This is a genomic window from Pseudomonas sp. BIGb0176 (genome assembly GCF_024810175.1).
GTDB classification, from domain to species: Bacteria; Pseudomonadota; Gammaproteobacteria; order Pseudomonadales; family Pseudomonadaceae; genus Aquipseudomonas; species Aquipseudomonas protegens.
In genome coordinates, this window is the sequence record NZ_JANUEC010000006.1 from 224,468 (window position 1) to 280,308 (window position 55,841).

At 62.3% G+C, this 55,841-nt stretch carries 53 protein-coding genes (1 of these 53 cut by a window edge); 34 read left to right on the forward strand and 19 right to left on the reverse strand.

Annotated elements, in window-relative coordinates; all coding sequences use genetic code 11:
- Positions 1-189: 189 nt before the first annotated feature.
- The 3 genes from M2395_RS29585 to M2395_RS29595 all read left to right on the forward strand — a co-directional run bounded on the left by M2395_RS29585 (position 190) and on the right by M2395_RS29595 (position 2,920).
- Positions 190-1,629 (forward strand): cytochrome ubiquinol oxidase subunit I, encoded by a 1,440-nt coding sequence (locus tag M2395_RS29585; RefSeq protein WP_011063588.1) that lies wholly within the window; start codon positions 190-192, stop codon positions 1,627-1,629.
- A 3-nt stretch (positions 1,630-1,632) separates the two neighbouring features.
- Entirely contained in the window at positions 1,633-2,640 is a 1,008-nt protein-coding gene (cydB, locus tag M2395_RS29590; RefSeq protein ID WP_053154004.1) for a cytochrome d ubiquinol oxidase subunit II, read from the forward strand.
- Positions 2,641-2,752: 112 nt separating this feature from the next.
- The gene (locus tag M2395_RS29595) at positions 2,753-2,920 is read left to right on the forward strand and encodes a DUF2474 domain-containing protein (protein WP_011063586.1); all 168 of its coding nucleotides are present in this window, start codon (positions 2,753-2,755) and stop codon (positions 2,918-2,920) included.
- A 96-nt stretch (positions 2,921-3,016) separates the two neighbouring features.
- On the opposite strand, the gene M2395_RS29600 is transcribed toward M2395_RS29595, so the two are convergent.
- Entirely contained in the window at positions 3,017-4,141 is a 1,125-nt protein-coding gene (locus tag M2395_RS29600) for a methyltransferase (protein WP_015637112.1), read from the reverse strand.
- Positions 4,142-4,355: 214 nt separating this feature from the next.
- Here M2395_RS29600 and M2395_RS29605 point away from each other — a divergent pair, with 214 nt between their 5' ends.
- A complete protein-coding gene (locus M2395_RS29605; protein WP_015637111.1) occupies positions 4,356-5,132 on the forward strand; it encodes a ferredoxin--NADP reductase in 777 nt (258 codons plus the stop codon).
- Positions 5,133-5,179: 47 nt separating this feature from the next.
- On the opposite strand, the gene mscL is transcribed toward M2395_RS29605, so the two are convergent.
- The gene (gene mscL / locus M2395_RS29610) at positions 5,180-5,593 is read right to left on the reverse strand and encodes a large-conductance mechanosensitive channel protein MscL (protein ID WP_011063583.1); all 414 of its coding nucleotides are present in this window, start codon (positions 5,591-5,593) and stop codon (positions 5,180-5,182) included.
- A gap of 287 nt (positions 5,594-5,880) precedes the next feature.
- Between mscL and katB the strand changes: the two genes are divergently transcribed.
- From katB to M2395_RS29630, 4 genes are all read left to right on the forward strand, one after another.
- Positions 5,881-7,422 (forward strand): catalase KatB, encoded by a 1,542-nt coding sequence (gene katB / locus M2395_RS29615; RefSeq protein ID WP_015637110.1) that lies wholly within the window; start codon positions 5,881-5,883, stop codon positions 7,420-7,422.
- A 66-nt stretch (positions 7,423-7,488) separates the two neighbouring features.
- Complete coding sequence (locus M2395_RS29620) at positions 7,489-8,049, forward strand: ankyrin repeat domain-containing protein (protein WP_015637109.1); 561 nt, start codon at positions 7,489-7,491, stop codon at positions 8,047-8,049.
- A gap of 45 nt (positions 8,050-8,094) precedes the next feature.
- The gene (radA, locus tag M2395_RS29625; protein WP_011063580.1) at positions 8,095-9,462 is read left to right on the forward strand and encodes a DNA repair protein RadA; all 1,368 of its coding nucleotides are present in this window, start codon (positions 8,095-8,097) and stop codon (positions 9,460-9,462) included.
- Positions 9,463-9,496: 34 nt separating this feature from the next.
- Entirely contained in the window at positions 9,497-10,225 is a 729-nt protein-coding gene (locus M2395_RS29630; protein ID WP_123431480.1) for a hypothetical protein, read from the forward strand.
- Between the two features lie 7 nt (positions 10,226-10,232).
- Here M2395_RS29630 and M2395_RS29635 read toward each other — a convergent pair whose 3' ends face one another.
- Complete coding sequence (locus M2395_RS29635) at positions 10,233-10,601, reverse strand: PilZ domain-containing protein (RefSeq protein ID WP_011063578.1); 369 nt, start codon at positions 10,599-10,601, stop codon at positions 10,233-10,235.
- Between the two features lie 54 nt (positions 10,602-10,655).
- On the reverse strand, positions 10,656-11,117 hold the full coding sequence (locus M2395_RS29640; RefSeq protein WP_015637107.1) for an isoprenylcysteine carboxylmethyltransferase family protein: 462 nt from the start codon (positions 11,115-11,117) through the stop codon (positions 10,656-10,658).
- 216 nt (positions 11,118-11,333) lie between these two features.
- Here M2395_RS29640 and M2395_RS29645 point away from each other — a divergent pair, with 216 nt between their 5' ends.
- From M2395_RS29645 to yjiA, 3 genes are all read left to right on the forward strand, one after another.
- The gene (locus M2395_RS29645) at positions 11,334-13,400 is read left to right on the forward strand and encodes a carbon starvation CstA family protein (RefSeq protein ID WP_011063576.1); all 2,067 of its coding nucleotides are present in this window, start codon (positions 11,334-11,336) and stop codon (positions 13,398-13,400) included.
- Positions 13,401-13,416: 16 nt separating this feature from the next.
- Entirely contained in the window at positions 13,417-13,614 is a 198-nt protein-coding gene (locus M2395_RS29650; protein WP_007937254.1) for a YbdD/YjiX family protein, read from the forward strand.
- A 114-nt stretch (positions 13,615-13,728) separates the two neighbouring features.
- Entirely contained in the window at positions 13,729-14,700 is a 972-nt protein-coding gene (gene yjiA, locus M2395_RS29655) for a GTPase (protein ID WP_019095101.1), read from the forward strand.
- 6 nt (positions 14,701-14,706) lie between these two features.
- Here yjiA and M2395_RS29660 read toward each other — a convergent pair whose 3' ends face one another.
- The 5 genes from M2395_RS29660 to M2395_RS29680 all read right to left on the reverse strand — a co-directional run bounded on the left by M2395_RS29660 (position 14,707) and on the right by M2395_RS29680 (position 23,195).
- Complete coding sequence (locus M2395_RS29660) at positions 14,707-15,402, reverse strand: GntR family transcriptional regulator (protein ID WP_011063574.1); 696 nt, start codon at positions 15,400-15,402, stop codon at positions 14,707-14,709.
- Between the two features lie 35 nt (positions 15,403-15,437).
- A complete protein-coding gene (locus tag M2395_RS29665; RefSeq protein ID WP_041119954.1) occupies positions 15,438-16,151 on the reverse strand; it encodes a FadR/GntR family transcriptional regulator in 714 nt (237 codons plus the stop codon).
- A gap of 79 nt (positions 16,152-16,230) precedes the next feature.
- Positions 16,231-17,544 (reverse strand): C4-dicarboxylate transporter DctA, encoded by a 1,314-nt coding sequence (locus M2395_RS29670; RefSeq protein WP_015637104.1) that lies wholly within the window; start codon positions 17,542-17,544, stop codon positions 16,231-16,233.
- A 352-nt stretch (positions 17,545-17,896) separates the two neighbouring features.
- Positions 17,897-19,150: a serine hydroxymethyltransferase gene (gene glyA, locus M2395_RS29675; protein ID WP_041119952.1), complete on the reverse strand. Its 1,254-nt coding sequence runs from the start codon at positions 19,148-19,150 to the stop codon at positions 17,897-17,899.
- A 196-nt stretch (positions 19,151-19,346) separates the two neighbouring features.
- On the reverse strand, positions 19,347-23,195 hold the full coding sequence (locus M2395_RS29680; protein WP_405046106.1) for a bifunctional diguanylate cyclase/phosphodiesterase: 3,849 nt from the start codon (positions 23,193-23,195) through the stop codon (positions 19,347-19,349).
- Between the two features lie 282 nt (positions 23,196-23,477).
- Between M2395_RS29680 and ettA the strand changes: the two genes are divergently transcribed.
- The gene (gene ettA / locus M2395_RS29685; protein WP_011063569.1) at positions 23,478-25,142 is read left to right on the forward strand and encodes an energy-dependent translational throttle protein EttA; all 1,665 of its coding nucleotides are present in this window, start codon (positions 23,478-23,480) and stop codon (positions 25,140-25,142) included.
- Between the two features lie 287 nt (positions 25,143-25,429).
- The gene (gene gdhA / locus M2395_RS29690) at positions 25,430-26,767 is read left to right on the forward strand and encodes an NADP-specific glutamate dehydrogenase (protein ID WP_015637102.1); all 1,338 of its coding nucleotides are present in this window, start codon (positions 25,430-25,432) and stop codon (positions 26,765-26,767) included.
- Positions 26,768-26,773: 6 nt separating this feature from the next.
- Here gdhA and M2395_RS29695 read toward each other — a convergent pair whose 3' ends face one another.
- The 4 genes from M2395_RS29695 to M2395_RS29710 all read right to left on the reverse strand — a co-directional run bounded on the left by M2395_RS29695 (position 26,774) and on the right by M2395_RS29710 (position 30,289).
- Positions 26,774-27,265, reverse strand: a complete 492-nt coding sequence (locus M2395_RS29695; protein ID WP_041119949.1) for a GreA/GreB family elongation factor — start codon at positions 27,263-27,265, stop codon at positions 26,774-26,776.
- 73 nt (positions 27,266-27,338) lie between these two features.
- On the reverse strand, positions 27,339-27,695 hold the full coding sequence (locus tag M2395_RS29700; protein WP_011063566.1) for a hypothetical protein: 357 nt from the start codon (positions 27,693-27,695) through the stop codon (positions 27,339-27,341).
- A gap of 159 nt (positions 27,696-27,854) precedes the next feature.
- On the reverse strand, positions 27,855-29,708 hold the full coding sequence (locus M2395_RS29705; protein WP_026020072.1) for a DUF4105 domain-containing protein: 1,854 nt from the start codon (positions 29,706-29,708) through the stop codon (positions 27,855-27,857).
- Positions 29,709-29,800: 92 nt separating this feature from the next.
- Positions 29,801-30,289 carry a DUF3015 domain-containing protein gene (locus tag M2395_RS29710; RefSeq protein ID WP_011063564.1) on the reverse strand — a complete coding sequence of 163 codons (489 nt, stop codon included), beginning with the start codon at positions 30,287-30,289 and terminating at the stop codon, positions 29,801-29,803.
- A gap of 276 nt (positions 30,290-30,565) precedes the next feature.
- Between M2395_RS29710 and M2395_RS29715 the strand changes: the two genes are divergently transcribed.
- A complete protein-coding gene (locus tag M2395_RS29715) occupies positions 30,566-33,004 on the forward strand; it encodes a Lon protease family protein (RefSeq protein ID WP_015637098.1) in 2,439 nt (812 codons plus the stop codon).
- A gap of 214 nt (positions 33,005-33,218) precedes the next feature.
- The gene (locus M2395_RS29720; RefSeq protein WP_015637097.1) at positions 33,219-33,560 is read left to right on the forward strand and encodes a hypothetical protein; all 342 of its coding nucleotides are present in this window, start codon (positions 33,219-33,221) and stop codon (positions 33,558-33,560) included.
- Between the two features lie 3 nt (positions 33,561-33,563).
- On the opposite strand, the gene M2395_RS29725 is transcribed toward M2395_RS29720, so the two are convergent.
- Positions 33,564-35,390: a hypothetical protein gene (locus tag M2395_RS29725; RefSeq protein WP_077934805.1), complete on the reverse strand. Its 1,827-nt coding sequence runs from the start codon at positions 35,388-35,390 to the stop codon at positions 33,564-33,566.
- A 162-nt stretch (positions 35,391-35,552) separates the two neighbouring features.
- Here M2395_RS29725 and M2395_RS29730 point away from each other — a divergent pair, with 162 nt between their 5' ends.
- From M2395_RS29730 to M2395_RS29740, 3 genes are all read left to right on the forward strand, one after another.
- The gene (locus M2395_RS29730) at positions 35,553-36,041 is read left to right on the forward strand and encodes a TIGR00645 family protein (RefSeq protein ID WP_015637095.1); all 489 of its coding nucleotides are present in this window, start codon (positions 35,553-35,555) and stop codon (positions 36,039-36,041) included.
- Between the two features lie 135 nt (positions 36,042-36,176).
- On the forward strand, positions 36,177-36,482 hold the full coding sequence (locus M2395_RS29735; RefSeq protein ID WP_011063559.1) for a DUF6482 family protein: 306 nt from the start codon (positions 36,177-36,179) through the stop codon (positions 36,480-36,482).
- A 127-nt stretch (positions 36,483-36,609) separates the two neighbouring features.
- Positions 36,610-37,227 carry an FKBP-type peptidyl-prolyl cis-trans isomerase gene (locus M2395_RS29740; protein WP_007924751.1) on the forward strand — a complete coding sequence of 206 codons (618 nt, stop codon included), beginning with the start codon at positions 36,610-36,612 and terminating at the stop codon, positions 37,225-37,227.
- Positions 37,228-37,317: 90 nt separating this feature from the next.
- On the opposite strand, the gene M2395_RS29745 is transcribed toward M2395_RS29740, so the two are convergent.
- From M2395_RS29745 to M2395_RS29755, 3 genes are all read right to left on the reverse strand, one after another.
- Positions 37,318-37,587, reverse strand: coding sequence for a hypothetical protein (locus tag M2395_RS29745; protein WP_015637094.1), 270 nt, complete (start codon positions 37,585-37,587; stop codon positions 37,318-37,320).
- Between the two features lie 205 nt (positions 37,588-37,792).
- On the reverse strand, positions 37,793-38,134 hold the full coding sequence (locus M2395_RS29750) for a zinc ribbon domain-containing protein YjdM (protein WP_011063557.1): 342 nt from the start codon (positions 38,132-38,134) through the stop codon (positions 37,793-37,795).
- 123 nt (positions 38,135-38,257) lie between these two features.
- Positions 38,258-39,226 (reverse strand): polyprenyl synthetase family protein, encoded by a 969-nt coding sequence (locus M2395_RS29755; protein WP_123431481.1) that lies wholly within the window; start codon positions 39,224-39,226, stop codon positions 38,258-38,260.
- A 378-nt stretch (positions 39,227-39,604) separates the two neighbouring features.
- Between M2395_RS29755 and rplU the strand changes: the two genes are divergently transcribed.
- From rplU to M2395_RS29780, 5 genes are all read left to right on the forward strand, one after another.
- Positions 39,605-39,916 carry a 50S ribosomal protein L21 gene (gene rplU, locus M2395_RS29760; RefSeq protein WP_003228361.1) on the forward strand — a complete coding sequence of 104 codons (312 nt, stop codon included), beginning with the start codon at positions 39,605-39,607 and terminating at the stop codon, positions 39,914-39,916.
- 35 nt (positions 39,917-39,951) lie between these two features.
- Positions 39,952-40,209 (forward strand): 50S ribosomal protein L27, encoded by a 258-nt coding sequence (gene rpmA / locus M2395_RS29765; protein WP_003228360.1) that lies wholly within the window; start codon positions 39,952-39,954, stop codon positions 40,207-40,209.
- A 195-nt stretch (positions 40,210-40,404) separates the two neighbouring features.
- On the forward strand, positions 40,405-41,628 hold the full coding sequence (cgtA, locus tag M2395_RS29770; RefSeq protein ID WP_011063554.1) for an Obg family GTPase CgtA: 1,224 nt from the start codon (positions 40,405-40,407) through the stop codon (positions 41,626-41,628).
- Between the two features lie 186 nt (positions 41,629-41,814).
- Positions 41,815-42,933, forward strand: coding sequence for a glutamate 5-kinase (gene proB, locus M2395_RS29775; RefSeq protein ID WP_123431482.1), 1,119 nt, complete (start codon positions 41,815-41,817; stop codon positions 42,931-42,933).
- A 19-nt stretch (positions 42,934-42,952) separates the two neighbouring features.
- The gene (locus M2395_RS29780) at positions 42,953-43,414 is read left to right on the forward strand and encodes a CreA family protein (RefSeq protein ID WP_011063552.1); all 462 of its coding nucleotides are present in this window, start codon (positions 42,953-42,955) and stop codon (positions 43,412-43,414) included.
- 116 nt (positions 43,415-43,530) lie between these two features.
- On the opposite strand, the gene rpsT is transcribed toward M2395_RS29780, so the two are convergent.
- Positions 43,531-43,809, reverse strand: a complete 279-nt coding sequence (gene rpsT / locus M2395_RS29785) for a 30S ribosomal protein S20 (RefSeq protein WP_007924739.1) — start codon at positions 43,807-43,809, stop codon at positions 43,531-43,533.
- A 252-nt stretch (positions 43,810-44,061) separates the two neighbouring features.
- Between rpsT and murJ the strand changes: the two genes are divergently transcribed.
- From murJ to ispH, 6 genes are all read left to right on the forward strand, one after another.
- A complete protein-coding gene (murJ, locus tag M2395_RS29790; protein ID WP_011063551.1) occupies positions 44,062-45,600 on the forward strand; it encodes a murein biosynthesis integral membrane protein MurJ in 1,539 nt (512 codons plus the stop codon).
- 128 nt (positions 45,601-45,728) lie between these two features.
- The gene (gene ribF, locus M2395_RS29795) at positions 45,729-46,673 is read left to right on the forward strand and encodes a bifunctional riboflavin kinase/FAD synthetase (RefSeq protein ID WP_011063550.1); all 945 of its coding nucleotides are present in this window, start codon (positions 45,729-45,731) and stop codon (positions 46,671-46,673) included.
- Between the two features lie 13 nt (positions 46,674-46,686).
- Positions 46,687-49,518: an isoleucine--tRNA ligase gene (ileS, locus tag M2395_RS29800; RefSeq protein WP_015637091.1), complete on the forward strand. Its 2,832-nt coding sequence runs from the start codon at positions 46,687-46,689 to the stop codon at positions 49,516-49,518.
- Entirely contained in the window at positions 49,511-50,023 is a 513-nt protein-coding gene (gene lspA, locus M2395_RS29805) for a signal peptidase II (RefSeq protein ID WP_011063548.1), read from the forward strand. The genes ileS and lspA overlap by 8 nt, the downstream gene beginning before the upstream one ends.
- Positions 50,016-50,468 carry an FKBP-type peptidyl-prolyl cis-trans isomerase gene (gene fkpB, locus M2395_RS29810; RefSeq protein ID WP_011063547.1) on the forward strand — a complete coding sequence of 151 codons (453 nt, stop codon included), beginning with the start codon at positions 50,016-50,018 and terminating at the stop codon, positions 50,466-50,468. Before lspA ends, fkpB begins: the two co-directional genes overlap by 8 nt.
- A gap of 102 nt (positions 50,469-50,570) precedes the next feature.
- Positions 50,571-51,518, forward strand: coding sequence for a 4-hydroxy-3-methylbut-2-enyl diphosphate reductase (ispH, locus tag M2395_RS29815; protein WP_011063546.1), 948 nt, complete (start codon positions 50,571-50,573; stop codon positions 51,516-51,518).
- Here ispH and M2395_RS29820 read toward each other — a convergent pair whose 3' ends face one another.
- Positions 51,519-52,043 (reverse strand): GspH/FimT family protein, encoded by a 525-nt coding sequence (locus M2395_RS29820; RefSeq protein WP_053160104.1) that lies wholly within the window; start codon positions 52,041-52,043, stop codon positions 51,519-51,521.
- Positions 52,044-52,174: 131 nt separating this feature from the next.
- Between M2395_RS29820 and M2395_RS29825 the strand changes: the two genes are divergently transcribed.
- The 5 genes in view from M2395_RS29825 to M2395_RS29845 are tightly spaced (each overlapping or abutting the next) and all read left to right on the forward strand, a layout consistent with a single transcriptional unit that may run on beyond the window.
- Positions 52,175-52,645: a GspH/FimT family protein gene (locus M2395_RS29825; RefSeq protein WP_053153967.1), complete on the forward strand. Its 471-nt coding sequence runs from the start codon at positions 52,175-52,177 to the stop codon at positions 52,643-52,645.
- Positions 52,642-53,085 carry a type IV pilus modification protein PilV gene (pilV, locus tag M2395_RS29830; protein WP_053153964.1) on the forward strand — a complete coding sequence of 148 codons (444 nt, stop codon included), beginning with the start codon at positions 52,642-52,644 and terminating at the stop codon, positions 53,083-53,085. Before M2395_RS29825 ends, pilV begins: the two co-directional genes overlap by 4 nt.
- The gene (locus tag M2395_RS29835; RefSeq protein ID WP_053153961.1) at positions 53,082-53,792 is read left to right on the forward strand and encodes a PilW family protein; all 711 of its coding nucleotides are present in this window, start codon (positions 53,082-53,084) and stop codon (positions 53,790-53,792) included. Before pilV ends, M2395_RS29835 begins: the two co-directional genes overlap by 4 nt.
- Positions 53,792-54,274, forward strand: coding sequence for a PilX N-terminal domain-containing pilus assembly protein (locus tag M2395_RS29840; protein ID WP_233447094.1), 483 nt, complete (start codon positions 53,792-53,794; stop codon positions 54,272-54,274). Before M2395_RS29835 ends, M2395_RS29840 begins: the two co-directional genes overlap by 1 nt.
- Positions 54,261-55,841: the 5' portion of a pilus assembly protein gene (locus M2395_RS29845; RefSeq protein WP_123431483.1), read on the forward strand. It continues 1,482 nt past the right edge of the window; only the first 1,581 of its 3,063 coding nucleotides appear in the window; the start codon lies at positions 54,261-54,263; the stop codon falls past the right edge of the window. The genes M2395_RS29840 and M2395_RS29845 overlap by 14 nt, the downstream gene beginning before the upstream one ends.

Below are 55,841 nucleotides of genomic sequence, written 5' to 3' on the forward strand. Positions count from 1 at the left end.
TCTTTCAACGTTGCTTGATCCAGATCAAAACCTTTTTGCAAAGGCTGATGTGGTGGCCCAAGTGCCAGACTCCCTGCGTAGCGATGGTTTAAAAAAGAACGAATCCGAATTCGCCGCACTCCATATCCGTGGGGGCAGTGGGTGCAGGCCTCTGGCCGGCAGCCGGTATTACCTGATAGAGGAAAGCTTATGTTCGGTTTAGAGGCTCTTGATCTCGCCCGAATTCAGTTCGCGTTCACCATCTCGTTCCACATCCTGTTCCCGGCGATCACCATCGGCCTGGCGAGCTACCTGGCGGTACTCGAAGGCCTCTGGCTGAAGACCCGCGACGACACCTACCGCGATCTCTACCACTTCTGGTCGAAGATCTTTGCCGTCAACTTCGGCATGGGCGTGGTCTCCGGCCTGGTGATGGCTTACCAGTTCGGCACCAACTGGAGTCGCTTCTCGGATTTTGCCGGTTCGGTTACCGGCCCCTTGCTCACCTATGAAGTGCTCACGGCCTTCTTCCTCGAGGCCGGTTTCCTCGGGGTGATGCTGTTCGGCTGGAACAAGGTCGGGCGCAAGCTGCACTTCTTCTCCACGGTGATGGTGGCCATCGGCACCCTGATCTCGACCTTCTGGATCCTCTCGTCCAACAGTTGGATGCAGACGCCCCAGGGCTATGAAATCGTCAACGGCCAGGTGATCCCGGTGGATTGGCTGGCGGTGATCTTCAACCCGTCGTTCCCCTACCGCCTGGCGCACATGGCCGTAGCCGCGTTCGTTGCCACGGCGTTCTTCGTCGGCTCGTCGGCAGCCTGGCACTTGCTGCGGGGACGGGACAACCCGGCCATTCGTCGCATGCTCTCCATGGCCATGTGGATGGCCCTGATCGTGGCGCCGGTGCAGGCGGTGATCGGCGACTTCCACGGGCTCAACACCCTCAAGCACCAGCCGGCGAAAATCGCCGCCATCGAAGGTCACTGGGAAAATGTCGGCAACGAGCCGACCCCGCTGATTCTCTTCGGCTGGCCGGACATGAAAGCCGAGAAGACCCGGTTCGCGGTGGAAATCCCTTACCTGGGCAGCCTGATCCTCACCCACTCCCTGGACAAGCAGGTTCCGGCACTCAAGGAGTTCCCACCCGAGGACCGGCCCAACTCGACCATCGTCTTCTGGTCGTTCCGGATCATGGTCGGCCTGGGCATGCTGATGATCTTCACCGGCCTGTGGAGCCTCTGGCTGCGCAAGCGCGACACCCTCTACACCTCGCGCCCGTTCCTGTACCTGGCGTTGTGGATGGGCCCCTCCGGGTTGATCGCGATCCTGGCCGGCTGGTTCACCACCGAGATCGGTCGCCAGCCGTGGGTGGTCTATGGCCTGATGCGCACGGCGGATGCCTCTTCCGGCCACAGCTTTGTGCAGATGAGCATCACCCTGGCGCTGTTCGTGGTGGTGTACTTCTCGCTGTTTGGCGTGGGTATCGGCTACATGATGCGCCTGGTGCGCAAAGGCCCGGTTACCAACGAAGGTGCCGAAACCAGCCACGGTGGCCCCGGCCAGAAACGCACCCCGGCCCGTCCGCTGTCCGCAGCCGACGATGACCACGACGCCGACCACGGCACCCGCCTGAACAAGGGGAACTGAGTCATGGGTATTGATCTTCCGCTGCTCTGGGCCGTGATTATCATCTTCGGCATCATGATGTACGTGGTCATGGACGGCTTCGACCTGGGGATCGGGATTCTCTTCCCGTTCGTCAAGGACGACCGCGACCGTGACGTAATGATGAACACCGTCGCGCCTGTCTGGGACGGCAACGAAACCTGGCTGGTACTGGGGGGCGCGGCGTTGTTCGGTGCCTTTCCGCTGGCCTACTCGGTGGTGCTCTCGGCACTCTACCTGCCGCTGATCCTGATGCTGGTGGGCCTGATCTTCCGCGGCGTGGCCTTCGAGTTCCGCTTCAAGGCCAAGGAAGACAAGCGCCACATCTGGGACAAGGCCTTCATCGGCGGCTCGGTGGCGGCGACCTTCTTCCAGGGCGTGGCCCTGGGGGCATTTATCGATGGCCTGCCGGTGGTCAACCGCCAGTTCGCCGGCGGTTCCCTGGACTGGCTGACCCCGTTCACCCTGTTCTGCGGCCTGGCGCTGGTGGTGGCCTATGCCTTGCTCGGTTGCACCTGGCTGATCATGAAGACCGAAGGCAAGCTGCAACTGCAGATGCATGACCTGGCGCGGCCCCTGGCCTACGTGGTGCTGGCGGTGATCGGCATCGTCAGTATCTGGACGCCCTTGGCCCACGCCGAGATTGCCGCGCGCTGGTTCACCCTGCCGAACCTGTTCTGGTTCCTGCCGGTGCCGATCCTGGTGCTGGTGACCATGTACGGCCTGCTCCGCGCCGTGGCCCGCAACGCCCACTACACGCCGTTCCTGCTGACCCTGGTGCTGATCTTCCTCGGCTACAGCGGCCTGGGCATCAGCCTGTGGCCGAACATAGTGCCACCGTCGATCTCCATCTGGGACGCCGCCGCGCCGCCGCAGAGCCAGGGCTTCATGCTGGTGGGCACCTTGTTCATCATCCCGTTCATCCTGGGTTATACCTTCTGGAGCTACTACGTGTTCCGCGGCAAGGTCACCCACGAAGACGGTTATCACTAGGTAGGAGCCGGCTTGCCGGCGAAGAGGCCTTCGCGCCTTGCGCCGAGCTTGCGGTCGCTTTCGCTGGCACGCCAGCTCCTACGGGAATACGGGTTAGGCAGGAGTTGAGGTCATGAGCGGTAAACACTCTTTGCAGGAAATCGAACAGGCGGAAAAGAAGCCGCTGTGGCAGCGCCTGGGTTGGCTGGTAATGATCTGGGGCGGCAGTGTCCTGGCCCTGTTCGTGGTCGCCAGCCTGATGCGCATGTTCATGAATGCCGCAGGCCTGACCACCCACTGATCATCCCATCCCGTTGCCTTGCGGCTCGGTTTCAACCCTCCCTTGGTGGAGGGTTTTTTTTGCCTGTCGAAAAGGCCGCTGTGTTCTGGCGAGCCCTTACTTGCGGGCCTTGAGGATGACGAACTTGGGGGTTGCCGCCACTTGCTCGACGCCGCGGAACAGCCGCGCCAGCTTGCTGTGGTAGCCCAGGTGGCGGTTGCCGACGATGTACAGTGCGCCCCCTACCACCAGGGCCTCCCGGGCCTGCTGGAACATGCGCCAGGCGAGGAAGTCGCCCACCACCTGCTGCTGGTGGAACGGCGGGTTGCACAGCACCACCTCCAGGGATTGCGCTGCCTGTCCGGCCAGGCCGTCGCCGGCTCGCATTTGGGCTTCGCGCTCGCCCAGCACGGCCTGCCAGTTCTCCCGGGCCGATTGCACCGCCATGAAGGATTCGTCCACCAGGGTGTAATGGGCCTGGGGGTTGTCCAGGGCGCTGGCAATGGCCAGGACGCCGTTGCCGCAGCCCAGGTCCGCGACCCGGGCGCTGCCGAGGTTCTGCGGCAGGTGCGGGAGGAAGGCGCGGGTGCCGATGTCCAGGCCTTCGCGGCAGAACACGTTGGCGTGGTTGAGCAGCTCGATGGCCGGCTGTTCCAGGCGATAGCGGGTCGGGTAGGGCGACACGACGGGCTGCTTGTCTTGCGGCGTGGCAATCAGCAGCCGAGCCTTTTTCACCGCCAGCGAGGCCTGGACCGGGCCGATGTAGCGCTCCAGCAAATCACCGGCGGCGCGGGGCAGGTGCTTGACCATCGCCGCCGCCACCACCTGGGCGCCGGGGGCCAGCTGCCCTTGCAGGCGGATCAGTTGCTCTTCCAGCAGGGCCAGGGTCTTGGGGACGCGGATCAGCACCCGGTCGAAGGGGCCGGCCAGGGGCTCGCTGGCCGGCACCACACGCACGGCGTCGAAGGGCAGGCCGTTGCGCACCAGGTTCTTTTCCAGGGCCAGGGCGCCCAGGTAAGAGTCGCCACTGCTGCTGACCTGGACCTTGCCCAGCAGGCTCGCGGCCAGGGCGCCGAAGCTGTCGTTGAGCACCAGCACCCGGGTGTCGCTGGCCGGTTGTTGTTCGGCCAGGTGATTGAGCAGGTATTCGTCCGCCGCGTCGAAGGCTTGCAGTGGCTCGTTCTGCTGTTCGGGCTGGCGGATCAGGTCGAGCTGGGCGAAGGGGCTTGCAAGCAGGGGCATGGGGCGGACTCTAGGTAATCGGTGAATGTCCCGGCGGTGGGGGTTGTCGAGTGCACGGGAACCCTCGGACAGCGGCAGTGCGGGCTGTTCGAAGCGGGGCTAAATGGTACGTTTTTTTGTCGCTGATTGCCCGCGCTCTATGCCACTACAAACCGCCGGTGTTTCTGCGCGGCGCTTTGCGGGACACTAGCGCATCGGTTTTGTGGAGCCTGTCATGACTGCCAGTGAAGAAAAGTACACCCGCCAGACCCTGCTCGAGGTCCAGCCCTTGACCTCCAGCCTGTTCACCCTGCGCACCACCCGGGATGCGGGTTTTCGCTTTCGTGCCGGGCAGTTCGCTCGCCTCGGGGTGACCAAGGCCGACGGCAGTACGGTGTGGCGCGCCTATTCCATGGTGTCGTCGCCGTTCGATGAGTTTCTCGAGTTCTTTTCCATCGTGGTGCCCGGCGGCGAGTTCACCAGCGAGCTGAGCCGCCTGGAAGTGGGGGACAGCCTGCTGGTGGATCGCCAGGCCTTTGGCTACCTGACCCTGGACCGTTTCGTCGATGGTCGCGACCTCTGGTTGCTATCCACCGGCACCGGGATTGCGCCGTTCCTGTCGATCCTCCAGGACTTCGAGGTGTGGGAAAAATTCGAACGCATCATCCTGGTCTACAGCGTGCGCGAGGCCAAGGAGCTGGCCTATCAGCGCCTGCTGGCCGAGTTGCCCCAGCGCGAATACCTGGCGGAATTTGCCCATAAGCTGCAATTCATCAGCACCGTGACCCGCGAGCAGCATCCGGGCAGCCTCAACGGGCGCATCACCCAGTTGATCGAGAGCGGTGAGCTGGAGCGTGCCGCCGGCGTGGATCTGAGCCCCGAGCACTCCCGGGTGATGCTCTGCGGCAACCCACAGATGATCGATGACACCCGCGCCCTGCTCAAGCAGCGGGGCATGAGCCTGAGCCTGACCCGGCGACCGGGGCAGGTGGCGGTGGAAAACTACTGGTAATGAAAACGGCGCCATCAGGGCGCCGTTGTCGTATTGCGGGATCAGCCTCAGGGCTTGTTGTTCTGAGCCTTGAGCAGATCGCGGATCTCCCCCAGCAGCTCTTCTTCCTTGGTCGGCACCGGCGGCAGCGTCGGGGCCACGGCTTCTTCGCGCTTGAGACGGTTGATCACCTTGACCCCCATGAAGATGGCGAAGGCAATGATCACGAAGTCGATGATGCTCTGGATGAACTTGCCGTACGCCAAGACCACTGCCGGCGTATCGCCCGCAGCCGCCTTGAGCGTGACCGCCAGATCCCCGAAGTTCACCCCACCGATCAGCAGGCCGATTGGCGGCATGACCACGTCGCCAACAAAGGACGAGACGATCTTGCCGAACGCGGCGCCGATGATGATACCGACGGCCATATCGACCACATTACCTTTGACCGCGAAGGCCTTGAATTCACTTAGCACGCCCATAGGTTATTCCTTGCTACAGATGAGGTTGGTTACGGCAGTGTAATTCAGCAAAAAGCATTTTGCCGAAACAACTTTTTACAGCTCGCGGGGTTATCGACCGATAAAGAGGCAAATAGTTTATTCAAAGTGCCATCAAATCGCGCGCGATATACCCCGCGCCCCACGATATAACCAGTACATTCTGTCAATCGAACGGTTACGGCCTTTCTATTTATCTTTCAAATATTTAGTCACTAGCCTCTAGCAGGCGCATCGAGATGCGCCTTATATAACTAGAGGAATACAACATGACCGCTTCTCTTGGCCTTGGGAGTCTTTCCCAGCGACGCGTACTGGGCGTGCTTGCCGCCAGTATGCTTTCCCTTTCCGTACAGGCCGCCACGCTGACCCGCGACAACGGTGCGGCAGTGGGCGACAACCAGAATTCGCAGACTGCGGGCGCCACCGGCCCGGTGCTGTTGCAAGACGTGCAGTTGATTCAGAAACTCCAGCGGTTCGACCGCGAGCGCATTCCAGAGCGTGTGGTGCATGCCCGTGGCACGGGTGCCCACGGTACTTTCACGGTAACCGACAACCTCACGGACCTGACCCGTGCCAAGGTGTTTGCCGCCGGCGAAGTGACCCCGGTATTCGTGCGTTTCTCGGCGGTGGTGCATGGCAACCACTCCCCGGAAACCTTGCGCGATCCACGGGGCTTCGCCACCAAGTTCTATACCGCGGACGGTAACTGGGACCTGGTGGGCAACAACTTCCCGACCTTCTTCATTCGTGATGCCATCAAGTTCCCGGACATGGTGCATGCGTTCAAACCCGATCCGCGCACCAATCTCGACGATGACTCGCGGCGTTTCGACTTCTTCTCCCATGTTCCAGAAGCCACCCGTACTCTGACCGAGCTGTATTCCAACTCCGGCACTCCGGCCAGTTACCGGGAAATGGACGGTAATGGTGTGCATGCCTACAAGTTGATCAACGCCAAGGGCGAAGTGCACTACGTGAAGTTCCACTGGAAGAGCCTGCAGGGTCTGAAGAATCTCGACCCGAAACAAGTGGTGGAGGTACAGGGCCGCGATTACAGCCATATGACTAATGACTTGGTAACCCACATTAATAAAGGGGACTTTCCCAAGTGGGACTTGTATGTCCAGGTATTGAAACCCGAAGACCTGGCCAAGTTTGATTTCGACCCGCTGGACGCTACCAAGATCTGGCCCGGTGTGCCCGAGCGCAAAGTCGGGCAGATGGTGTTGAACCGCAATCCGGCCAACGTCTTCCAGGAAACCGAGCAAGTGGCCATGGCGCCGGCCAATCTGGTGCCGGGCATCGAACCGTCGGAAGACCGCCTGCTGCAAGGACGGGTGTTCTCCTATGCCGATACCCAGATGTACCGCATCGGCGCCAATGCCCTGCAACTGCCGATCAACGCGCCGAAGAACCCGGTGAACAACGGCAACCAGGACGGCGCGATGAACCTGGGCCACAGCAGCACGGGGGTCAACTACCAGCCAAGCCGCCTGATGCCACGCGAAGAGCCGCAGACCGCGCGCTACAGCCAGATGGCGCTGGCGGGCAGCACCCAGCAGGCGAAGATCCAGCGCGAGCAGAACTTCAAGCAGGCCGGTGACCTGTATCGCTCCTTCAGCAAGAAGGAACGCCAGGACCTGATCGACAGCTTCGGCGGCTCCCTGGCCACCACTGATGATGAGAGCAAGCACATCATGCTGTCGTTCCTTTACAAGGCCGACCCTGAATACGGCACTGGGGTGACCAAGGTGGCCAAGGGCGACCTGGCCCGAGTCAAGGCCCTGGCGGTGAAGTTGAGCGACTGATCGAGCGAGCCTTACCCGTCACGCCCGCCCGGGCGTGACGTCTTTTTCCGACAGAGGAGTCGCGCCATGCGTCTTTTTATAGCGCTGCTGTCAGTGGCCTGGTCGTTTGCCGCCTACGCGCAGCCTACGGCCGAAGCAGCGGCCGCCGCCGACCCGGTGGCGGTCAAGGTCCAGCTGGAAAACTACTATTTCGATGCCGCCCGCCGTGGCGATGTGGAAATGCTCGACACCTTTATCGCGGCCGGCTATTCCCTCGATACCCAGGATGAAAAGGGCTACACCGCGCTGATCCTCGCGGCCTATCACGGCCAGGGCCCGGCGGTGGAGCGCCTGCTGGCCGCTGGGGCCAACGCCTGCGCCCAGGACAAGCGTGGCAACACGGCCTTGATGGGGGCGATCTTCAAGGGCGAGGTGCAGATCGCCCGGCGCCTGCTGGCCGCCGATTGCAGTCCCGACCAGCGCAATGGCGCCGGGCAGACCGCCGCCATGTACGCCGGGTTGTTCAAGCGGGTCGAATTGCTCGACGCCCTGGCCGCCAAGGGCGCCGACCTGAATGCCGAGGATCCCCTGGGCAATAGCGCCACGCGCCTGGCCAGCGGGCAGATACGTACCGCCGCACCGCGCTGATCCGCGCCAGCTGAGCTATCATCGCGGTTTTTGCCGGGGGTTCAGATGGCCAAGGCCAAGCGCATGTACGGCTGCACCGAGTGCGGCTCCACCTTTCCCAAATGGGCCGGGCAATGCGGTGAGTGCGGGGCCTGGAACACCCTGACCGAGACCATGATCGAAAGCGGCGGCGCGGCGGCACCTGCCGGGCGCACCGGCTGGGCCGGGCAGCAGGCGCAGATCAAGACCCTGGCGGAAGTCAGCGTCGAGGAAATTCCGCGTTTCTCCACCGCTTCCGGTGAACTCGATCGGGTACTGGGCGGCGGCCTGGTGGACGGTTCGGTGGTGCTGATCGGTGGTGATCCGGGGATCGGCAAGTCGACCATCCTGCTGCAGACCCTGTGCAATATCGCCACGCGCATGCCGGCGCTGTATGTCACCGGTGAGGAATCCCAGCAGCAGGTGGCGATGCGCGCCCGGCGCCTGGGCCTGCCCCAGGACCAACTGCGGGTGATGACCGAGACCTGCATCGAAACCATCATCGCCACGGCCCGGGTAGAAAAACCCAAGGTCATGGTGATCGACTCGATCCAGACGATTTTCACCGAACAACTGCAGTCGGCCCCGGGCGGCGTGTCCCAGGTGCGCGAGAGCGCGGCCTTGCTGGTGCGCTACGCCAAGCAGAGCGGCACGGCGATCTTCCTCGTCGGCCACGTGACCAAGGAAGGCGCCCTGGCCGGGCCGCGGGTGCTGGAGCACATGGTGGACACCGTGCTGTATTTCGAAGGCGAATCCGACGGGCGCCTGCGCTTGCTGCGGGCGGTGAAGAACCGTTTCGGTGCGGTGAATGAGCTGGGTGTATTCGGCATGACTGACCGCGGATTGAAGGAGGTCTCCAATCCTTCGGCGATTTTCCTGACTCGTGCCCAGGAAGAGGTTCCGGGCAGCGTGGTGATGGCCACCTGGGAAGGCACCCGGCCGATGCTGGTGGAGGTCCAGGCGCTGGTGGATGACAGCCACCTGGCCAACCCGCGCCGGGTGACCCTGGGCCTGGACCAGAACCGCCTGGCCATGCTGCTGGCGGTGCTGCATCGCCATGGCGGCATCCCCACCCACGATCAGGATGTGTTCCTCAACGTGGTGGGCGGGGTCAAGGTGCTGGAAACCGCCTCCGACCTGGCGTTGATGGCCGCCGTGATGTCGAGCCTGCGCAACCGTCCGTTGCCCCATGACCTGCTGGTGTTTGGCGAAGTCGGCCTGTCGGGTGAGGTGCGCCCGGTGCCCAGCGGTCAGGAGCGCTTGAAGGAAGCGGCCAAGCACGGCTTCAAGCGAGCTATCGTGCCCAAGGGCAACGCGCCGAAAGAGGCGCCGCCGGGCTTGAAGATCATTGCCGTGACCCGCCTAGAGCAGGCGCTGGATGCACTTTTCGAGTAAGCATGTAGGTCTTTTTTGAAAGGAAGCAGGTGATATGGCCATGAGCGGATTCAGGGGGCGGGTGTTGGGTTGGGGGTTGCTGGGCTATTGCGGCCTGGCCCTGGCACAGCCGGCCGAGGTGCCGGAAGGCTATCGGATTGCCCAGCAGGTGTTGGTGGGCGACGGTTCGGTGCTGGAGGTGCTGGAGGATGTGCGCATCACCCCCCAGTTGCATGCCGATAGCTGGGGCAATGGCCTAGACGCCGACAGCTTTGCCGAGCCGGAGGGGGATCAGCCGAGCGCGCCGTTGGGAGCCCAGGCGCGCCTGGTGTCCGATAGCGGCGAGGTACTGGCGCAGAAGTCCCTGGGCTACCCGATGGCCACCGTGGAAAAGGCACCGCTGAACGGCCTGCCGTCCCCGGCGTTTTTCCTGACCATCGACCAGACCGCTCCCATGGGCAGCTACAGCGGCCCGGCCACCCAAGTGCTGATGCCGGAACAGAATCAGTTGGACCCGGTGCTGTGCCAGGGGGAGGGCGCGGAGAAGCAGCCGCTGCTGTTTGCCCAGACCGGCAAGGCGGCCTGGCAGATCGTACCGTCCGTTGGTGGCGGCACGGAAAGCATCCAGCAGGTGTCGTCCGCTTCATCGATGGAGAACGAAGAGTTCGTTACCACCTATCGCACCTTCCGTTATGCCGACGGCCAGTGGACTGTCACCACGCGCCAGCAGGCGGGTTACTGGGGCACGGAAAGCGAGTTTCCCGAGCCCGCGCTGTTTCCCTGAAAGGGCATCAGATATCGATCAAGGCCCCGAGCTCGCGCTCAAGCTCCTCGGGGTCTCCCAGGTTCAACTCGATCAGGCGCCTGAGGTGCTCGATGGACTCCAGGCCGATGTGCAGGCAGACGAAGCCCAGTTGGCCCTTATTGTCATGGGCCAGTTGTACGTCCATGCGCACATCGGCGTCGGAGCTCAGGTGAATGTCGGCCTCGAAGGGGCGCGCCGGGTCGCCCAGCCACGGATCGGGGCGCTCGATCAGCAGGCCCTTCAGTGAAAGATCCAGCAGCCGTACCGGCCAGCGGTGGGTGCCTTGGCTGAGTTCGGTCCGGGCATCGAAGGCGATGCGTTTGAAGCGTCGGCGGTCGTCGTGTTGCTCGGTCATGGGCTGGCCCTCTGCATGGTGCCCTGAACTATAGACCCCGGTTCGCGCCTGTCGCTACAACCAGCGCCGGACCTTGCGGCAGTAGTCACGGTAGGGCTGGCCAAAGAGCTCCAGCAGTTGTCTCTCGTCCGGGCGGATTACCGTGCGGTTCATCAGGTACAGCAGCCCCGGCAGCAACAGCCAGGGCCACAGGTTGCCCAGCAGCAGGGCTATGGCGCAGTAGCCCAGGGTGTCGCCCAGGTTGATCGGGTTACGCGAGATGGCGAAGGGGCCATCGCGGAGCAACTGGTCGGGCTGGTCGAAGTTGCTGGAGGTGGTGCGCTGTTGCCGGAAACGCCACATGGCCCAGAACGACAAGCCCTGCCCGAAGACGATCAGGATCACTGCCAGGCTGCGCACGCCGTTATTGACCGGCAGCGGCAAGGGCAGCCAGCCGCTGAGAAACAGCGCCAGGGTCAGGCACAGTAAATACAGGAGTGGCGGTGGCAATGGCGGTTGTTCGGGTGGCGTTGACATGGAGGTTCCTGCACCAAGGCTCAAGCGTGCGACTGTGGGCAAGCGCCCAGGGTTCCGGTTTTTTCCTGGCGGGCGCCGCTCAGGCAGATCGGGAGCAAGAAAAACCGCCCTCATAAGTTAAAAGAAGGCTCTAGACCAACGTGGGGGGTGGTCTTTAAGAGCAGTAGCGCTACACTCGAAACGCGGTTTTTCTATCCTCCTGGCTGGAATAAAAAAATGAAAAATAATAATAGCCTGTTGCGCCATGTTCCTTGGCTGCTGCTGGCAATCGTAGGAGCTTGCGCCCTTGGCGTAGTTGCATTGCGTCGCGGCGAGGCGATCAACGCCTTGTGGATTGTGGTCGCCGCCGTGGCCATCTATCTGGTGGCGTACCGGTATTACAGTCTGTTCATTGCCAACAACGTGATGCAGCTGGACCCGGGACGGGCCACGCCCGCCGTGGTCAACAATGATGGTCTGGACTACGTCCCGACCAACAAGCACATCCTCTTCGGCCACCACTTCGCGGCCATTGCCGGCGCAGGCCCCCTGGTGGGCCCGGTGCTGGCGGCGCAGATGGGCTACCTGCCCGGCACCCTGTGGCTGATTGCCGGGGTGGTCCTGGCCGGTGCGGTGCAGGACTTCATGGTGCTGTTCCTGTCCACCCGGCGTAACGGCCGTTCCCTGGGCGACATGGTCCGTGAGGAAATGGGCCGTATCCCGGGGACCATCGCGCTGTTCGGCTGCTTCCTGATCATGATCATCATCCTCGCGGTGCTGGCGCTGATCGTGGTCAAGGCCCTGGCCGAGAGCCCGTGGGGCATCTTCACGGTGATGGCGACCATCCCGATCGCGGTGTTCATGGGCGTGTACATGCGCTACATCCGCCCGGGCCGCATTGGTGAGATCTCGTTGATCGGCGTGCTGCTGTTGCTCGGCTCCATCTGGCTGGGTGGCCAGGTGGCGGCGGATCCGGTGTGGGGCAAGATGTTCACCTTCACCGGCGTGCAGATCACCTGGATGCTGATCGGCTACGGTTTCGTCGCGGCAGTACTGCCGGTGTGGCTGATCCTGGCACCGCGGGACTACCTGTCGACCTTCCTCAAGATCGGCACCATCATCGCTCTGGCGATCGGCATCCTGATCACCATGCCCGAGCTGAAGATGCCGGCCCTGACCCAGTTCACCGACGGCACCGGCCCGGTGTGGAAAGGCGGCCTGTTCCCCTTCCTGTTCATCACCATCGCCTGTGGCGCGGTCTCCGGTTTCCATGCGCTGATCTCCTCGGGCACCACGCCCAAGCTGCTGGATAACGAAGCCAACGCCCGCTACATCGGCTACGGCGGCATGCTCATGGAGTCCTTCGTGGCGATCATGGCCATGGTCGCGGCCTCGGTGATCGAACCGGGCGTGTACTTCGCCATGAACAGTCCGGCGGCCATCGTCGGCGGCGACGTGGTGGCGGTAGCCCAGACTGTCAGCAGCTGGGGTTTTGCGATCAGCCCGGACCAACTGCAGGCGGTGGCCAAGGACATCGGTGAAAACACCATCCTGGCCCGTGCCGGCGGCGCGCCGACCCTGGCAGTGGGGATCGCGCAGATCCTCCACCATGTATTGCCGGGTGAGAACACCATGGCCTTCTGGTACCACTTCGCGATCCTGTTCGAAGCCCTGTTCATCCTCACTGCGGTGGACGCCGGTACCCGTGCCGGGCGCTTCATGCTCCAGGACCTGCTGGGCTCCTTCGTTCCGGCGCTGAAACGCACCGAGTCGTGGACCGCCAACCTGATTGCCACCGCAGGCTGCGTGGCGCTCTGGGGCTACCTGCTGTACCAGGGCGTGATCGATCCTCTGGGCGGCATCAACACCCTGTGGCCGCTGTTCGGCATCTCCAACCAGATGCTGGCCGGTATCGCCCTGATGCTGGGTACCGTGGTGCTGATCAAGATGAAGCGCCAGCGCTACATCTGGGTCACCCTGCTGCCGGCTGTGTGGCTGCTGATCTGCACCACCACCGCAGGCTTCATCAAGCTGTTCGACGCCAACCCGGCGATCGGCTTCCTGTCGCTGGCGAAGAAATACAGCGATGCAATGGCCAACGGCCAGATCATCGCTCCGGCCAAGGACATCACGCAGATGCAGCACGTGATCTTCAACGCCTACACCAACGCGACCCTGACAGCCCTGTTCCTGCTGGTGGTGTTCAGCATCCTGTTCTACGCGCTCAAGGTCGGCATCGCCGCCTGGGGCAGCAAGGAGCGTACGGATAAAGAATCGCCCTATCAGGCCGTGCCGGACGCGTAACTCGAGGATTGCAACGATGTTCAATGACCTGAGTCGCCTCGGTAAATACCTCGGTCAGGCCGCGCGCCTGATGGTCGGCATGCCCGACTACGACAACTATGTCGAGCATATGCAAACCAAGCACCCGGACAAGCCGGTGATGTCGTACGAGGCGTTCTTCCGGGAACGCCAGGAGGCGCGATACGGCGGTAAGGGCGGTCCGAAGTGCTGTTGAAACACAGCGTTTGAGCCACACCCCTGTAGGAGCCGGTTTGCCGGCGATAGCGGTTCTTCGGACGCCATCGCCGACAAGCCGGCTTCTACGTTTTTATGCGTGGGAGATCCTGTTTTGCACAACCCTATTCCCGTGACCGTGCTCAGCGGTTTTCTTGGCGCCGGCAAGACCACTTTGTTGCGCCACCTGCTCAAGGCCGAGCACGGCCTGAAGATCGCCGTGATCGAGAACGAATTCAGCGATGCCGGCATCGACACCCAGTTGCTGGGCGAGCAGCCGGTACAGGTCATGACCCTGTCCAACGGCTGCGTCTGCTGCACTATCCACACCGACCTGACCAAGGCCCTGTACCTGTTGCTGGAGCGTCTGGACAGCGGCGAGATCGCCTTTGACCGGCTGGTGATCGAGTGCACCGGGCTGGCCGATCCGGCGCCGGTGGCACAGACCTTCTTCATCGATGAGGAACTGCGCGAACGCTATATCCTCGACGGCATCATCACCCTGGTGGACGCCAAGCACGCCGAGTTCCACCTGACCCAGACCATTGCCCAGGCGCAGATCGGTTTTGCCGACCGGCTGCTGGTGAGCAAGCGTGACCTGGTGGACGAGGCGACTTTCGAAGCCCTCGGCCAGCGCCTGACCCGGATCAACCGCCGGGCACCGATCCGCCTGGTGGAGCACGGCCAGATCGACCTGGCCGAGCTGCTGGATGTGCGGGGGTTCAATCTCAATGCCGACCTGGGGGGCGGCCTCAGCCTGCGGCCAGTGAGCAAGGCGCCGTCAGTGGACCGGATTTCCAGCCTGGTGCTGCGCACCGAGCAAGCCCTGGACCTGGATCGCCTGAGCGAATTCATGAATGAGCTGCTGGAAGACCACGGCAAGCAACTGCTGCGCTACAAAGGTGTGCTGAGCGTTATCGACGAGCCCCGGCGCATGGTGTTCCAGGGCGTGCTCAAGCTCTATGGCTTCGATTGGGACAGCGAATGGGCCGAAGGCGAAGTGCGCGAGAGCGTGATGGTGTTCATTGCCGACGATCTGCCGGAAGAGAAGATCCGGCAGGGGTTCGAGCGGATGCTCGCGGGCTGATGGCGGCTACAGGCCGCCCAGCAGGCGCTGCTCCAGGTGCGCCAGGTGCTGGTTCATCAGGGTTTCGGCCTTTTCGGCATCGGCCTCCTGTAGTGCATCGATGATCTTCGAGTGTTCCTGCCAGGAGCAGTAGTTGCGGGCCTGGCCCTCGAACTGGGCGATGGCCAGTGAGGTCAGGGGCACCAGGCTGCCGAGGAACTGTGCCAGGGGCCCGTTGCCGGCGATTTCCGCCAGTTGCAGATGGAACTCCCCGGACAGGCGGATAGCCGGCCCGCGCTGGTCGCGGGCAATGGCCTCGCGCTCCTGGGCGATCAACTCGCGCAAGGGTTGCAACTGGCGCCGGGGCTGCTGGCAGGCCAGGCGCACCAGGGTGATTTCCGTCAGGCGCCGGGCATGCAGGATCTGCCGGGTCTGTTCCAGGTCCGGCGCCGCCACCTGGGGCCGGTAATTGGGCCGCAGGATCACCACTTGCTGATGGGAAAGCCGCGCCAGGACCTGGCGCACTATGCTGCGGCTGACGCCGAAGGCCTGCCCCAGGCTGTCTTCGGTGAAGCGGCTGCCGGGAGCGATGCGCTGTTCGAGAATGGCGTCGAAGATCTGCGGGTAGACATCATCCACCAGCAGCTTCCTTTCGCCCCGAGGGCGCCTTGGCAGGCTGGCCACCCGGGTGAAGGGATTGTTTTTCAGGGCGTAGCTGACCATGGCCTGTCTCCAGTCCGGTTGCTGACTCGGGGGGATTACTGGGCGCTGTTGCCCAGGTGATCGTCCGGGATATTCAGTTCGATGCCCATGCGCTGGCCTTCCTGGAGGATGTGCCGGCGCATCTCGGCGCTGGCCAGGGCGCTGTTCTTGTTGCGGATGGCCCGTACCACCGCCTCGTTTTCTTCCAGGCGTTCGGCCAGGTGCTCCGGTGAATTGCGCAGGATCTGTGCACTTTGCTTGAGGGCATTGCTGGTCTGTTGCACCACGTTCTGGAAGATCGGGTTGCTGGTCAGGGTGAACAGTTCCTCGTGGAAGGCGATGTAGGCGTTGACCCCGGCTTCGCTGTCGCCGGCTTCAAGGGCTTCGCGCATGTCCATCAGGGTCAGGCGCAACTGGCCAACTTCCTTGCTGCTGATGGATTGCGCCACCAGGCCGACGATGAAGGGCTCCAGGGTGTAGCGCAGTTGCAGCACGTCTTCGAGGCTGGCCCCGGCCACTGCACTGTCGCTGCCCTGCGCTTCGTCCAGGGGGGTGTCCAGCACCACCACGCCTTTGCCGGGCATGGAGCGCACCAGGCCCAGGGTCTCCAGGACGATCACCGCTTCGCGCAGGCTGGGGCGGCTGATGCCCAGTTGCTCGGCCAATTCGCGTTGCCCTGGCAGCATGTCGCCGGAGCGCCACTGGCCGCGGGCCAGGGCGGCCCGGAGCTTTTCTACCACTGAATTCACCACTGTTGACGAGCTGATCACTGTTGACTCCATGAACGATTAATAGCGCGCTGTTGCCGCGCCGAGTGTTGTGCCTGCCGATGACAGGCACAAGGTCGGGTCAAAATTCCTGCTGGTGGGCGCCGGTCACCGGTTTTCGGGCCTGGAAGGTGTAGCCCTGCTGGCCGCTGAGCACCTTGTTGGCCCGCTGCACGTCGATGTCCTTTTCCCAGCGGGCGATGGCGACGGTGGCCACGCAGTTGCCGATCAGGTTGGTCAAGGCGCGGCCAATGCCCATGAACCAGTCCACCGCCAGCACCAGCACCAGGCCCACCACCGGAATCGCCGGGATTGCAGTCAGGGTTGCCGCCAGGATCACCAGCGCCGAGCCGGGGATGCCGTGGGCGCCCTTGGAGGTGATCAGCGACACCAGAAGAATGGTCAAAAGGTCCGACATGGACAGCGGAGTGCCGGTGGCGTTGGCAATGAAGACGATGGCCAGGGTCAGGTAGATGGAGAAGCCGTCGAGGTTGAACGAGTAGCCGGTGGGAATCACCAGGCCTACGGTGGAACTGCCGATCCCCAGGTGTTCCAGCTTGCGCATGATCTGCGGCAGCACCGCGTCGGAGGAAGCGGTGCCGAGGACGATCAGCAACTCTTCGCGCAGGTACTTGAGAAAGGGCAGCATGCGCAGGCCCGACAAACGCATCACCAGGCCCAGGATCACCGCGACGAAGGCAAAGCAGGTCAGGTAGAACAGCCCCACCAGGCTGCCCAGGTGCTGCAGCGAATCCAGGCCGTACTTGCTGGTGGTGAAGGCGATGGCACCGAACACGCCGATGGGCGCCAGACGCACGATCATGCCCATGATGCGGAAGATCACATGGCTCAGTTCGTTGATCAGCCGGGAGATGCCCGAGGCGGCTTCACCCACCAGGTTAAGGGCGCTGCCGAACAGCACCGAGAACAGCAGTACCTGGAGGATGTTGTTCTCGGCGAAGGCACCGATCACCGAGGTGGGAATCAGGTCCATGAGGAACTGAGTGGTGGTGTGCATGTGCTGGCCACGCTGGGCGATGTCGCCCATGTCCGCGGTGGACAGTTGCTCCAGATGGATGTTGGCGCCGCTGCCGATGCCGGTGCTGAAGGCCATGATCAGGCCGATCACCAGGGCCACGGTGGTGAGGATCTCGAAGTAGATCACCGACTTGAGGCCGATGCGGCCGACCTTCTTCAGGTCGCCGGCACCGGAGATGCCGCTGACGACCACGCAGAACACGATCAGCCCGATCAACATCTTGATCAGCTTGATGAAACCATCGCCTAGGGGTTTGAGCTGGGAGGAGTATTCGGGGAGGGTGAGTCCGCACACGATGCCGAGCATCAGTCCGAGGACAACCTGGAGGAAAATCGAACGCGAGCACCATCTGAGCATGGGGGGAATCCTGGTCGGTGTCCTGTCTGCCGTGCGCGGGGGACGCGCAACGGATGGAGGACTTAATTATTGTGGTCTTACCGGTATGTCCAGTGCAGGCGCAGTCTACGCTCGGGTTTTATGGGTTTACAAGGGGGAGGGTGCAGATTGGCTTTACCGGTCTGACCAGTGGTTTTTCCTCCCCTGGCCACTGTAGCCGTTGTCGCAGGCTGCGATCGGCCGGACCAGCCGCCCGGGTATCCTGCGTTCGCAAGACCTCGCAGGCTCCTTTCACCGCCTGTCTCCACGGCCCTGCGGGCACAAAAAAGCCCGGCACTGGGCCGGGCTTTTTCTGTTGCGGTCTGCGGGCTGATTAAGCGCCGTATACCGGCAGCTTCTTGCAGATGGCCTTGACCTTCTCACGTACGGCGTCGATCACCGCTTCGTTGTTCAGGTCCGCCAGGATGTCGCAGATCCAGCCGGCCAGTTCCTTGCACTCGGCTTCCTTGAAGCCACGAGTGGTCACGGCCGGAGTACCGAAGCGCAGGCCGGAGGTGACGAACGGGGAGCGTGGATCGTTTGGCACGGAGTTCTTGTTAACGGTGATGAAGGCTTTGCCCAGAGCGGCGTCAGCGTCCTTGCCGGAGATGTCCTGCTTGATCAGCGACAGCAGGAACAGGTGGTTCTTGGTACCACCGGACACCACGTCGAAACCGCGCTCGATGAACACTTCGGCCATGGCCTGGGCGTTCTTCACCACTTGTTCCTGGTAAGCCTTGAACTCAGGCTGCAGTGCTTCCTTGAAGCAGATGGCCTTGGCGGCGATCACGTGCTCCAGTGGGCCGCCCTGGGCGCCAGGGAATACGGCGGAGTTGAGCTTCTTCTCGATGTCGGCGTTGGCGCGAGCCAGGATCAGGCCGCCACGTGGACCGCGCAGGGTCTTGTGGGTGGTGGTGGTCACGACGTCAGCGAATGGCACCGGGTTCGGGTAGACGCCAGCGGCGACCAGACCGGCCACGTGGGCCATGTCGACGAACAGGTAGGCCCCGACCTTGTCGGCGATATCGCGAAAGCGCGGGAAGTCGAGGATCTGCGAGTAGGCAGAGAAACCGGCCACGATCATTTTCGGCTTGTGCTCGACGGCCAGGCGCTCGACTTCGTCGTAGTCGATCAGGCCGTTGGCGTCGATGCCGTACTGGATAGCGTTGTACAGCTTGCCGGAGGAGGACACCGCGGCGCCGTGGGTCAGGTGACCGCCGTGGGCCAGGCTCATGCCCAGGATGGTGTCGCCGCCTTGCAGCAGGGCCAGGTAGACCGCGGCGTTGGCCTGGGAACCGGCGTGTGGCTGGACGTTGGCGTAGTCGGCGCCGAACAGCTCCTTGGCGCGGTCGATGGCCAGCTGTTCAACCACGTCGACGTATTCGCAGCCGCCGTAGTAACGCTTGCCCGGGTAACCTTCGGCGTACTTGTTGGTCAGTACCGAGCCTTGAGCTTCCATCACCGCTGGGCTGGTGTAGTTTTCCGAAGCGATCAGCTCAATGTGCTCTTCCTGGCGCTGAGCTTCTTGCTCCATGGCGGCAAAGAGATCGGCGTCGTACTTGGCAATAGTCAAATCACGGCTGAACATGGCGGTCCTCAAGGATCGGGGGCAGAAAAGGGAGGCATTCTAACCCAATGGGTTTTAGATGGCATATGAAAGGACATCATGTCGCAGACAAGTGGCCTTCACTTGGGTACGGGCTCGTGCAGGAGCTGGCTTGCCAGCGAAGAGGCCCCTGAGACCGCCTTCGCCGGCAAGCCGGCAATTACGCAAGCAGGGGATGTTAGTCGAACATGAACAGGGCGTCGTTGCTGAACTGCGCCTCGAAGCGGTTGGCCGGCATCGGCCGGCCGAACAGGTAGCCCTGGACCTCGTCGCAGCCATGTTCGCGCAGGAACTCCAGCTGTTCGTGGGTTTCCACGCCTTCGGCGATCACCGCCAGGTTCAGGCTGTGGGCCATGGCGATGATGGCGCGGGCGATCTGCGCATCCTGCTCGCCGGACGGCAGGCCGTCGACGAAGGTGCGGTCGATCTTCAGCACGTCGATGGGGAACTGCTTGAGGTAGTTCAGCGATGAGTAGCCGGTGCCGAAGTCGTCCACCGCGATGCTCAGGCCGAGGTTCTTCAGGCCATCGAGAATCTGCATCGCCTCGCTGACTTCGCGCATCAGGATACTTTCGGTCAGTTCCAGCTCCAGGCACGCCGGTGGCAGGCCGGTGTCCTTGAGGATGGTGGCGATGCGCATGCCCAGCTGGCCGTCGGAGAACTGCCGGGCGGAGATGTTCACCGAAACCTTCGGCACCCGCACCTTGGCCTGGTGCCAGGACTTGAGCTGGCGGCAGGCTTCACTGATCACCCAGTCGCCCACATCCACCACCAGCCCCAGTTCTTCGAGCACCGGAATGAAGTCCCCTGGCGGTACCAGGCCGCGACGCGGGTGGCGCCAGCGCAGTAGCGCCTCGGCGCCGGTCAGGCGCTTGCCGTCGCCGCTGAACTGCGGTTGGTAATAAAGCACGAATTCTTTCTGCTCCAGGGCGTGGCGCAGGTCGCTTTCCAGTTCCAGGCGCTCCAGGGCGCTGGCGTTCATGTCCGCCTGGTAGAACTGGAAGTTGTTCTTGCCGCGTTCCTTGGCGTGGTACATCGCGGTGTCGGCGTTCTTCATCAACTGGCTCAGCTCGTTTCCATCCTGGGGGCTCAGGGCGATGCCGATACTGGCGGTAACAAAGAACTCGCGGCCTTCGAGGACGAAGGGTTTGACCAGGCTGGCGAGAATCTGCTCGGCCACATGGATCGCCCGGTTCAGGGCCATCTCGCGGCTGGAGCGCGGCTGCAGGAGCAGGGTGAATTCGTCGCCGCCCATGCGTGCCACGGTGTCGTCGTCATCGACGCAGCCCAGTAGGCGCGTGGCCATTTCCTTGAGCATGCGATCGCCGGCGGCATGGCCCAGGGAGTCGTTGATCGGCTTGAAGCGGTCCAGATCGAGGAACATCAGCACCACCCAGGACTTCTGTCGTTCTGCCGATTGCAGGGCGGTGTGCAGGCGGTCCTGGAACAGAGTGCGGTTGGGCAGGTGGGTCAGGGCGTCGTAGTAGGCCAGGCGGTGGATGCGCTGTTCACTGGCCTTGCGTTCGCTGATGTCGCTGAAGAAGCACACGTAGCTGGCCAGGTCGCCTTCATCGTCGAGCACTGCGGTGATCCCGACCCACGCCGGGTAGTGCTCGCCATTGCGGCGCTTGAGCCAGACTTCGCCTTCCCAGGTGCTGTGCTGGTTCAGTTGCTTGAGTACATAGCGCAGGTGGGCTTCCTGCTGGTCGTCCACGGTGAGCATGTTCGGCAACTGGTCGAGCACCTGGGACACCGCGTAGCCGCTGACCCGGCTGAACGCCTCGTTGGCCTGGACGATATAGCCGGCGGGGTCGGTGATCAGGATCGCCGAGGTCGAGTGCTCGAATACCGTGGCCGCCATGCGCAGGTCCTTTTCCGCTCGGCGCTGCTGGCTGATGTCGCGGCCGACCCCGAGCACGCCCTCGAAGGCGCCATGCTCGTCCCACACCAGTACCAGGCGCAGTTCGATGGGGATCTTGCGGCCATCGGCCCGCAGGCAGTCGAACAGGAACAGCTGGGTCTGCACCTGGCTGCGCAATTGCGCCAGTTGCTCGGGTTTGTCCAGGGCCTTGCTGACCCGGTCCATGAGGGTGTAGATGCCGCTCAGCTGCTGCGGGTTGGCTATGGTCGACTGCCAGCCGTTCTGGAAGATCCACTCCACGTCGTAGCCGAGCACCGCGTGCACCGAAGGGCTGACGTAGTTCAGCGAAAGCTTGCTGTCGGTGGAGAAGATCACGTCGCTGATGCTTTCGGCGAGCATGCGGTAGCGCTGCTCGCTGTCACGCAGGGACTCGCTGGCCTCGATCTGGTCGGTGATGTCCTTGGCTACGCCGATGATCCGCGTCACCTGGTCGTAGCGGTCCCGGGCCAGGGCCTGCTCGCGGATCTCGAAGCGCCGCCACTGGCCGCTGCGGTGGCGGAAACGCAACTGGCATTGCAGCAATTGGGCATAGGCCGAGTGCCGCTGCTCCTGGCGCAGGCGGTGGTACAGGTCGGCGTCTTCCGGGTGCAGGAGGATTTCCCAGAAGTACTCGCCCATCTGGTGCAGCTCGGTCTTGTTGTAGCCCAGGGTCTGGCCCAGATGGTGGTTGCTGAAGATCATCCGCTGGCTGATCACATCCTGTACGTACAGGTGATCGGGCACGGTGCGCACCACGTCCGACCAGAAACCTTCGCGCTCCAGCAGTGAAAGTTCGATCAGCTTGCGGCTGGTGATGTCGCTGATGCTGAGGATCACCGCGCTGTAGTCCGCGATGGCCTCGGGCAGGCGCAGGACCAGCCACAGATGCTGGTCGTTGCCCTGGGCGTCGCTGAGCTTGATCTCCAGTTCCAGCTGTTTCTGCTGGTTGATCACGGCTTCGAGCAACTGGCTGCCGATGGCGTTGCCGTTCTTCGGGCTGCCTTCGATCAGCAGTTGCCAGGCCTGCTCGCTGGATTCGACGTTGAGCAGGCGCAGGGCAACCTGGTTGACCTCGGTGATGCGCAATTCACTGAGCAGTTGCAGGCGGTGGCCAGGATCGCTGGCCTGCCAGCGCTTGAGTTGGTCGCTGTTGTGCAGGTTGTGCTTGTCGAGCAACCCTGGAAGCCCGGAGATATCCATGACGCACAAGGCCACGCCGGTGCCTTCGAAAATGTCCTGATAGCGCCGCCGGCCTTCGTGCAGTTGGCGCTGGCGCCGGCGCATGTTCAGCAGGGCGATCACCGGCAGCAGGGAGAAGGCCAGGCCCAGCAGGCACTTGCCAATGAAGGCCGGCAGCAGCGCCTCGAGCACGGCCCGCTGGTCGAACAGGCCGCGCAGTTGCCAGTCGCTGTTGCTCAGGGGCACCAGCAGTACGCTGCTGGCCATTTCGTCGGGATCCAGCATGCCTGGGGTCGAAGTGCTGCGCTCATCGCGCTTGATCACCTGGTGGCTGAGGCGGTTCTCGATCACCCAGGTGGGCTTGAAGCCCTCTTCGCTTTGCCGCACCAGGGTCTGCAGAAAGCTTGGAGCCAGGCGCAGGACCCAGTAGCCGCGGCTCCCGCCGCTGGACTGGTGCAGCAGGACATGCACCACCGAGCCATCGGCGGGGTTGCTGTAGTAGTAGCGTTGGGCACGGCTGCGCTGGACCAGCTCGGCGAGCCACAGGGCGTCCTGGCTATCGGTGGCGCTGTCGCTGAGGATTTGCCCCTTGCTGTCCAGCAGGGCAAAGCTGCGTACGTCCGGCAGCGAGCGCTGGAGTTTCTGAAGCAGTTGCTGTTGCTGCTGGCTGTCTTGCGGTGCTTCGATGATGGGCAGCAGATTGAGGGCGATCTGGGCGTTGAGCGCCAGGTTCAGGCTCAGGTGGTCGGCCAGGTCGGCGCTGTAGTCGATGGCATGCTGACGCTGGTCCTGGCGGGTCTGTTGCAGTTGATCGAGCAACTGCCAGAACAACAGGGCCAGCAGCAACAGCACCAGCGTCGCCAGTGCGCCTTTGAGTGTGCCACGCATAGGATAGGCCGGCCCGGGGGCAGCGGCGCGCGCGGGCTTTGGCGAAGTGACGTTGAACAAGCTGTGATCCTGCGGTTTGGCTGGGCTGGCGCGACGTGCACTATAAGCCGGACGCCCGAAGGGCGGCTAGCATGCCTTGAGTTGTGGCAAAGTGCCAGTCCCGCCTGGCTGGACCTGGATCGTGCATTGAGGTAGTTTTGCCGGTTACGCGGGAGCGTTCCAGCTCCAGACAATCAGGCTTTTTCCGCCCGTCGGTATTGATCATGGTCAATGCCGGCGCAGCGCATGGCCTGGCCCGGGCCCGGCCCGTTCTATTCATCTGTCACTGACGCTAGGTTCACCATGGCTCAATACGTCTTCACCATGCATCGGCTGGGCAAGGTTGTTCCGCCGAAGCGGGAAATCCTGAAAAACATCTCCCTGTCCTTTTTCCCTGGCGCCAAGATCGGCGTGCTGGGCCTCAACGGTTCGGGCAAGTCCACGCTGCTGAAGATCATGGCCGGCGTCGACACCGAGTTCGAGGGCGAAGCCCGCCCGATGCCGGACCTGAACATCGGTTACCTGCCCCAGGAACCCCAGCTGGACCCGGCCAAGACCGTGCGTGAAGTGGTCGAGGAAGCGGTCAGCGTGATCAAGGACGCCCAGGCGCGCCTGGACGAGGTCTACGCCGCCTATGCCGAGCCGGATGCCGACTTCGACAAGCTGGCCGCCGAGCAGGCCAAGCTGGAAGCCATCCTGCAGGCCAGCGACGGCCACAACCTGGAGCGCCAGCTGGAAGTGGCCGCCGACGCCCTGCGCCTGCCGGCCTGGGACGCCAAGGTCGAGCACCTGTCCGGTGGTGAAAAGCGTCGTGTGGCCCTGTGCCGCCTGCTGCTGTCGGCCCCTGACATGCTGCTGCTCGACGAACCCACCAACCACCTGGACGCCGACTCCGTCGCCTGGCTGGAGCACTTCCTCCACGACTTCCCGGGCACCGTGGTTGCGATCACGCACGACCGTTACTTCCTGGACAACGTTGCCGGCTGGATTCTGGAACTCGACCGCGGCGCCGGCATTCCTTACGAGGGCAACTACTCCGGTTGGCTGGAAGCCAAGTCCGACCGTCTGGCCCAGGAATCCAAGCAGCAGTCGGCCCATGAAAAGGCCATGAAGGAAGAGCTGGAGTGGGTGCGCAAAGGCGCCAAGGCCCGCCAGTCGAAATCCAAGGCCCGTCTGCAACGCTTCGAGGAAATGCAGTCCCAGGAATTCCAGAAGCGCAGCGAAACCAACGAGATCTACATCCCGGCCGGCCCGCGCCTGGGTGACAAGGTCATCGAATTCAAGAACGTCACCAAGGGCTACGGCGATCGCGTGCTGATCGACAACCTGTCGTTCTCCATGCCCAAGGGCGCCATTGTCGGCGTGATCGGCGGTAACGGTGCCGGTAAATCGACCCTGTTCCGCATGCTCATGGGCAAGGAAACCCCGGATTCGGGCAGCATCGAGATCGGTGAAACCGTGCAGCTTGCCTGCGTGGATCAGAGCCGTGAGGACCTGGACGGCAGCAAGACCGTGTTCCAGCAGATCTCCGACGGCTCCGACCAGATCCGCATCGGCAACTACGAGATCCCGTCGCGTACCTACGTCGGCCGTTTCAACTTCAAGGGCGGCGACCAGCAGAAGTTCGTCAAGGACCTGTCCGGTGGTGAGCGCGGCCGCCTGCACCTGGCCCTGACCCTGAAGGAGGGTGGCAACGTCCTGCTGCTCGACGAACCTTCCAACGACCTCGACGTTGAAACCCTGCGCTCCCTGGAAGAAGCCCTGCTGGACTTCCCGGGCGCCGCCATTGTGATTTCCCACGATCGGTGGTTCCTGGACCGGGTGGCCACTCACATCCTGGCGTACGAAGACGACTCCCAAGCGGTGTTCTTCGAAGGCAACTACACCGAGTACGAAGCCGATCGCAAGAAACGCCTGGGCGAAGCCGCGGCGCAACCGCACCGGGTACGGCACAAGAAGCTGGCCTGATCGGTTAGCTGCTTGAAAAAACGGGGCCTTCGGGCTCCGTTTTTTTATGCCTGGCAGAAACCACGGCGGTTAATTTGGGGGCGTGACTCAACGTTCAAAGTGAGTGCAAAACAGTCAATTTTTGTCACCAATTCGGTGCGTAAAATACCTGTAAAACCGGGCTATTTATATTTATTGCACCATTTAAATTCATATCTGCGACATTTTGCGCTGTCGCGGTGCGGATTGAATTGATAAAGTCCCGGGCAAATCTCTTCTTAACGACAATAAATTTGCCGAGACTTCCCATGATCGAATCCGTCGAAGACTTCCTCGCCCGCCTGAAAAAACGCGACCCGGACCAGCCTGAATTCCATCAGGCGGTGGAAGAGGTCCTGCGCAGCCTCTGGCCGTTTCTCGAAGCCAATCCGCACTACCTGAGCTCCGGTATTCTCGAGCGGATCTGCGAGCCTGAACGCGCGGTGGTCTTTCGCGTGTCGTGGGTCGACGATCAGGGCAAGGTCCGGGTCAACCGCGGCTTCCGCATCCAGATGAACAGTGCCATCGGCCCGTACAAGGGCGGCCTGCGCTTCCATCCCTCGGTCAACATGGGCGTGCTGAAATTCCTCGCCTTCGAGCAGACCTTCAAGAACTCCCTGACCTCCCTGCCCATGGGCGGCGGCAAGGGCGGTTCGGACTTCAATCCCAAGGGCAAGAGCGACGCCGAGGTGATGCGCTTCTGCCAGGCCTTCATGAGCGAGTTGTACCGGCATATCGGTGCCGACGTTGACGTCCCGGCCGGTGACATCGGCGTGGGTGCCCGGGAAATCGGTTTCCTCTTTGGCCAGTACAAACGCCTGAGCAACCAGTTCACGTCGGTGCTGACCGGCAAGGGCATCAGCTACGGTGGCAGCCTGATCCGCCCCGAGGCCACGGGCTTTGGCTGCGTGTACTTCGCCGAGGAAATGCTCAAGCGCCGCGGTGATCGGGTCGAAGGCAAGCGCGTGGCCATCTCCGGCTCCGGCAACGTGGCCCAGTATGCGGCGCGCAAGGTCATGGACCTGGGTGGCAAGGTGATCTCCCTGTCCGATTCCGAAGGCACCCTGTATTGCGAGTCGGGCCTGAGCGAAGAGCAGTGGCTGGCGGTACTGGAACTCAAGAACGTGCAGCGTGGGCGTATCAGCGAGCTGGCGAGCCAGTTCGGCCTGGAGTTCCGCGCCGGCAAGACTCCGTGGGACCTGCCGTGCGATATCGCCTTGCCCTGCGCCACGCAGAATGAACTGGACGCCGAGGCGGCCCGTACCCTGCTGCGCAACGACTGCACCTGTGTCGCCGAAGGTGCCAACATGCCGACCACTCTGGAGGCTGTGGATATCTTTATCGACGCGGGCATCCTCTTCGCCCCGGGCAAGGCGTCCAACGCCGGTGGCGTGGCGGTGAGTGGCCTGGAAATGTCGCAGAACGCCATGCGCCTGCTGTGGACCGCCGGTGAAGTGGACAGCAAGCTGCACAACATCATGCAGTCGATCCACCACGCTTGCGTGCACTATGGCGAAGAGAATGGCCGGATCAACTACGTGAAGGGCGCGAACATCGCCGGCTTCGTCAAGGTCGCCGATGCCATGCTGGCCCAGGGCGTGGTCTGAACCGTCTCAGGCCGGTTCGATGCGGATGATCTCGATCAACTGATTGCCCGCCGGCCTTTGCCACAGGACTTCGTCCCCCGGTTGTGCTCCCAGTAGGGCACGACCCAGGGGCGAGGCCCAGTTGATCAGCCCCTTGGCCGCATCCGCTTGATCCTCCCCCACCAATTGCACGCTTTGCTGGCGATCCTGTTCATCGGCGAAGGTCACTCGGCTGCCGATCTGCACCTTGTCGGTTGAAGTGGCCGTCGTCACCACTTGGGCGCTGTGCAGGCGCTGGGTGAAATAGCGCAGGTCGCGCTCAAGCTCGGCCATTCGCTGCTTGTCGGCGTCATCCCCCAGGTCGTTTTGCTCGCTGTGCTGGCTGTGCAGCAGGGCAACCCTGGCCTGCAATTCGGCAAGGCCCTGGGGCGTGACGTAATTGGGTTGGGCGCTGATCTGGCGCTCCACCGGCTGCTCGGTCTGGGCGGCTTGATCTTCATTGACGAAAGCGCGGCTCACGGTTTTCTCCTTGAAGGGAGGCGGGTGGACCATGGTTGCAGGCTTTTCACCTGGGCGGTTACCTGAAAGCGACCTACGGCGAACGATAGGCCCGGGCCGCATCGCGGTCCTTTTCCTGCTGCCAGGCTCGCTCGCGCTCGTCCCAGTGCCGCTCTCGATACTCGTTGCGGTCCTGGTTCTCCAACATGGCCTGGCATTGGCGGAAACCATCGTTCCAGCCTTCGGCATATTGCGCGTCCTTGAGGTAGCGCGGTACGTCCTTGCGAAACTCTCCGCTCATGGAGCCTGCCGCCTGGCGGCCGCTGACGCAGCCGGCATCGAAGCCATCGGCAAAGGCCGGCGGATAGCCCTGCGCCAGCAGATGCTCATGGGTTGATTCACAGCCACCGACTAGCGCCAGCAACAGCGCTGCCCACCCGTACCGCCACATTTTCGTCTCCCAGGCTTCCTCTGCGTGAAGTCTAGAAGGGCGTTTGTCAGCAAGCCGTGAAAGCCGGGTGATCAACCCATTTATCCGTGGCCGCTGGTGCAGGCTGCGACAAGGTTCGCAGCACCTTCCAGGGCCCTTGAGAGCGGCCTCTGGCTGCCTTTAGTAGTGATACCACTTGAGTTCGAGCATGACCTCGTTGACCGGAGTCGCCAGTTGGCTGAACTCCCGCTGTGCGCTCAGGCGCAGGCCCAGGTTGCGCGACAGCTCCCACTGCTGGTTGAGGCTCAGGCTGCGGCGTACCTCGCCATTGGTGAAGTAGTCGCCCTTGGCCTCAAGGCTGAAGTTGCCCAGCGGGTTTTTCCACAGCAGCCCGGAGTTGAAGCCCGCTGCCGGGGCGATGAAACCGGCAAAGTCGGCGTTGTGCTCGACTCGCACCGTGCCCAGGACAAAGCCCAGGGTGTCCTCGCCCAACTGCCAGGTGCCGCCGGCCCCGCCGTTGACGTGGCTGACCAGGGTCTCGTCGTCGTGTTTGCCCGGTACTCGCTCCAGGCCGCCGGTGACCTGCCAGGACCAGGGTTGCAGCAGGTCGTTGCGTGGGGTCAGGGAACGGATGGTCGCCAGGTCCAACTGTTGCAACTGCCAGTGGTTGCCTTCGTACTGGCGCAGCTTCATCTGCAGGATCTCGATCTGCGCCCCCAGCGGGAAGCCTTCGGCGTTGTCGTTGAGGTCGTGATAGGCCATGCGCAGGCCGTACTCGGCGAAGGCCTTGTCGTCCCGGGTGCCGACTCCCAGCTGCCAGGTGCGCGACTGGTGGCCGTCTTCCGGCAGGCCGGGGCGCTGGATCTGCAGCTCCGGTGCCGGGTTCTGGTTGATTGCCCGCAGCAGTTCGAAACTGCGTTGCGAGCGCTGCGCATCTCGTTCCAGGCCGTTGGCCCGGTAGCGTTCAAGGCGGTAGGCGGCATCCACGATCAAGGCCTGGCGATCCCGGGGTAGAGCCTTCAGCTCAGGGGCCTGCAATTGCTTCTGGTCAGCGCTGACCTTGAGCACCCATTGCTGTTCTTCCGGGTCCAGGGGCTGGGCGCGGCTCAGCAGCTCCCGCTCCCGGGACGGGCGATAGTCGATGCGTTCCACCAGCCCGGCGTCCTTGACTGCCTTGACCGTATCGGTAGGGATCGCCGTCAGCGGGAACTGTTCGGTCAGGCGCAGGCTGGGGCGCGCCACTTGCAGCAGTTCCAGCAGCCGGTAGGAGCAGTTTTCATCGAAGAAGAAGTAGTCGAACTTGATCTGCTTGAGTTCCCAGACATGCTCCACCATGCGTTCGGTTTCGGCCTGGGTCAGGTTCAGGCGGTATTCCCACAGGTCGCGGTTTTCCAGGCTGCGGTATTCCGAGAGCTTCTCTTGGTAGGGCACTAGAGCGAACAGCCCCGGATAGCCGCCCATCAGGCCTTTCCAGGCGTAGAGAATGCTGTTGTCCGAGCCCTCGATATAGGCCCCGAAGTTGATTGCGTAGCTGAGCAGCGCGGTGTTGTTGCTCTGTACGTCCGCCTGATCGATGCGCAGGAGGGTGTGGCCGAACATCGACGAGGGGCTGTTCAGGTAGGCCGCGGGAAAGATCATCACCGTGCTGTGGGGCGAGACATCCTTGAACCATTGCTTGAACTCGGCGCACTCCACCGCAGGCAAGTCATTCAGGCCCAGTTGCGCCTTGAGCCAGCGGGTGCGGGACGGGTAGACGCACTGGGCATGCTGGTCACCCGCATCGGCGGGAGCGTAGAGGGCGTTCAGGGTCGCGGCCAGCTCAGCGTCGGGATGGTGGGCACCGTCGGCAGCGAGGAAGAATTTCGGGTCGCTGACATAACTGCGCCAGCCGCCGAGCTTGGCAGTCTCGTAGTGACCTATGGATATCCAGAAGGGGTCATTGGCCAGTTGCTGCAAACGTTGAGGGTCGATGTGAGGCGCGGCATACAGCGGGGCGCAGACACAGAGCGCCAGGTAGGCAAGGCGTTTGAGCATGTTGGGCAACTTAAGTCGGAAATACAAAGACCCAAGGTGGGCAAGGTCCGGAAAATAAAACCCGCTCCTCGCGAGGAGCGGGTGGGGCGAGCTTAAGCTGGGGTTGCGTACTTGGCCAGGCGCGCGTCGTTTTTCAACACGGCCAGGGTATTGGTGTGCACATCTTCCGCGGTCACGTCAGCCTTGCTGAAGATCTGTTGGAAGTGCTCGTGGGTAACCGCGGCAAAGTGCGCGCGATCCTCAGGGGCTACACCGAGTACCACGGCGTAGGTGGTCAGGGCTTCGCCTTGACCCTTGGCCATGTCTTCGGAGAGCTCGTTCATCATGCCGTTCATGGCGAACCAGGACTTGCCGCCATAGGTCAGCGAGGCATTGGTCGAGCAGCCGTTGGTACCGGAGGTCATGCCGAAAGTGGCGTTGCCTGAGGTGCCGTTGGTGGTGGATGCGAGGAAGTGCGCCGGAGTGCCGCGCTGGCCTTCGAACAGCATGTTGCCCCAGCCGCAATCCGGGCCGCCTGGCGCCTGGGCCATGGCGTTGAGGGATACAGCGGTGAAAAGAGTACCGAGAAGAATCCGTTTCATAGCGTTGTTCTCTTTGTGTGCATACCAATGGACAGGGAGACTGGCCCGTGTGGGCGCCAGTGGGCCGGTTATCTATCCAGCCGCGCAGTTTGGAGTTTAGGCAGGTTCCTCAGGTTCCGTAACTATTTACAAAACAATACCTGAAACAGCTGGTTTTACTTGGTGCGGGTCGTGGCCTGCGGCTTGGCTATGCTTTCCGCTGAGGCGCGCCTTGCCAGCCGGGCATACCCGGCGCCAGAATGCCGCCATCTGCCCCGCCTGATGTAAGGAAGCCCGATGCCTGATCCTGTTGCTGCCAGCCTGCGTCTTGCGCCTGAAGCGCTGACCCGTCCTTTCTCTGCTGAACAGTTCAGCTTCTCCACAACCAATGATCTGGAGCCCTTCCGCGGTGTGCTAGGCCAGGAACGTGCGGTCGAAGCCTTGCAGTTTGGCGTGGCCATGCCGCGCCCCGGCTACAACGTCTTTGTCATGGGCGAGCCGGGCACCGGCCGCTTCTCTTTCGTCAAACGCTATCTGAAGGCCGAAGGCAAGCGCCTGCAGACCCCGTCGGACTGGGTCTATGTCAACAACTTCGACGAGCCCCGGGAACCCCGGGCACTGGAGCTGCCAGCGGGGGCCGCGGGCAGTTTCATCAGCGACATCAACGGCCTGATCGATAACCTGCTGGCCACCTTTCCGGCGGTCTTCGAGCACCCTTCGTACCAGCAGAAGAAGAGCGCCATCGATCGCGCCTTCAACCAGCGCTATGACCGCGCCCTGGATGTGATCGAGCGCCTGGCCCTGGAAAAGGACGTGGCGCTGTACCGCGACAGCAGCAACATCGCCTTTACCCCGATGTTCGAAGGCAAGGCCCTGGACGAGGCTGAGTTTGCCCAGTTGCCCGAGGCCGATCGAGAACGCTTCCACGAGGACATTTCCGCCCTGGAGGAGCGCCTCAACGAAGAACTGGCGAGCCTGCCGCAATGGAAGCGCGAGTCGAGCAACCAGTTGCGCCAGCTCAATGAAGAAACCATCACCCTGGCCCTGCAGCCCTTGCTCGCGCCGCTGTCCGAGAAGTACGCGGAAAACGCCGCGGTCTGCGGTTACCTGCAGGCCATGCAGGTCTATCTGTTGAAGACCGTGGTCGAACAACTGGTGGACGACAGCAAGACCGACGCCGTGGCGCGCAAGCTGCTGGAAGAACAGTACTGCCCGAGCCTGGTGGTCGGTCACCCGGCCAGCGGTGGTGCCCCGGTGGTATTCGAGCCTCATCCGACCTACGACAACCTGTTCGGGCGCATCGAGTACAGCACCGACCAGGGGGCGCTCTACACCACCTACCGGCAGTTGCGCCCTGGCGCCTTGCACCGGGCCAATGGCGGTTTCCTGATTCTGGAAGCCGAGAAGATGCTCAGCGAACCCTTTGTCTGGGACGCGCTCAAGCGTGCCCTGCAATCGCGCAAGCTGAAGATGGAGTCGCCACTGGGCGAGATGGGCCGCCTGGCCACTGTGACCCTGACGCCGCAGGTGATTCCGCTGCAGGTCAAGGTCATCATCATTGGCGCCCGCCAGTTGTATTACACGCTGCAGGACCTGGATCCGGACTTCCAGGAGATGTTCCGGGTACTGGTGGATTTCGACGAAGACATTCCGATGGTGGATGAAAGCCTGGAGCAGTTCGCCCAGTTGCTGAAAACCCGCACCTCGGAAGAGGGCATGGCGCCACTGACCGCCGACGCCGTGGCGCGGCTGGCCACCTACAGTGCGCGCCTGGCGGAGCATCAGGGACGCTTGTCGGCGCGTATCGGTGATCTGTTCCAATTGGTCAGCGAAGCCGATTTCATCCGGCACCTGGCTTCGGATGAAATGACCGACGCCGGGCATATCGAGCGCGCGCTGAAGGCCAAGGCCACGCGTACCGGGCGGGTGTCGGCGCGGATTCTCGACGACATGCTGGCGGGCATCATCCTCATCGACACCGATGGTGCCGCGGTAGGCAAGTGCAACGGCCTGACGGTGCTGGAGGTCGGGGACTCGGCCTTTGGCGTGCCGGCGCGGATCTCGGCCACGGTCTACCCCGGCGGCAGCGGTATCGTCGACATCGAGCGCGAGGTCAATCTCGGCCAGCCGATCCACTCCAAGGGGGTGATGATCCTCACGGGTTACCTGGGCAGCCGTTACGCCCAGGAGTTCCCCCTGGCGATTTCCGCGAGCATCGCCCTGGAGCAGTCCTATGGCTATGTGGACGGTGACAGTGCTTCGCTGGGCGAGGCCTGCACGCTGATTTCGGCGCTCTCCAAAACCCCGCTCAAGCAGTGCTTCGCCATTACCGGCTCGATCAACCAGTTTGGTGAGGTGCAGGCGGTCGGCGGGGTCAACGAGAAGATCGAGGGCTTCTTCCGTCTGTGCGAGGCCCGTGGCCTGACCGGGGAGCAGGGGGCAATCATTCCCCAGGCCAACGTCGCCACACTGATGCTCGACGAGAAGGTCTTGCAGGCGGTGCGAGCCGGGCAGTTCCATGTGTATGCGGTGCGCCAGGCCGATGAGGCCCTGAGCCTCCTGGTGGGCGAGCCGGCTGGCGAGCCGGATGCCGAAGGGCAGTTCCCCGAGGGCAGCGTCAATGCGCGTGTGGTGGAGCGGCTGCGGGTGATTGCCGAGATGATCAGCGAAGACGACCTGAAGGAGGCCGAGAAGGAACAGGCCCAGGAGGCGTTGGCCGATACCAAGCCGGCGTGATGCTGTTCGATGGCGAGGGGAGTGTTCCCTCGCCATCGGCGCCAGGCCGCTGACGCCAATTTTTCAAAATAGACCATTCGGCGCCTGTTGGATCGGTCAACTTTGTTTATCAGGCTTTTCTTCTATTCTCAGGGCAAGGAGAACGACAGTCGTCGCTGGATCGAAACAGCCTTGCGTTGAAGGCTGAATAGTGGATCTACCGAGGGTCGCCGCCATGTCGCGCAACCTTTGCCTTACTCGCCAATGCCTTGGCCTGGTTACCCGTATCGAATGCATTGTTCGCCCTTTGGCGGGGGACAACGGTATGTGGACCCTTCTCTTCGCCGCCGGAATGGCCGGTGAACAACCCTCGGCGATCAAGTCCCAGGGGCCGTTCTGCGGACCTGTGGTGGCCGAATCGATCCTCGATTCGATCGTTGAAAGCCTGACTACCCACGGTTACCAACTGGCCGACGATCCGCAGATATGGTGCCTGCATCTGCAGGCCCAACTGCGGCAGATCAACGGTGAGCGGGGGCGTCACGCCGGGGATTTCCAGTTCCATCCCGAACATTGATGGCTAGGGTGGTGTCGGCTCGGCTTTGTCGAGTTTGACCTCGAAGCCGTATTCGACGGCATTGAGTTCGCTGCGCTCGTAGCTTTCCAGTTGGCTGGGCTGGCCGTAGAAGTAATGCACGTCGAACAGCGCGGGCCCGTTGTTCGAGGCGCCGTGGCTGACGGCAAGGATCTCCTTCAGGTACTGGCCACTGTCGTCCTTGGCGTAGAAGCGCCAGGCATCCGCGGGAAAGAGCTTCTGATCGACTATCAGGGCATTGCCCTTGAGCTCCAGGCCCTTGGGCAGTTGCTGGGCACTGATGGTCTTTTTCTCGATGTTGGCGAGAAACAGCGGGATAGAGCCGACGGCATAGGCCGGGGTTTCAGGGAACAGGTTCAGGTCATAGGTGATGACGCCACGCATGGGGTCGATTTCAAAGGCCTCGTCCGGCAGTTCGATCGGTTCGCCACGCTGGCCCTTGTCGTCCTGAGTGAAGAAGGTCAGCGGGGTGTCGCCGGCATTGAACTCCGAGCCCAGCAGTTCGTCGTTGAAGGTCCGCGGATGGCTGAACTCAATGCGTGCTGCACTGGCATCTTCCACCGATTGGCTGATGGTCACGGACTTTTTCAATGAATCCTCATCAAGCTCCGCGCCCTTGAGGTAGCTGGCGGCCTGATCGTCATAGACCACCACCGGCATCGGCAGTGGCTGGATGTTCTTGTCGGTGGTGAGCCGATCGAAGCGGTGTACCGGCAGGTCGAGGTCCTTGCGGGTCACGCTGGCCTGAGCAAAGTCGAGTACGGCGACCTCCAGCTTGTCGATCTGGCCGTTGAAGTACACCTTGGCGTAATGCTGGGTGTGCTGCTGGTCGAAGGCTTTCTGCTCATCCTCCAGTTGCTTCTCGAAGGCCTCGCTCCAGCTCTTCTGCTTCTGCATCTCGGCCAGTTGCTGGCGGTAAAAGGCGACCTGCTGGGCGCTCTCATTGATCGAGCCCGCCCGAGAGAGGATTTGCCCGCTGCTGTCCCGAGCCTGCGCCAGCAAGGGGTTGAGGGAGGCGTCGTCGGCTTCCTCAGGCAGGGCGGCGTTATTGCTCAGTTCGATCTCGGCGACATTCTTTTCCAGCGCCAGCAAGGTCAGGCTGATGTTGCCGTCCTGGCGTGGCTTGCCGATGTCGGCCCGGGTCAGTTCGAAGGTCAGGGTGCGGCCGGGAGCTATCACTTCCAGCTTGCCCTGCAGCGAGACCGGCTGCGGCTGGTTCTTGTTGTCCACTTCCAGGCCCTCGATGAAGGGATAGGTCACGGTCAGGTCATCCGGGTTGGTCAGGTTGGAACTGGACGGGCTGAGTTGAATCCCCGGGTCGGTTTCCGACCATTCGGGCTGAAAGGGGATGACCTTCTTGTTGCTCAGGGTGACGGACTGCCACTCCAGGCCATGGGGAAAGGGGAACTGCGCGGGCATGTTGAAGCTGAAGGGGAACACCGGCTGCAGGTCGGTCAGGTAGTCCGAGCTGGAGGGCTTGCGCAGCACGAACAGGCCATTGACGTAGGTGTCCACCAGCGCCTGGGCCGTGGGGTAGTGCTTGAGCAGGGCCAGGCTGTCGTCACCGTATTCGGTTTCGATCGGCTTGCTGTCGAGCTTGATCTGCGCACGCTCGAGCAGCAGCAGTGAGCCGCCGAGGTCGGCGATGGCGTCCTTGAGCTTGGGGTCCTGGATGGCGTCCAGGGATTTTTCAAACTGTGCGGTCCTCTCTTCGAGGCTGGCCTGCTTCTTTTCGTCGCTGGGTGAACAGCCGCCGCTGATCAGCAGCGCCAGACCAAGGCCGAAGCTGGCCAAAGGCAATCGCAAATCCATTTTCCAGTCTTCCTGTCCAGTGTCGGTGGGCGGTGGCAATGGCTTCGACACTAGCAGAAAAAACGTTTGGAAAAACCCGTGGGGCAGGGGATCGTCTGTGGTTTATGGGCTTTTGGCGCGCTGATATACTCGCCGCCGCTTTTACACCGGGTACGAGATTCAATGGAACGTTTTATCGAAAATGCAATGTATGCCTCACGCTGGCTGCTGGCGCCGATCTACTTCGGATTGTCCCTGGGCCTGCTGGCACTGGCATTGAAGTTTTTCCAGGAAGTCTTCCACGTTATTCCCAATGTGTTCTCCATGGCCGAGTCCGACCTGATCCTGGTGCTGCTGTCGCTGATCGACATGGCGCTGGTGGGTGGCCTGCTGGTGATGGTGATGATTTCCGGCTACGAAAATTTCGTGTCGCAGCTGGACATCGATGAGGACAAGGAAAAGCTCAGCTGGCTGGGCAAGATGGATTCTTCGTCGCTGAAGATGAAAGTGGCGGCGTCCATCGTCGCGATCTCCTCGATCCACCTGCTGCGGGTGTTCATGGACGCCAAGAACACCCCCACCGAGTACCTGCTGTGGTACGTGGTGATCCACATGACCTTCGTGATCTCGGCATTTGCCATGGGGTACCTGGACAAGCTGACCAAGCACTGACCGCCCCCTGCCCACCGGACACCTGCCGCCCGGCCGTTGCGAAACGGACGGGCGGCGTTGTTTGTGGCTTGTGCTTTTTCCGGGCGGGGCATATGCCTGTAGGGGTCATGGCTTTCAATTGCACGAGGTGCGCTCATGAACCTGCAGGAAATGAATGCCTACGCCATTGCCGGAAAAGTCGATGAGTTGAACCTGATTTCGCTGGAAGGCGGAATCTACCTGCTTGAGGCGCGCATGCACGGGGCTGCATACCCGTTGAGCGATGCCCATGGGCAGATGTTTCATCTGCGTTCGGTGGAGCATGCCCGTGAAGTGCTGCAGTCGTTTCCCAAGCTGCCGTTCAACCTGATCCACACCTCGGTGCATGACGAGATGTGCGGGTTGTCTGCCAGCGCCGAGGAAAGCCTCAAGGTGCCAATCACCCTGCACTCCGGCTGGTAGCGCCGGGGTTGCGCTGATTGTCGCCGGACTTCTGTGCTAGTCTGCTCGCCCTTTTGGTTCCGGGCGCTCCGGAAGGTGCTGTGTTTCCACGGCCTTTCCCGAGCCGTCCGCACAGCGGAGCAGTGTCATGTCCGAAGTAAATCTGTCCACCGACGAAACCCGCGTCAGCTACGGCATCGGCCGTCAGCTGGGCGACCAACTGCGTGACAACCCGCCACCGGGCGTGAGCCTGGATGCAATCCTGGCCGGTCTGACCGACGCTTTCGCCGGTAAGCCAAGCCGTGTGGGTCAGGAAGAAATGTCTGCCAGCTTCAAAGTCATCCGCGAAATCATGCAGGCTGAAGCCGCTGCCAAGGCTGAGGCGGCTGCCGGTGCCGGTCTGGCATTCCTGGCGGAAAACGCCAAGCGTGAAGGCATCACCACCCTGGCTTCCGGCCTGCAGTTCGAAGTGCTGACCCAGGGCGAAGGCGCCAAGCCATCCCGTGAAGACAGCGTTCGCACTCACTACCACGGCACCCTGATCGACGGCACTGTGTTCGACAGCTCCTACGAGCGCGGCCAGCCTGCCGAATTCCCGGTTGGCGGCGTGATCGCTGGCTGGACCGAAGCGCTGCAATTGATGAACGCCGGTAGCAAATGGCGTCTGTACGTGCCGAGCGAACTGGCTTACGGCGCACAAGGCGTGGGCAGCATCCCGCCGCACAGCGTCCTGGTGTTCGACGTCGAGCTGCTGGACGTTCTGTAACCCCTGTAGGAGCCAGCTTGCTGGCGATGAAGGCTGCGCACTCGCGGTCTGCTCATCGCCGGCAAGCTGGCCCCTTGATCGGCTTAGGTTTCATAGACGGATTTTTGCGCTCAGGCTTTGACCATCGGTACCGGTCGGCCGCAAGGCTCTGGCGTAGCAGAACAAAAACAGGTTGCGCACCAATTCCTTGAGTACCAGCGGTTCGCTGGAGCTCAGGCCGTTCAGGTCCAGATCTCCCTGGTCCTGCAGCTCGTTCAGGGCTTCCTCTTCCAGTACCGCACAGACTTCCCCGGTTTCCCGATGCAGGATTCGCAGGTAAGGGTGTGGGCGGTCCAGCCAGGCATCAATCAAATAAGTCATGGTCGTCATCTCCTTGAATGGGGTTCAATGAGAATAATTCTTATTCAATGAATAGCAAGTGCCTATTGGCGGTTTCTGCTTTTTTCTGTGCAGAAATTGTTTTCGATCAAATCGACTGGCTTTCTGCTAGCAAGGTTGCGGGTTGACCGAGCGGGGAGGGGCGTAGGGGGGGACCCTCTCGCGGCGGGCGCGAGAGGGGGTGGATTCAGACCTTGCGGACGAACTCGGACTTGAGTTTCATCGGGCCGATACCGTCGATCTTGCAGTCGATGTCATGGTCGCCATCGCACAGGCGGATGTTCTTGACCTTGGTGCCGACCTTGACCACCAGCGAGGTGCCCTTGACCTTGAGGTCCTTGATCACGGTAATGGTGTCGCCGTCTTGCAGCACGTTGCCCACCGAATCTTTCTTCACGGCTTCATCGGATACGGCTTCGGCTTCACCGCTGGCGGACCACTCGTGGGCGCACTCAGGGCAGATCAGCTGGGTGCCGTCCTCGTAGGTGTATTCGGAATTGCATTTTGGGCAGGGTGGCAAAGTGCTCACTTAAGCTCCTCAAAGTCAGGATGGCTAAAAAGCGCACATTGTATAGGGTTTTGTGGGCGAGAGGGGATGAAGGGGGGGGCAGAGCAACGAGCCGGCTCCTGTGATGAGCAGGAGCCGGGCTGTTTAGTGGGTGCGGGCGACGGCGAATTCGCTCAGTTCCACCAGGGCATCGCGGTACTCGCTCGGTGGCAGGGCTTCCAGGCAAGTGATGGCGCGCGCAACGTAATCGCGGGCCAGTTGTGCGGTGTAGTCCAGGGAGCCCGAGGCCTCGACGGCGGCACGGATGCTTTCCAGATCTTCGATGCCGCCTTTCTGGATCGCCTGGCGAACCAGGGCTGCCTGTTCCGGTGTGCCTTCGCGCATGGTGTAGATCAGCGGCAGCGTCGGCTTGCCTTCTGCCAGATCGTCACCGACGTTCTTGCCCAGGGTCTCGGCATCGCCGCGGTAGTCCAGCAGGTCGTCCACCAGTTGGAAGGCCACGCCCAGATGGTCGCCAAAGGTGCGCAGGGCCTCGGCCTGTTCCTCGGTGGCGCCGGCCAGTGCGGCGGAGCTGTGGGTCGAGGCTTCGAAGAGCATCGCGGTCTTGCCGCGGATGACTTCCATGTAGGTTTCTTCGGTGGTGCTGGCGTCACGCACCTTGGAGAGCTGCAGGACTTCGCCTTCAGCGATGATCCGGGTGGCCTGGGACAGGATGCGCATGACCGGCATCGAGCCGAGCTCGACCATCATTTCGAACGAGCGCGAGTACAGGAAGTCGCCCACCAGTACGCTGGGAGCGTTGCCCCACATGGCGTTGGCGGTTGAGCGGCCACGGCGCATGCCGGACATGTCGACCACGTCGTCATGCAGCAGAGTGGCGGTGTGCAGGAATTCGATGGTGGCGGCCAGCAGGCGCAGGTCGTCGCCTTCGCGGCCCAGGGCCTTGCCGCACAGCAGCACCAATAAAGGACGCAGGCGCTTGCCTCCGGCCGAGGTGATGTAATCGCCGATTTTGGAAACCAGCGGAACTCGGGAGGTCAGCTGTTTCTTGATGATGCCGTCGACGGCGCTAAAATCGTCCGCCACCGCGCGGTAGAAAGCTTGGGGTTGCATCAGCGACAGGTGCTCCAGAAGGGTTGCGCGGCATGCTAGGACCCACGTCCGCGGGTGTCAAGGCGCGGTCCCGCACGGCTAAAACCCCGACGGGCTGTAATTTGTCAGGGTAAAACACTGGGGTATAGTCGCGTGCTGCCATTAAACCCTGGTTTCAGGGGGTTAGGTCCCCGGCGCCAGGGCTGGCAGCGTTGTCCGACGTGGCCTGAACGGCACTTGCAAGGCCATTGAGCCTTGCGTACAATCGCGCACCCTGAACTTCCTGGGCAGCACCTGCCTTACGCAATTGCACTTGGGCCGTTCCAGCCCCATGCAGCCATGCCAGCCAATACCTCTTCTTATAAAGAGCTGGGTGAGCAGGATTATCGGAGAAATACCATGTACGCAGTAATCGTTACCGGCGGTAAGCAATACAAGGTCGCTGAAGGTGAATACCTGAAGATCGAAAAACTGGAAGTCGCTACTGGCGAATCCGTGACTTTTGACCGCGTTCTGTTGGTCGCCAACGGCGACGACGTGAACATCGGCGCACCTGTTGTTGCTGGCGCAACCGTCAAGGCTGAAGTGATCTCCCAAGGTCGTCACGATAAAGTCCGCATCATCAAGTTCCGTCGCCGTAAGCACCACATGAAGCGTATGGGCCACCGCCAGTGGTTCACCGAGATCAAAATCACCGGTATTCAGGCTTAATTTCAGCCTAATTCCTCACTAGGAGAATTGAACTCATGGCACACAAAAAAGCTGGTGGTAGTACCCGTAACGGTCGCGACTCAGAAGCCAAACGCCTTGGCGTGAAGATGTATGGCGGCCAGGTCATCAAGGCCGGCAACATCATCGTGCGTCAGCGCGGCACCCAATTCCACGCTGGCTACGGCGTTGGCATGGGTAAAGATCACACCCTGTTCGCGAAAATCGAAGGCGTGATCAAGTTTGAAGTAAAAGGCGCCTTCGGTCGTCGTTACGTGAGCGTCGTCGCAGCTTAATTGCGCGATCGCTGGAAAAGCCCTGTCTCGCGACGGGGCTTTTTCGTTTGTGGGATGAGTCTCTTGCAAAACTGTTTGTACGAGCTGCCAGCGTTGGATGTTTCGGTCGTTGATTGAGGTCGCTGCGCTCATTTTTGCAAGAGTCTTATGTCTTAGTGCTTTTCAGCTCGCCCGTGTGGCGAGAGGCGTTTGAACATGAAGTTTGTTGATGAAGTATCGATTCGAGTAAAGGCTGGCGACGGCGGCAATGGTTGCATGAGTTTCCGTCGGGAAAAGTTCATCGAAAACGGTGGTCCCAACGGTGGTGATGGTGGTGATGGCGGCTCGATCTACATGGTCGCCGACGAAAACCTCAATACCCTGGTGGACTACCGCTACACCCGGCACTTCGATGCCGAGCGCGGCTCCAACGGCGGCAGTACCGACTGCACCGGCAAGAAGGGTGAGGATCTGGAGCTGCGGGTTCCGGTCGGTACCACGATCATTGATGCGGGCACTCAGGAAGTCATTGGCGACCTGACCAAGGCTGGCCAGCGGTTGATGGTGGTGCAGGGCGGCTGGCACGGTTTGGGTAATACCCGTTTCAAGTCCAGTACCAACCGTGCGCCGCGCCAGACCACTCCGGGCAAGCCGGGTGAGCAGCGTGATCTCAAGCTGGAGCTGAAGGTGTTGGCGGACGTGGGTCTGCTGGGCTTGCCGAATGCGGGCAAAAGTACCTTTATCCGCTCGGTGTCCGCGGCCAAGCCGAAGGTGGCCGATTACCCGTTCACCACCCTGGTGCCGAACCTGGGTGTGGTCAGCGTCGATCGCTGGAAGAGCTTCGTGATCGCCGACATTCCGGGTCTGATCGAGGGCGCTTCCGATGGTGCCGGCCTGGGGATTCGCTTCCTCAAGCACCTGGCGCGTACGCGCATCCTGCTGCACCTGGTGGACATGGCGCCGCTGGATGAAAGCAGCCCGGCGGATGCGGCAGAGGTGATTGTCAATGAGTTGATGAAGTTCAGCCCGTCCCTGGCCGAGCGCGAGCGCTGGCTGGTGCTGAACAAGTCCGATCAGATCCTCGAGGAAGAGCGTGAAGAGCGGGTCAAGGAAATCGTTGATCGCCTGGAGTGGACGGGGCCGGTATACGTGATCTCGGCCATCTCCAAGGATGGTACCGAGCGCCTGAGCCGCGACATCATGCGTTACCTGGAGGATCGTGCCGATCGCCTGGCCGCCGACCCTGCCTATGCCGACGAGCTGGCTGAGCTGGATCAGCGCATCGAAGACGAGGCGCGTGCCCAGTTGCAAGCCCTCGACGATCAGCGCGCTCTGCGCCGCAGTGGCGTGAAGAGCGTCCATGACATCGGTGATGATGACTGGGACGAAGAAGACGTTGACGATGAAGATGGTCCGGAAATCATTTACGTTCGCGACTGATTCGGCAGGAGCGGGCTTGCCCCGCGAAGACGGTTTATCTGGCAGGGTGCGGTGTTATCATCGCTGCCAAGCCAGCTTCCAAGGCGCCGCTCATTTGAGCGGCGTTTTGGTGTCTGCAGGATACAAATACGAATAACCCCATGAGTGGCGCTCGGTCGCGTCGCTCGCTGGCAAAGGTTGAATAAGATGCGGAGCAAGGTGACAGGTGCGCAGCGCTGGGTCGTTAAGATCGGCAGTGCGCTGCTGACGGCGGACGGCAAGGGGCTGGATCGCACGGCAATGGGTGTGTGGGTGGAGCAGATGGTGGCCTTGCATGAGGCCGGCGTCGAGCTGGTACTGGTTTCCTCCGGTGCTGTAGCGGCCGGCATGAGCCGCCTGGGCTGGACCGCACGACCGAGTGCGATGCATGAGTTGCAGGCCGCTGCGGCCATCGGCCAGATGGGGCTGGTGCAGGCCTGGGAGTCGAGCTTTGCCGAGCATGGCCGGCATACTGCACAGATTCTCCTGACCCATGACGACCTCTCCGATCGCAAGCGCTACCTCAATGCTCGCAGTACCTTGCGTGCCCTGGTGGAGCTCAAGGTGATCCCGGTGATCAACGAGAACGACACCGTGGTGACCGACGAGATCCGCTTTGGCGACAACGATACTCTGGCGGCGCTGGTGGCCAACCTGGTTGAGGCTGATCTGCTGGTGATTCTTACCGACCGTGACGGCATGTTCGATGCCGACCCGCGTAACAATCCTGATGCCCAGCTGATCTATGAGGCGCGGGCCGATGACCCGGCGCTGGATGCGGTGGCCGGTGGTACGGGCGGTGCGCTGGGGCGTGGCGGCATGCAGACCAAGTTGCGTGCGGCGCGGCTGGCGGCGCGTTCCGGGGCGCATACGATCATCGTTGGCGGGCGCCTGGAGCGCGTGCTGGACCGCCTCAAGGCTGGCGAGCGCATCGGCACCTTGCTGTCGCCGGAGCGCGGCATGCTGGCGGCGCGCAAGCAGTGGCTGGCCGGGCATCTGCAGACCCGCGGCACCCTGGTGCTGGACGAGGGGGCGGTGTCGGCTCTGTCCCGGGGTAACAAGAGCCTGTTGCCGGTGGGGGTCAAGCAGGTCCAGGGTGGTTTCCGGCGTGGTGAGATGGTGGTGTGCGTAGCGCCGGATGGTCGTGAGATTGCTCGTGGCCTGGCCAACTACAGTGCGCTTGAGGCGCAGAAGATCATTGGTCAGCCGTCCGACGCTATTGTCGGTGTCCTGGGGTATATGGCGGAGCCTGAACTGGTACACCGCGATAACCTGATTCTGGTGTAAGTGGCGTAAGGAAAAGCGTATGCGCGTAGCAAAAGGATTGTTGGGCTTGCTCTTGGCGATGCCGTTCATGGCTTCGGCCGAGGAGATTGGCCAGGTGTCCACGGTGTTCAAGTTTGTCGGGCCGAATGACCGGATCGTGGTCGAGGCGTTCGATGATCCCAAGGTCGATGGGGTGACGTGCTATCTGTCGCGAGCCAAGACGGGTGGGCTCAAGGGTGGCCTGGGCCTGGCGGAAGATCGTGCGGAAGCCTCCATTGCCTGTCGTCAGGTGGGGCCTATTGCGTTCAAGGGTGAGCTCAAGGATGGCGACGAGGTATTCAAGGAGCGCACCTCGCTGGTATTCAAGACCATGCAGGTGGTGCGTTTCCTGGATAAGAAGCGCAATACCCTGGTGTACCTGGTCTACAGCGATCGCCTGATCGAGGGTAGTCCGCAGAATGCGGTGACGGCTATCCCGATCCTGCCCTGGCCGCACCCGTAACGGAGTTTCTCCTGGCATGCTGGCCCTCTGTTGAAGGCGGGGCTGGTTTGCCGGGAGGGTAAATCGCGGGCAATAAAAAACCGACCCTTGGGTCGGTTTTTTAACAAGCGTGTCGCTTAGGCTGCAGCAGCAAGGTTCAGAGCCTTGATGTGGCCATTCAGACGACCTTTATGGCGAGCAGCCTTGTTCTTGTGGATGATGCCTTTATCGGCCATGCGGTCGATAACTGGCACAGCCAGAACATAAGCAGCTTGCGCTTTTTCAGCGTCTTTTGCGTCGATGGCTTTAACTACATTCTTGATGTAGGTACGAACCATGGAACGCAGGCTGGCGTTGTGGCTGCGACGCTTCTCAGCCTGTTTTGCACGTTTTTTGGCGGAAGGTGAGTTGGCCACCGTCGAGCTCCTCGAAAGACTTTTTGGGAAATAGCAAACAAAATAGGCCGCGAATCATGCCGATGAGTTGAAGTCTTGTCAAGGGCGGGTGATGCGTTCCGCTGAGTGGTCGATCTGAAGAGGCGGGATATTTATTTCCGGCGCTTGACCTGTAAACTCGCGAGCTTTGGCTCTGTGCTGTTGCGGCGCGGAGTATCGCATAAGTGGGTGTCTTTTCGCCTGCTGTTTATCTACAAGGCGCAAAACCTTTTCATGAACCTGCTCAAGTCGTTGGCCGCCGTCAGCTCTATCACGATGCTTTCCCGGATACTGGGGTTTGTGCGTGACACCATCATCGCGCGCACTTTCGGTGCCGGGATGGCCACCGATGCCTTCTTCATTGCCTTCAAGCTGCCCAACCTGCTGCGGCGCATCTTTGCCGAAGGAGCGTTCTCCCAGGCGTTCGTGCCGATCCTGGCGGAATACAAGAGCCAGCAGGGGGAAGAGGCGACCCGTACCTTCATTGCCTATGTCTCGGGTCTGCTGACCCTGGTCCTGGCGCTGGTGACGGCTTTGGGCATCATCGCCGCGCCCTGGGTGATCTGGGCCACGGCACCGGGGTTCGTCGACTCTCCGGAAAAGTTCGCCCTGACCTCTGACCTGTTGCGGGTGACCTTTCCTTATATATTGCTGATCTCGCTGTCGTCTCTGGCCGGGGCAATCCTCAATACCTGGAATCGTTTCTCGGTGCCGGCCTTCGTGCCGACCCTGCTCAACGTCAGCATGATCATTTTTGCGGTGTTTCTGACGCCGTATTTCGATCCGCCAGTGATGGCTCTGGGCTGGGCGGTGCTGGCTGGTGGCCTGGCGCAGTTGCTGTATCAGCTGCCGCACCTGAAGAAGATCGGCATGCTGGTGCTGCCACGCCTGAACCTGCGGGATACCGGGGTCTGGCGGGTGATGAAGCAGATGCTGCCGGCGATTCTCGGGGTTTCGGTGAGCCAGATTTCGTTGATCATCAACACCATCTTCGCCTCTTTCCTGGTAGCCGGTTCGGTGTCGTGGATGTATTACGCCGACCGCCTGATGGAGCTGCCGTCCGGTGTGCTGGGGGTGGCGCTGGGCACCATTCTTCTGCCGACCCTGGCCAAGACCTACGCCAGCAAGGACCGCCACGAGTATTCGCGGATTCTCGATTGGGGCCTGCGCCTGTGTTTCATCCTGGTGCTGCCGTGCTCCCTGGCCCTGGGTATCCTCGCCGAGCCGCTGACCGTGTCACTGTTCCAATACGGTGAGTTCAGTGCCTTCGATGCGTCCATGACCCAGCGTGCGCTGGTGGCTTATGCCGTGGGTTTGCTGGGGATCATCGTGATCAAGGTGCTGGCGCCGGGCTTCTATGCGCAGCAGAACATTCGTACACCGGTGAAAATCGCCATCTTTACGCTGATCGTCACCCAACTGCTGAACCTGGCCTTTATCGGCCCCCTGAAACACGCGGGCCTGGCCCTGGCCATTAGCGCCGGGGCCTGTATCAACGCCGGACTGCTGTTCTACCAGTTGCGCAAGCAGCAGATGTTCCAGCCGCTGCCGGGGTGGGGGCGGTTCACCTTGAAGTTGCTGTTGGCGGTAGCGGTCATGTCCGCGGTATTGCTGGGCCTGATGCATTTCATGCCGGCCTGGGATCAAGGCCATATGCTCCAGCGGTTCCTGCGCCTGGGCGTGCTGGTGGTGGCTGGGGTGGTGGCATATTTCGGCATGCTGGCGCTGCTGGGCTTCCGTTTGCGCGACTTCAATCGCAAGGCCTTGAACTGACGGCTGTTTAGTCGCCAGGGCAGGGCAGGCATCGGTTTTGTCGGATCAACCACATTGGGTGCGGTGCTGCCTGTCGTCGGCCGCCGGGTGTGGTTATAATCGACCACTTTATGAGCAAGAAGCGCGTTATGCAGCTGGTTCGAGGCCTCCACAATCTGCGCCCCCAGCATCGGGGCTGCGTCGCCACTATTGGCAACTTTGACGGTGTTCACCGTGGTCACCAGGCTATCCTGGGCCGGCTGCGCGAACGTGCGCTCGAGTTGGGCGTGCCCAGCTGCGTGGTGATTTTCGAGCCCCAGCCGCGGGAGTTCTTTGCCCCCGAAACGGCTCCGGCGCGTCTGGCCCGCCTGCGGGACAAGCTGCAGTTGCTGGCTGACGCCGGTGTCGACCGGGTGCTGTGCCTGGCCTTCAACCAGCGCCTGAGCAAACTCAGCGCCAGCGAGTTCGTCGAGCGAATCCTGGTGGATGGCCTGGGTGTACAGCACCTGGAAGTGGGTGATGACTTCCGCTTCGGTTGCGACCGGGTCGGTGATTTTGACTTCCTGCAGCAGGCCGGAGCCACCCACGGCTTTACCGTGGAGGCGGCGCAGACCGTCGAGCTCGACGGCCTGCGGGTGAGTAGTACCCAGGTCCGCAATGCCCTGGCCGCCGCCGATTTCGATCTGGCCGAGCGCCTGCTGGGTCGCCCGTACCGCATTGCCGGGCGGGTGTTGCACGGCCAGAAACTGGCGCGCCAGTTGGGTACGCCCACTGCCAATGTGCAGTTGAAGCGCCGTCGCGTGCCGCTTTCCGGGGTGTACCTGGTGAGCGTCGAGCTCGATGGCAGGACCTGGCCCGGCGTCGCCAATATCGGCGTGCGGCCCACGGTTGCAGGTGATGGCAAGGCCCACCTGGAAGTACATCTTTTAGATTTTGCCGGCGATCTGTATGACCGGCGTTTGACGGTGGTTTTCCACCACAAGCTGCGTGAAGAGCAGCGTTTCGCCTCCCTGGAGGCGTTGAAGACGGCGATCAATGCGGATGTTGCCGCCGCCCGTGCCCAAGTGGCACGTATCCATAGCGCCAATCGCTAATGAAGAGCCTTAAATGACCGACTATAAAGCCACGTTAAACCTTCCGGACACCGCCTTCCCAATGAAGGCCGGCCTGCCTCAGCGCGAACCACAGATTCTGCAGCGTTGGGACAGCATTGGCCTGTACGGAAAGTTGCGCGAGATTGGCAAGGATCGTCCCAAGTTCGTACTGCACGACGGTCCTCCCTATGCCAACGGCTCGATTCACATCGGTCATGCGGTCAACAAGATTCTCAAGGACATGATCATCCGCTCGAAAACCCTGGCGGGTTTCGACGCGCCTTACGTTCCTGGCTGGGACTGCCACGGTCTACCGATCGAGCACAAGGTCGAGGTGACCCACGGCAAGAACCTGTCCTCGGACCAGACCCGCGAGCTGTGCCGCGCCTACGCTTCCGAGCAGATCGAAGGGCAGAAGGCCGAGTTCATCCGCCTGGGTGTGCTGGGCGACTGGGCCAATCCCTACAAGACCATGAACTTCGCCAACGAGGCCGGCGAGATCCGTGCCCTGGCGGAAATGGTCAAGGGCGGCTTCGTGTTCAAGGGCCTGAAGCCGGTGAACTGGTGCTTCGACTGCGGCTCGGCCCTGGCTGAAGCAGAAGTCGAGTATCAGGACAAGAAGTCCGCGACCATCGACGTGGCCTTCCCGGTCGCCGACGAAGCCAAGCTGGCCGGCGCCTTCGGCCTGGCCAAGCTGGCCAAGCCTGCTGCCATCGTGATCTGGACCACCACCCCCTGGACCATCCCGGCCAACCAGGCGCTGAACGTACACCCTGAGTTCAACTATGCCCTGGTCGACACCGGCGAACGCCTGCTGGTGCTGGCCGAAGAGCTGGTGGAATCCTGCCTGGCCCGCTACAACCTGGAAGGCTCGGTGATTGCCACGGCTCCAGGTTCGGCCCTGGAACTGATCAATTTCCGTCATCCGTTCTACGATCGTCTGTCGCCGGTGTATCTGGCCGAATACGTGGAGCTGGGTGCCGGCACTGGCGTGGTTCACTCGGCCCCGGCCTATGGTGAAGACGACTTCGTGACCTGCAAGCGTTATGGCATGGTCAACGACGACATCCTCAATCCGGTGCAGAGCAACGGTGTCTACGCGACATCGCTGGAGTTCTTCGGCGGCCAGTTCATCTGGAAGGCCAACCCGGCCATTGTCGACAAGCTGAGCGAAGTCGGTGCGCTGCTGCACACCGAAACCATCAGCCACAGCTACATGCACTGCTGGCGCCACAAGACCCCGCTGATCTATCGCGCCACCGCGCAGTGGTTCGTCGGCATGGACAAGCAGCCGGAAGCCGGCGACACCCTGCGCCAACGCGCCCTGCAAGCCATCGAAGACACCCAGTTCGTACCGGCCTGGGGCCAGGCACGCCTGCACTCGATGATCGCCAACCGCCCGGACTGGTGCATCTCCCGCCAGCGCAACTGGGGTGTGCCGATCCCGTTCTTCCTGAACAAGGAAAGCGGCGACCTGCACCCACGCACTGTCGAGCTGATGGAAGAAGTGGCCCAGCGCGTCGAGCAGGAAGGCATCGAGGCCTGGTTCAAGATGGACGCCGCTGAGCTGCTGGGCGACGAAGCCGCCCAGTACGACAAGATCAGCGACACCCTGGACGTCTGGTTCGACTCCGGCACCACTCACTGGCACGTGCTGCGCGGTTCGCACCCCATGGGCCACGAAAGCGGTCCGCGGGCCGACCTGTACCTGGAGGGCTCCGACCAGCACCGTGGCTGGTTCCACTCGTCCCTGCTCACCGGTTGCGCCATCGACAACCACGCGCCGTACCGCGAACTGTTGACCCACGGCTTCACCGTGGACGAGAACGGCCGCAAGATGTCCAAGTCCCTGGGCAACGTGATCGCGCCACAGAAGGTCAACGACACCCTGGGTGCCGACATCATGCGCCTGTGGGTCTCGGCCACCGACTACTCCGGCGAGATGGCGGTTTCCGATCAGATCCTGCAGCGCAGCGCCGACGCCTACCGGCGGATCCGCAACACTGCGCGTTTCCTGCTTTCCAACCTGAGCGGCTTCAACCCGGCCACCGACCTGCTGCCGGCCGAAGACATGCTGGCCCTGGACCGTTGGGCCGTGGACCGTACCTTGTTGCTGCAGCGCGAGCTGGAGCTGCACTACGGCGAATACCGCTTCTGGAACGTCTACTCCAAGGTGCACAACTTCTGCGTGCAGGAGTTGGGCGGCTTCTACCTCGACATCATCAAGGACCGCCAGTACACCACCGGCGCCAACAGCAAGGCGCGCCGCTCGGCGCAGACCGCGCTGTACCACATCTCCGAAGCGCTGGTGCGCTGGATCGCACCGATCCTGGCCTTCACCGCCGATGAGCTGTGGGAATACCTGCCGGGCGAGCGTAACGAATCCGTGATGCTCAACACCTGGTACGAAGGCCTGACCGAATTGCCCGCTGACTTCGAACTGGGCCGCGAGTACTGGGAAGGCGTGATGGCCGTCAAGGTTGCGGTGAACAAGGAGCTGGAAGTTCAGCGCGCGGCCAAGGCCGTCGGTGGCAACCTGCAAGCCGAAGTCACCCTGTTTGCCGAGGATGGCCTGGCCGCTGACCTGGCCAAGCTGAGCAACGAACTGCGTTTCGTGCTGATCACCTCGACCGCCAGCCTGGCCCCGTTTGCCCAGGCACCAGCGGACGCCGTGGCCACCGAAGTACCGGGCCTCAAGCTCAAAGTCGTCAAGTCGGCCTTCCCCAAGTGCGCTCGTTGCTGGCACTGCCGTGAAGACGTCGGCGTGCACCCTGAGCACCCGGAAATCTGCGGTCGTTGTGTAGACAACATCAGCGGAGCAGGCGAGGTCCGTCACTATGCCTAACGCCGCAGGCCGTTTCGGCCGTCTGGGCTGGCTGTGGTTGAGCGTGCTGGTCCTGGTCATCGACCAGGTCAGCAAGCTGCACTTCGAAAGTTCGCTGAGCATGTACCAGCAGATCGTGGTGATCCCGGATTACTTCAGCTGGACCCTGGCCTACAACACCGGCGCCGCCTTCAGCTTCCTCGCCGACGGCTCCGGCTGGCAGCGCTGGCTGTTCGCCCTGATCGCGATTGCGGTCAGTGCGGTGCTGGTGGTCTGGCTCAAGCGTCTGGGGCGCAATGAAACCTGGCTGGCCATCGCTCTGGCGCTGGTGCTGGGCGGGGCCCTGGGTAACCTGTACGACCGCATCGCCCTGGGCCATGTGATCGATTTCATCCTGGTGCACTGGCAGAACCGCTGGTACTTCCCGGCATTCAACTTCGCCGACAGTGCCATTACCGTTGGCGCGGTGATGCTGGCCCTGGATATGTTCAAGAGCAAGAAAACCGGAGAAGCCGTTCATGACTGAACAGGTATTGACTGAACAACGCATCGGTCAGAACACGGAAGTCACTTTGCATTTCGCATTGCGCCTGGAGAACGGCGACACCGTAGACAGCACGTTCGACAAGGCCCCGGCGACCTTCAAGGTCGGCGATGGCAACCTGCTGCCAGGGTTCGAGGCGGCGCTGTTCGGCTTCAAGGCCGGCGACAAGCGCAACCTGACCATCGAACCGGAAAACGCCTTCGGCCAGCCCAACCCGCAGAACGTGCAGGTCATCCCGCGTTCGCAGTTCCAGGACATGGAGCTTTCGGAAGGCTTGCTGGTGATCTTCAACGATGCGGCGAACACCGAGTTGCCAGGTGTGGTCAAAACTTTCGATGACGCGCAGGTGACCATCGATTTCAACCACCCGCTGGCCGGCAAGACCTTGACCTTCGACGTTGAAATCATCGACGTCAAAGCGCTTTAAAAGCATCGCCGGCATGCCGTCTTCTATTATCCAGGAGCCGGCTGCCGGCGATCCGCTGTCTACAACGATCTAACTTCTTGCGCGCAAGACACGAGGCACAGCATGCAAATCAAACTCGCCAACCCCCGTGGCTTCTGCGCCGGCGTGGACCGGGCGATCGAAATCGTCAATCGCGCCCTGGAAGTCTTCGGGCCGCCGATCTACGTCCGGCATGAAGTGGTGCACAACAAATTTGTCGTCGAAGACCTGCGCAATCGTGGAGCGATCTTCGTCGAAGAGCTGGACCAGGTGCCGGATGATGTCATCGTCATCTTCAGCGCCCACGGTGTTTCCCAGGCGGTGCGCAGCGAGGCTGCAGGTCGTGGCCTCAAAGTGTTCGACGCCACCTGCCCGCTGGTGACCAAGGTGCATATCGAAGTGGCGCGCTACAGCCGCGACGGCCGTGAATGCATCCTGATCGGCCACGCCGGCCACCCCGAGGTCGAAGGCACCATGGGCCAGTACGACGCCAGCAATGGCGGCGCCATCTACCTGGTGGAAGACGAAAAGGATGTGGCCGAATTGCAGGTGCGCAACCCAGAGCGCCTGGCATTCGTGACCCAGACCACCTTGTCCATGGATGACACCAGCCGGGTGATCGATGCCCTGCGTACACGTTTCCCGGCCATCGGCGGGCCACGCAAGGACGACATCTGCTACGCCACGCAGAACCGTCAGGACGCGGTCAAGCAACTGGCCGACGAATGCGACGTGGTGCTGGTGGTCGGCAGCCCCAACAGCTCCAACTCCAACCGCCTGCGCGAGCTGGCCGAACGCATGGCCACCCCGGCCTACCTGATCGACGGTGCCGAAGACCTGCAGCGCAGCTGGTTCGATGGTGTGGAGCGCATCGGCATTACCGCCGGCGCCTCGGCCCCGGAAGTGCTGGTGCGTGGCGTGATCCAGCAACTGCAGGCCTGGGGTGCCACCGGCGCCGATGAGCTGGCCGGCCGCGAAGAAAACATCACCTTCTCCATGCCCAAAGAGCTGCGGGTTCGCTCGCTGCTCTGATCAGCCGACGCCTGCGCACAAGGCCTGCTCGGCGTTTTCGCTGCGCAGGCTGACCCTCCCGCTACGTGACAGCACCACTTGATGGCGGCTGTACTCCTGGCCTGCCTGGCAGACATGGAGTGTTCCGGCCTGGAAGGCGCCACTGGGCAGCAGCGGATGGCCCAGGGCACTGAAGCGCACGAAGTGCTGCACCGGGCGATTGCCCACGATCAATACCTGCCCACTGCCTTGGCGCTCGATCAGTTGCGGGTTGCGTGCGTCCTGGACGCCCTTGCCGCTGATATCCAGGATGATCCTCCAGCCCCGGCTCCAGTCGTCCTCCAGACTATGGATCAGGACCGTGCGCTGGTGCAGGATCGCTGCCGCCCGGGCGTTGCGCAGGCCACTGGCGAGCATCTGCGCGGCGTCCTGCTGGCGATTGGAGCGCAGCAGCTCACTCATGGCGCTACCGGAAAGCGGCAGCAGCAGGGCCAGCAGAACCAGTGCGGTCAGCAGTTCAATCAGGCTGAAGCCTTTCTCATGCATGGGGTCTCCCTCCCTGGGGACGACGGTTTCACGCAATCCGTGCGTGTTCATTGAGCAAATGGCCAAAGCGCCGGTCTATGGAGGGTCCGGGCGCTTGCCTGTTATAGCCGATGACACTTCCAAGGCCGGCCATGAATTTGCATACAAAGGGTTTCACCTTGCTGGAATTGCTCGTCGCCCTGGCGATCGCGGCCCTTCTTCTGGGCCTGGTGGTGCCAGCCTATCGCGCCACCGTGCAGCGAGTGCGTGCCGACACCGAGATCAATCAACTACGCCAGGCCCTGGCTTACGCACGGTTGGAAGCGATCAATCGCCGCCAGAGGGTCGGGATTCGCCCGGCTGCCAAGGACGCTCCCTGGAACGGCGAATTGATGGTGTATGCGGGGCAGGACCCCGAAGGCAATGTATTGCGGGTTGTTCCAGCCATCAGTCCGGGGGCCACCCTGACGCTAACCTCAGATGACCACAGCATCGATTTCAATCGCCTCGGCGGCTTGGCGGCCAGTGATGCGCTGCACATCGTCTATGGACTGGACCAGCAGCGGCGGGTGATCAGTGTCTGTCTCAATGGGCGGGTGATAGCAGCGGAGAACTGCGGATGAACGTGCGGGATGCACAGGATGGCATGACCCTGATCGAGGTGCTGGTGGCGCTGTTGATACTGGCGGTGGGCCTGTTGGGTGCGGCGGGGGTGCAGATCAAGGCGCTGCAGTACACCGACAGCTCGCGGATGACCACCCAGGCCAGCTTTATCGCCTATGACATGCTCGACCGGATCCGCGCCAACGCCGCCGCCGACTATAGCGTGGCGATACCGGCAGAGGGCAACCCGGGCAATGTGCGGGATCAGGACCTGTACGACTTCGCCGCCAATATCGCGAGCTTCGCCGGCCCCAGCGGCAAGGGCAGCATCAGCGTCAAGCAGCATGTCTACACCATTCGCATCACCTGGGACGACTCCCGTGCCGAAGGCCGGGGGGGCAGCCTGCGGAGCCTGGAGCTCAGCAGCCGGGTTGCAGCGCAACCGGGAGGCTTGCCGTGAACCGGGCCGATAGTGGCTTCGGCCTGGTGGAGATGATGCTGGCACTGGCCTTGAGCCTGGTGCTGGTACTGGGGGTGGCCCAGGTATTCATTGCGGCGAAGAACACCTACCAGAGTCAGAGCGCTGCCGCCTACCTGCAGGAGGATGCTCGCTTTGTCCTGAGCAAGATGCTTCAGGAAATCCGCATGGTGGGGCTGTTCGGTTGCCTGCGGACCATCAGTGATGCCAGCACGGCACGGGAGTTCTCGCACTATGCGGCGACACCGATCCAATGGGACAACGCCGAGCAGAAACTGACCCTGATCACCGCCGATGTCGGGGACGATGGCGGTACGCCGACCTGGAGCGTGGTCAGCGACTGCCAGCACAGCGCCGTAGCCTATTCAGGCGCTCATCGAGGGGCCGGCGCTGAGCAGGTGTTCGCCCTGCGCCGGCTGTTCTACAGCCTGAAGAATCGCCAGTTGCTGCTGGGCAGCGGCCTTGGCAAGCAGCAAGCGGTGCTGCTGGACAACGTCGAAGCCTTTGATGTGAGTTTCGGCATGGCCCGTTCGGCCACCGACATTGCCGCCTCCAGCTACAGTCGCAACCCGTTGGACCCGGAACGGATCCGCAGTGTGCGCTTGCGCCTGACCCTGGTCGACCCCCATGACCGCGTGCGCCCGCAGACCTATAGCGTGGTCGCGGCCCTGCGCAACAGGTTGCCCTGATGACGCGCTTGCGAGGTCGGGTTCCTCTCGGGCAGCGGGGCATGGCGTTGCTGGTCAGCCTGGTGTTCCTGTTGCTGCTGACCCTGATCGGGCTCTCGTCGCTGCAGAACGCCACCCTGCAGGAAAAAATGGCCGCCAGCCTGGCTCTGCACAACCGCGCATTCCAGGCCGCCGAAGCCGCGCTGCGGGTGGGGGAGAGTGCGGTGCAGCAGGATGATTTTCGCTTGCCGGTATGTGCCAGCCCTGCTCAGTGCGCGCCTCCCGCCGAATCAGCGCTGGTCAAGGCTCCTGGAGTCAATGCTGCTTCGGCGGTGCTGTGGATCGCTAGCGGCTCTGGCTTCTACGGGGTGCAGAACCTCGGTGTTTCACAGGATGCGGTGAATGTGCCGAGCAATACTCCAGCCACCTTGTATCGCGTGACCGCTGTCGGTCTGGCCGGGCAATCGCGCAGTGTGCTGGAGAGCATCTATGCCAAGTATTGATCGGGGCATGCGTCGGCCCGGCTGGCGAAGCCTGGGCGCGCTGCTGCTGAGCCTGTTGCCGGTACCTCTGGCCATGGCGTTCAACCCTGCCAGCACCCCGCTTCTTGGTGCCGCGGCGGTGGCGCCGAACGTGATGCTGGTGCTGGATGACTCCCTGGGCATGAACAGCATTGTCCATGCCCGGGAGTTCGATCCGCTGCTCGCCCGGGCTGCGGTCTGGCGCTGTGCCGGAGTGGGGGGCGAGTGTGCTCGGGGTGAGCGGCTTGCAGGCCAGGCGATTGCCTTGTCCAGCCTCGGCGAGTCGGGGTGCCGGGCAGGCTTTCACAGCTTCCATGATCCCGAGCGTGGGGTGCGCTGCCTGAAGCTGCCGGACCCGGTTGGGGCGGGAAATACGCTGTACTCCGCGGACTACCTGTCCTGGCTACTGGCGCAGGCCAAGGGACGGGAGCGAGACTTCACTGACGGTTCCATTCCCAACGACTACCGGATGAATGTGGCTCGGCGGCTGGCCACGGCCCTGGTTACCCGGTATCGCTGGCTGCGCCTGGGGTTGGCCACCTTCAACCCGCCGGCCCCGGGTGATCCGGGCCTTGGGGGTTACATTGCCCGTCCCATCAGTGACCTGTCGGCCATTGAAGGCGCTGTGAGCCCGGCCCAGGCCGAGGCCAATTACCAGGCCCTGCTGGCGACAATCAACGGCCTCAAGGCCGGCGGTCATACGCCGTTGGCGGAAACCTACTACGAGATCACCCGCTACCTGCGCGGCATGGTGCCGTACTACAACCTTTCACCGGCGCTCTACAGCAGCCCTATTCAATACCGTTGCCAGAAGAACTACGGGGTGGTGATCAGTGCCGGCGCGGCGGATCACGATACTCAGTTCCCGCTCAACGACCCTTTGGGGGCGGGGCGCCTGCCCAACTGGGACGGGATCGGCAACGATGGTGGCGAGCGCGATGGGCAGACCCTGTTCCTCGATGACCTGGCCAAGTTCGCCTTCGATATCGACTTGCGTGGCCCAGGAGTGGATGAGGCCGGTAAAAGCTGGGCGGCGGTGGATTTCCCCCGTCAGTACCTGAATACCTTCACGGTGGGTTTCCAGGCCCACAATCCTCTGCTGATGGGCGCTGCGGACTACGGCCAGGGTGAGTATTTCCAGGCCCGCAGCAACCTTGAACGCGTGCTGGCAAGCGTTCTGGGCGAAGGCGTAGCCAGTGCCGTGACTGCCGGCAGTGGTGTACTGGATGCCGCCAGTGGTCGTTATTACCAGAGCCAGTACGACCCGGTCGATTGGCATGGCACGATCCGCGCCTACGGCATCGACAATCAGGGCCGAGTGGCTGTCGGTTCGCCGTTGTGGAGCAGCGATAGTGGCGTGGATGGTGCCGGCGCGGCGGTAATCCATGAGACCTGGAACACTGCCAGCCGGCGTCCGGTGAGCCTGGCCTACGGCAACTTGTCCACCGCTCAGCGTGGCGAACTTGAGCAGTCGTTGCCTGCAGGTGTCAGTGGCGCCGAGTTACTGCGCTGGAGCCAGGGCCGCTCCGTGAGCGGGCTCAGGGAGCGC

Excerpts from the sequence above, each read along its gene's own strand:
- M2395_RS29585 (WP_011063588.1), top strand. The coding sequence starts at position 190 with ATGTTCGGTTTAGAGGCTCTTGATCTCGCCCGAATTCAGTTCGCGTTC.
- cydB (WP_053154004.1), top strand. The coding sequence starts at position 1,633 with ATGGGTATTGATCTTCCGCTGCTCTGGGCCGTGATTATCATCTTCGGC.
- M2395_RS29595 (WP_011063586.1), top strand. The coding sequence starts at position 2,753 with ATGAGCGGTAAACACTCTTTGCAGGAAATCGAACAGGCGGAAAAGAAG.
- M2395_RS29600 (WP_015637112.1), bottom strand. The coding sequence starts at position 4,141 with ATGCCCCTGCTTGCAAGCCCCTTCGCCCAGCTCGACCTGATCCGCCAG.
- M2395_RS29605 (WP_015637111.1), top strand. The coding sequence starts at position 4,356 with ATGACTGCCAGTGAAGAAAAGTACACCCGCCAGACCCTGCTCGAGGTC.
- mscL (WP_011063583.1), bottom strand. The coding sequence starts at position 5,593 with ATGGGCGTGCTAAGTGAATTCAAGGCCTTCGCGGTCAAAGGTAATGTG.
- katB (WP_015637110.1), top strand. The coding sequence starts at position 5,881 with ATGACCGCTTCTCTTGGCCTTGGGAGTCTTTCCCAGCGACGCGTACTG.
- M2395_RS29620 (WP_015637109.1), top strand. The coding sequence starts at position 7,489 with ATGCGTCTTTTTATAGCGCTGCTGTCAGTGGCCTGGTCGTTTGCCGCC.
- radA (WP_011063580.1), top strand. The coding sequence starts at position 8,095 with ATGGCCAAGGCCAAGCGCATGTACGGCTGCACCGAGTGCGGCTCCACC.
- M2395_RS29630 (WP_123431480.1), top strand. The coding sequence starts at position 9,497 with ATGGCCATGAGCGGATTCAGGGGGCGGGTGTTGGGTTGGGGGTTGCTG.
- M2395_RS29635 (WP_011063578.1), bottom strand. The coding sequence starts at position 10,601 with ATGACCGAGCAACACGACGACCGCCGACGCTTCAAACGCATCGCCTTC.
- M2395_RS29640 (WP_015637107.1), bottom strand. The coding sequence starts at position 11,117 with ATGTCAACGCCACCCGAACAACCGCCATTGCCACCGCCACTCCTGTAT.
- M2395_RS29645 (WP_011063576.1), top strand. The coding sequence starts at position 11,334 with ATGAAAAATAATAATAGCCTGTTGCGCCATGTTCCTTGGCTGCTGCTG.
- M2395_RS29650 (WP_007937254.1), top strand. The coding sequence starts at position 13,417 with ATGTTCAATGACCTGAGTCGCCTCGGTAAATACCTCGGTCAGGCCGCG.
- M2395_RS29660 (WP_011063574.1), bottom strand. The coding sequence starts at position 15,402 with ATGGTCAGCTACGCCCTGAAAAACAATCCCTTCACCCGGGTGGCCAGC.
- M2395_RS29670 (WP_015637104.1), bottom strand. The coding sequence starts at position 17,544 with ATGCTCAGATGGTGCTCGCGTTCGATTTTCCTCCAGGTTGTCCTCGGA.
- glyA (WP_041119952.1), bottom strand. The coding sequence starts at position 19,150 with ATGTTCAGCCGTGATTTGACTATTGCCAAGTACGACGCCGATCTCTTT.
- ettA (WP_011063569.1), top strand. The coding sequence starts at position 23,478 with ATGGCTCAATACGTCTTCACCATGCATCGGCTGGGCAAGGTTGTTCCG.
- gdhA (WP_015637102.1), top strand. The coding sequence starts at position 25,430 with ATGATCGAATCCGTCGAAGACTTCCTCGCCCGCCTGAAAAAACGCGAC.
- M2395_RS29700 (WP_011063566.1), bottom strand. The coding sequence starts at position 27,695 with ATGTGGCGGTACGGGTGGGCAGCGCTGTTGCTGGCGCTAGTCGGTGGC.
- M2395_RS29705 (WP_026020072.1), bottom strand. The coding sequence starts at position 29,708 with ATGCTCAAACGCCTTGCCTACCTGGCGCTCTGTGTCTGCGCCCCGCTG.
- M2395_RS29710 (WP_011063564.1), bottom strand. The coding sequence starts at position 30,289 with ATGAAACGGATTCTTCTCGGTACTCTTTTCACCGCTGTATCCCTCAAC.
- M2395_RS29715 (WP_015637098.1), top strand. The coding sequence starts at position 30,566 with ATGCCTGATCCTGTTGCTGCCAGCCTGCGTCTTGCGCCTGAAGCGCTG.
- M2395_RS29720 (WP_015637097.1), top strand. The coding sequence starts at position 33,219 with ATGTCGCGCAACCTTTGCCTTACTCGCCAATGCCTTGGCCTGGTTACC.
- M2395_RS29725 (WP_077934805.1), bottom strand. The coding sequence starts at position 35,390 with ATGGATTTGCGATTGCCTTTGGCCAGCTTCGGCCTTGGTCTGGCGCTG.
- M2395_RS29730 (WP_015637095.1), top strand. The coding sequence starts at position 35,553 with ATGGAACGTTTTATCGAAAATGCAATGTATGCCTCACGCTGGCTGCTG.
- M2395_RS29735 (WP_011063559.1), top strand. The coding sequence starts at position 36,177 with ATGAACCTGCAGGAAATGAATGCCTACGCCATTGCCGGAAAAGTCGAT.
- M2395_RS29740 (WP_007924751.1), top strand. The coding sequence starts at position 36,610 with ATGTCCGAAGTAAATCTGTCCACCGACGAAACCCGCGTCAGCTACGGC.
- M2395_RS29745 (WP_015637094.1), bottom strand. The coding sequence starts at position 37,587 with ATGACTTATTTGATTGATGCCTGGCTGGACCGCCCACACCCTTACCTG.
- M2395_RS29755 (WP_123431481.1), bottom strand. The coding sequence starts at position 39,226 with ATGCAACCCCAAGCTTTCTACCGCGCGGTGGCGGACGATTTTAGCGCC.
- rplU (WP_003228361.1), top strand. The coding sequence starts at position 39,605 with ATGTACGCAGTAATCGTTACCGGCGGTAAGCAATACAAGGTCGCTGAA.
- rpmA (WP_003228360.1), top strand. The coding sequence starts at position 39,952 with ATGGCACACAAAAAAGCTGGTGGTAGTACCCGTAACGGTCGCGACTCA.
- cgtA (WP_011063554.1), top strand. The coding sequence starts at position 40,405 with ATGAAGTTTGTTGATGAAGTATCGATTCGAGTAAAGGCTGGCGACGGC.
- proB (WP_123431482.1), top strand. The coding sequence starts at position 41,815 with ATGCGGAGCAAGGTGACAGGTGCGCAGCGCTGGGTCGTTAAGATCGGC.
- M2395_RS29780 (WP_011063552.1), top strand. The coding sequence starts at position 42,953 with ATGCGCGTAGCAAAAGGATTGTTGGGCTTGCTCTTGGCGATGCCGTTC.
- murJ (WP_011063551.1), top strand. The coding sequence starts at position 44,062 with ATGAACCTGCTCAAGTCGTTGGCCGCCGTCAGCTCTATCACGATGCTT.
- ribF (WP_011063550.1), top strand. The coding sequence starts at position 45,729 with ATGCAGCTGGTTCGAGGCCTCCACAATCTGCGCCCCCAGCATCGGGGC.
- ileS (WP_015637091.1), top strand. The coding sequence starts at position 46,687 with ATGACCGACTATAAAGCCACGTTAAACCTTCCGGACACCGCCTTCCCA.
- lspA (WP_011063548.1), top strand. The coding sequence starts at position 49,511 with ATGCCTAACGCCGCAGGCCGTTTCGGCCGTCTGGGCTGGCTGTGGTTG.
- fkpB (WP_011063547.1), top strand. The coding sequence starts at position 50,016 with ATGACTGAACAGGTATTGACTGAACAACGCATCGGTCAGAACACGGAA.
- ispH (WP_011063546.1), top strand. The coding sequence starts at position 50,571 with ATGCAAATCAAACTCGCCAACCCCCGTGGCTTCTGCGCCGGCGTGGAC.
- M2395_RS29820 (WP_053160104.1), bottom strand. The coding sequence starts at position 52,043 with ATGCATGAGAAAGGCTTCAGCCTGATTGAACTGCTGACCGCACTGGTT.
- M2395_RS29825 (WP_053153967.1), top strand. The coding sequence starts at position 52,175 with ATGAATTTGCATACAAAGGGTTTCACCTTGCTGGAATTGCTCGTCGCC.
- pilV (WP_053153964.1), top strand. The coding sequence starts at position 52,642 with ATGAACGTGCGGGATGCACAGGATGGCATGACCCTGATCGAGGTGCTG.
- M2395_RS29840 (WP_233447094.1), top strand. The coding sequence starts at position 53,792 with ATGACGCGCTTGCGAGGTCGGGTTCCTCTCGGGCAGCGGGGCATGGCG.